The organism is Streptomyces sp. NPDC127117 (assembly GCF_042677325.1).
Taxonomy (GTDB): domain Bacteria; phylum Actinomycetota; class Actinomycetes; order Streptomycetales; family Streptomycetaceae; genus Streptomyces.
This window is the reverse complement of record NZ_JBHXTM010000006.1, coordinates 106,507-163,745: the sequence shown is the minus strand read 5'-3', so window position 1 is coordinate 163,745 and position 57,239 is coordinate 106,507. Positions and strand designations below refer to the sequence as shown.

Below are 57,239 nucleotides of genomic sequence, written 5' to 3'. Positions count from 1 at the left end.
CATCAGCACACCCGCGCCGTCCACGGCCGCCTCCGCGGGCAGCGTCACCAGGCCGAGTTCCGCCCCGGTCGCCAGCAGCGGATGGGCCGGCAGCACCCGCACCGTGTAGCCGTACGGGCCCGTGCGGTCGAGGGCGAGCGGACCCTCGTAGAGCCAGCGGCCCTCCAGGTCCTGGCCCCCGGCCGGCTTCAGCGGAAAGACCTGGGCGTCCGAGATCCCGTCGGCGGCGTCCACCCGCCCGGCCACCGCCTGCACCTCCACGTCGTCCGGCTCCAGCGCCCCCAGGGCGACCCTGACCCGGAGCAGCAGCGTCGAACCCAGCTCGGCCGAGCCGTCCGCCGCGGTGGGCGCCACGGCCTCCACATGGTCGACGGCCACCCGCGGCCAGGCGGCCCGGACCCGGGCCTTCCAGTCGGCGAGCCGGCGCGCCGTCCCCGGGTCCAGTGCACGCCCGGCCTGCGCGGCGGGCGCGTACAGCCGCTCCACGTACTCCCCCACCATCCGCGCGGCCAGCACCTTGGGGCCGAGCGATCCGAGCGTGCGGCGGACCATCTCGATCCAGCGCTCCGGAAGTCCTTCCTCGCCGCCCCGGTCGTAGAAGCGCGGCGCGATCCGGTCCTCGATCAGCTCGTAGAGCGCGGCCGCCTCCAGATCGTCCCGGCGGTCCTCGTCCAGTGCCAGACCGTCGGCGGTCGGGATCGCCCAGCCGAAGTCCGGCTCGAACCACTCGTCCCACCAGCCGTCGAGCACCGAGAGGTTGAGGCAGCCGTTGAGCGCGGCCTTCATCCCGCTCGTACCGCAGGCCTCCAGCGGACGCAGCGGATTGTTCAGCCATACGTCGCAGCCCGGGTAGAGCTTCTGCGCCATGGCCATCCCGTAGTCCGGCAGGAACACGATGCGGTGGCGCACCCGGGGGTCGTCGGAGAACCGCACCAGCTCCTGCACCAGCCGCTTCCCGCCGTCGTCGGCGGGGTGGGCCTTGCCGGCCACGACGATCTGGACCGGCCGGTCCGGGTGGAGCAGCAGTTCCCGCAGCCGGTCGCGGTCGCGCAGCATCAGCGTCAGCCGCTTGTACGAGGGGACGCGCCGGGCGAAGCCGATCGTCAGCACGTCCGGGTCGAGCACGCCGTCGATCCAGCCGAGTTCGGCCGGCTCCGCGCCCCGGGCCCGCCAGGAGGCGTGCAGCCGTTCGCGCACCTCGGTGACCAGTTGTCCGCGCAGGGACCGCCGCAGCTCCCACAGCTCGCGGTCGGGGACCTCGGCGGCGGAGTCCCAGCGTCCGGGTGTGCCGCCGTAGCGATTGCGCAGCCGGAAGACCTCGGGCGCGACCCAGGTGGGTGCGTGGACGCCGTTGGTCACCGAGGTGATCGGCACCTCGGCCGGGTCGAAGCCCGGCCACAGCCCGGCGAACATCTCCCGGCTGACCGAGCCGTGCAGGGTGGAGACCCCGTTGGCCCGCTGTGCGAGCCGCAGCCCCATCACCGCCATGTTGAAGAGGCCGGGCTCGCCGCCGGGGTAGGTCTCCATGCCCAGTTGCAGGATGCGTTCGACGCCCACGCCGGGGAGTTCGCCGTCGTCGCCGAAGTGCCGGGCGACCAGTTCGCGGTCGAAGCGGTCGATCCCGGCGGGCACCGGGGTGTGGGTGGTGAAGACGGTGCCGGCCCGGACGGACTCCAACGCGGAGTCGAAGTCCAGTCCGGTGCCGGAGAGTTCCCGGATGCGTTCGAGTCCGAGGAAGCCGGCGTGCCCCTCGTTGGTGTGGAACACCTCGGGTTCCGGGTGTCCGGTGAGACGGCAGTAGGTGCGCACGGCGCGCACCCCGCCGATGCCCAGGAGCATCTCCTGGAGCAGCCGGTGCTCGCTACCGCCGCCGTACAGCCGGTCGGTCACCTCGCGTTCGCCCGGCGCGTTCTCCTCCACGTCGGAGTCGAGCATCAGCAGCGGTACCCGGCCGACCCGGGCCTGCCAGATGTGGGCGTGCAGCGAACGGCCGCCGGGCAGGGCCAGCACCACCCGGCTCGGGGTGCCGTCGGCCTCGCGCACCAGGGTGACCGGGAGCTCGTTCGGGTCGAGCACCGGGTAGTGCTCCTGCTGCCAGCCGTCGCGCGACAGGCTCTGCCGGAAGTAGCCGTGCCGGTAGAGCAGGCCGACCCCGATGAGGGGTACGCCGAGGTCGCTGGCGGCCTTGAGGTGGTCCCCGGCGAGGATGCCGAGCCCGCCGGAGTACTGGGGCAGGGCGGCGGTCACCCCGAACTCGGGTGAGAAGTAGGCGATGGCGGCCGGGAGTTCCGCGCCCAGCTCCAGCTGTTCCTGGTACCACCTGGGGCCGTCCAGGTAGTACCGCAGGTCCTGGGACGCCTCGGTCAGCCGGTGCAGGAACTGCTCGTCCCGGGCCAGCTCGGCGAGCCGGCCCGCGGACACGGCACCGAGCAGCCGCACCGGGTCGCACTCCGCCGCCTCCCGGATCTCCGGGTCGACGGCCTGGAACAGCTCACGGGTCTCGGTGTGCCAGGACCAGCGCAGATTGCGGGCGAGGTCGCTGAGCGGTTGAAGGGGATCGGGGAGGACGGGACGCACGGTGAATCGACGAATGGCCTTCACGTGTTCCACCTTTGCAGGGGACGTGCGGATCCGAGGGGACGTACCTCGGTGCGTCCCTCACGCCCGTTCCGGCACATCGGCCACACAGGTAATGGCTGATTCCCTTCCCCCATTCGGTCTTGTGGCACTCCGCACCAGAGGGAAAGCTGCCCAGTGGCGTCCGGAGGGGCACCGGCAGGCCCGGGAACACGGGTCGATGTCCGACGCGAACAGGTCGCCAAAGAAACGCCCGAGTATTTTACGAACCACTGGATTGGCCCACCGAGAATCGCGGGAAGGCTTCTCCGGTAGGCGGCCCGGATGCGCACCGGGTGCCTTATGAACGATGCCCGGACGCAGCATGAATGCGAGGCATCCATGAGCCGGTTTTCATCCGGTTCACATCCACGAAACATACCCGTGCCCCGGCCATTCGACTGCCATTCGAGTGAATGCGGACAGGAGCGGCCATGCCCACACACCGTCAGCCGTCAATTGAGCAGCTAGAAAGGACGGACTCCATCGGTCGCGGTGCGCGTATTTCGCCCTCCGCCGCTGCGCCGCGCCCCGCTCGGTCCCCGTCCCGCCCCCAGTCCCCGTCCCCAGGTGATTCCATGATCGGTCGCATTCCCGTCCTCGACGTCCGTCCCCTCGTCGACTGCGGCAGAAGGCCCGCCAAGGCCGTTGTCGGTGAGACCTTCCAGGTCACCGCGACCGTCTTCCGCGAGGGCCATGACGCCGTCGCCGCCAATGTGGTCCTGATGGACCCGGGCGGGCGCCCCGGTCCCTGGACACCGATGCGCGAGCTGGCCCCCGGCACCGACCGCTGGGGCGCCGATGTCACGCCGGATTCGGAGGGCCGCTGGACGTATACGGTCGAGGCCTGGAGCGATCCGGTCGCCACCTGGCGGCAGCACGCCGGGATCAAGATTCCGGCGGGGATCGACACCGCGCTCGTCCTGGCGGAGGGTGCCGGTCTCCACGAGCGGGCCGCCGGCGGCGTACCCAAGCGGGACGGGCGCGAGGCGGTGCTGGCCGCCGTGGACGCGCTGCGCGACGAGTCCCGGCCGGCCGCCGCCCGGCTGGCCGCGGCGCTCACCCCCGAGGCACTGGCCGCGCTCGCCCGGCATCCGCTGCGCGAACTGGTCAGCGCGTCCCGGCCGCTGCCGCTGGTGGTGGAGCGCCGACGGGCCCTGTTCGGCTCCTGGTACGAGCTGTTCCCGCGCTCGGAGGGCGCCAGGGTCGAGCAGGCCGGGCCGCCCGCGAAGCGCGGGGGCGGGGCGGGGAAGGGGGCGAAGGCGGCGAAGGCCCCGGTGAGGATCGTCTCCGGCACCTTCCGCACGGCCGCCGAACGGCTGCCCGCGGTCGCCGCGATGGGCTTCGACGTGGTCTATCTGCCGCCCGTCCACCCGATCGGGACCACCCACCGCAAGGGCCCCGACAACTCCCTCTCCGCCGCCCCGCACGACGTGGGGGTGCCGTGGGCGATCGGCTCGGCCGAGGGCGGTCACGACGCCGTCCACCCCGCTCTCGGCACCCTCGACGACTTCGATCATTTCGTTGCGACCGCCCGCAAGCTGCGCATGGAGATCGCTCTCGATTTCGCGCTGCAGTGCTCTCCGGACCACCCCTGGGTGGAGAAGCACCCGGAATGGTTCCACCTCCGAGCGGACGGCACGATCGCCTATGCCGAGAATCCGCCGAAGAAATACCAGGACATCTATCCGATCGCCTTCGACAAGGATCTGAGCGGACTGGTCGCCGAGTCGGTGCGCATTCTGCGGTTCTGGATGGATCACGGCGTACGGATCTTCCGCGTGGACAATCCGCACACCAAGCCGGTGATCTTCTGGGAGAAGGTGATCGCGGACATCAACCGGACCGATCCCGATGTGATCTTCCTGGCCGAGGCATTCACCCGGCCCGCGATGATGAAGACGCTCGCGGCCATCGGATTCCAGCAGTCCTACACGTATTTCACCTGGCGCAACACCCGGCAGGAAATCACCGAATACGTCACGGAGCTGTCGGGCGAAACCGCCTCCTACATGCGGCCCAACTTCTTCGTGAACACCCCGGACATCCTGTCCGGATATCTCCAGGACGGAGGCCGCCCGGCCTTCGAGGCGCGGGCCGTGCTCGCCGCGACGCTCTCCCCGGCCTGGGGTGTGTACGCGGGCTACGAGCTGTGCGAGAACACCCCGGTCCGGCCCGGCAGTGAGGAGTACCTCGACTCGGAGAAGTACCGGATCAGGCCCAGGGACTGGGAGTCGGCCGAGCGCGAGGGCCGTTCGCTGGCCCCGCTCATCACCACGCTCAACCGCATCCGGCGCCGCCACCCGGCGTTGCAGCAACTGCGCGACGTGCACTTCCACTCCACCGACAACGACGCGCTGATCGCATACAGCAAACGTTCGGGTTCGAACATCGTTCTGGTGGTCGTCAACCTCGACCCGCACCACACCCACGAGGCCACGGTCTCGTTGGACATGCCGCGACTCGGCCTCGACCGGCACGATCGCGTGCCGGTGCGCGACGAGCTCACCGGCGATACCTATCACTGGGGCAGGACCTTCTATGTGCGCCTAGAGCCGGGCGTCACGCCCGCGCACGTCGTGGTCCTGCGACCGTCCCCGCCGACCGGAGGGTCACCCACACCATGATCGTCAATGAGCCTGTCCACGACACGTTCGAGGACACCCCGGCCAAGGACCGCGATCCCGACTGGTTCAAGCGCGCCGTCTTCTACGAGGTCCTCGTCAGGTCCTTCCAGGACTCCAACGGCGACGGAATCGGCGACCTCAAGGGCATCACCGCCAAACTGGACTATCTCCAGTGGCTGGGCGTCGACTGTCTCTGGCTGCCGCCGTTCTTCAAGTCGCCGCTGCGCGACGGGGGTTACGACGTCTCCGACTACACCGCCGTACTGCCCGAGTTCGGTGATCTGGCCGACTTCGTGGAGTTCGTCGACGCCGCGCACCAGCGCGGGATGCGCGTGATCATCGACTTCGTCATGAACCACACGAGCGATCAGCACGACTGGTTCCAGCAGTCCCGCACCGACCCCGAGGGGCCGTACGGCGACTACTACGTCTGGGCCGACGACGACAAGCAGTTCCCGGACGCCCGGATCATCTTCGTGGACACGGAGACGTCCAACTGGACCTTCGACCCGGTGCGCAAGCAGTACTACTGGCACCGGTTCTTCTCCCACCAGCCCGATCTCAACTACGAGAACCCGGCGGTGCAGGAGGAGATCATCTCCGCGCTCCGGTTCTGGCTGGACCTCGGCATCGACGGCTTCCGGGTGGACGCCGTGCCGTACCTCTACCAGCGGGAGGGCACCAACTGCGAGAACCTCCCCGAGACCCACGACTTCCTCAAGCGGGTCCGCAAGGAGATCGACGCGCACTACCCGGACACCGTGCTGCTCGCCGAGGCCAACCAGTGGCCGGAGGACGTCGTCGACTACTTCGGCGATTACCAGGCCGGCGGCGACGAGTGCCACATGGCGTTCCACTTCCCCGTGATGCCGCGGATCTTCATGGCGGTGCGGCGCGAGAGCCGCTACCCGGTCTCGGAAATCCTGGCGAAGACACCGGCGATCCCGGCGAACTGCCAGTGGGGCATCTTCCTGCGCAACCACGACGAGCTGACCCTCGAAATGGTCACGGACGAAGAGCGCGACTACATGTACGCGGAGTACGCCAAGGACCCGCGGATGCGGGCCAACATCGGCATCCGGCGGCGGCTCGCACCGTTGCTGGACAACGACCGCAACCAGATCGAGCTGTTCACCGCGCTGCTGCTGTCACTGCCCGGCTCGCCGATCCTCTACTACGGGGACGAGATCGGGATGGGCGACAACATCTGGCTCGGTGACCGGGACGCGGTGCGCACCCCGATGCAGTGGACGCCCGACCGGAACGCCGGGTTCTCCTCCAGCGACCCGGGGCGGCTCTACCTCCCCACGATCATGGATCCGGTCTACGGCTACCAGGTCACCAACGTCGAGGCGGCGATGGCCTCCCCGTCGTCGCTGCTGCACTGGACCCGGCGGATGATCGAGATCCGCAAGCAGAACCCGGCGTTCGGTCTCGGCTCGTTCAGCGAACTGCCGTCGTCGAACCCGGCCGTGCTCGCCTTCACCCGTGAGCACGGCGACGATCTCGTGCTGTGCGTGCACAACTTCTCGCGGTTCGCGCAGCCGACGGAGCTCGATCTGCGGTCGTTCGAGGGGCGTCATCCGGTGGAGCTGATCGGCGGGGTGCGCTTCCCCGCCATCGGCAAGTGGCCCTACCTGCTGACTCTCGCGGGACACGGTTTCTACTGGTTCCGGCTGCGCAAGGACGCGCCGCCGAGCTGACCGGACAGCACGTCGTACCACCAACCGCGGGGCGGTTTCCGCCGCCCCGCACGGGGCACCCTCCCCCACATCGCACACGTACGGCCCTTTCCGGGCCCCATCTGGCGTTTCGATCCCATCGAGTCGAGTCCGTACGGACCATCCTGACCCGACACGTCCCGCACAGCCGGACAGCTATTGCCGCAATCCGGGACACTCTTCGCATCCTGTGGTGTGCCCGGGGAAAGGACGCGATGCCATGTCGGAGGCTGCATCCATTCGGGTCGCCATGGCCGACAGCCCAGCCCTGCTCCCGTCTCTCGCCCCACTGCTGCACGAATGGCTGCCCCGGCAGCGGTGGTTCGCGGGCAAGGGACGGCCGGTCACCGCGTTCTCGCTGGTGTCGGCGACCGAGATACTGCCGGTGGGCACCGGTTCCGTCGCCGCCGGAACCGGAACCGGGCTGCTCCATCTGCTGGTCCGGGTCCATCAGCCGGCCACCCCCGCGCAGTCGCCGGACGACTGCTACCAACTGCTGCTCGGCGTAAGGGCGGTGCTGCCGCCCCGGCTGGCGTCCGCGCTCATCGGCCGGGTGACCGAGGGGCCGCTGGCCGGGCGCACCGTCTACGAGGCACTGCGCGATCCTCGCCTGGCCGAACTTCTGCTGGAACGATTCCGTACCCCCGGAACCCTGGGCGCCCTGCGCTTCGACCGGAGCGGCCCGGCCATCGCGGCGGGCCTCGCGCCGCGGGTGCTCGACACCGAGCAGTCCAACACCTCGCTCGTCTACGGCGACGCGTACATCCTCAAGATCTTCCGCCGGATCTTCCCGGGCACCAACCCCGATCTGGAGCTGCCGCTCGCGCTGGCCCGGGAGGGCTGCGGGCGGGTGCCCGCCCCCGTCGCCTGGTTCGAGGCCGCCACCGCCGCGGAGCCGCTCACCCTCGGCGTCCTCCAGCCGTTCCTGAGCGGTGCGCAGGACGGCTGGCAGCTCGCCCTGCGCGCCCTGGCCGACGGCCGGGACTTCACCGACGAGGCCCACGCGCTGGGCCGGGCCACCGCCGAGGTGCACACCGCGCTGGCCGCCGCCCTGCCGACGCCCGCCCTGCACCGCGCCCAGACCGAGCACCTGGCCGCCGCGATGGTGCACCGGCTGGAGGCCGCCGCCCAGGCGGTACCGGCACTCGTGCCGTACGTCCCCGGGCTGCGCACCGCCTTCGACGCGGTGGCCGCGCTGGGGCACCGGGGGCGCGACTGGGCGGCCCAGCGGGTGCACGGCGATCTCCATCTCGGCCAGACGCTCCGCGCGGCCGACGGTTTCTGGTCACTGATCGACTTCGAGGGCGAACCGGCCAGACCGCTGCCCGAACGCCGCCGGCCGCAGCTCCCGGTGCGCGACATCGCCGGGATGCTCCGCTCCTTCGACTACGCGGCCCGCTCGCACCGCCCGTGGAACGCCGACTGGGCGGCCCGCTGCCGGACCGCCTACTGCGAGGGGTACGCCCGCGCGGCGGGCGCCGACCCGCGCGGCGAACCGGAGCTGCTGCGCGCCCACGAGACCGACAAGGCGGTGTACGAGGTGCTGTACGAGGCACGGCACCGGCCCGACTGGCTGCCGGTCCCGATGGCCGCGATCCACCGCCTGGCCGCCGCCGACGACTGACGACCCGGACGCCGCAGCCCGCTCGCGGTCCGGTGACCGCCGAACCCGCCCCCCCGCCCGGCTCCGCCCCGTTCCGCTCCGCCGACCCCCTCCGAGGAGGCTGTCCCCGTGACCGCCCGCAAGCCGTCCCGCAAAACGCCCGCTCCCACCGAGGCCCCACAAGTCCTGCCACCGGCACCCGACGGGACGGCGGCCCCGGCGTCACCGGCCGAGGCAGTGGCGGTGGTGGCACCCCCACCGGAACCGGAGCCGGAACCGGAAGCGATCACTCCGGCCGGCCGCGGGAAGCCGGCCGCCGCGCGGGCCGGCGCCGCGCCGCGTCCCCGCCGCAACGCCGCCGCCCGGGGCGTACGGCAGGCGCATCCCCTGGACGACGGCGACCGGGGCCGGCTGCTCGCCGGTGAGCACCACGCCCCGCACGACCTGCTCGGCGCCCACCCGGTCCGCGGCGGGGTGACCTTCCGGGTGCTGCGCCCGTACGCCCGGTCGGTGACCGTGCTCGCCAAGGGGCTGCGGGCCCAACTGCACGACGACGGCGACGGGTTCTTCTCCGGGCTGCTGCCGATGCCCGCGCTGCCCGAGTACCGGCTGCTGGTCGCGTACGACGACAACGAGATCGAGGTGCAGGACCCGTACCGCTTCCTGCCGGCGCTCGGCGATCTCGATCTGCATCTGATCGGCGAGGGGCGGCACGAGGAGCTGTGGACCGCCCTCGGCGCGCAGCCCATGGAACACCAGGGGGTGGCGGGCACCCGGTTCACCGTGTGGGCGCCCAACGCCCGCGGGGTGCGGGTCGTCGGGGACTTCAACTACTGGGACGGCACCGGCTTCCCGATGCGCTCGCTCGGCTCCACCGGGGTGTGGGAGCTGTTCCTGCCCGCGATCGGGGAGGGCGCGCTCTACAAGTTCGACGTCTGCCGCCCGGACGGCTCGCACACGCTGCGCGCCGACCCGATGGCCCGCTACGCCGAGGTGCCGCCCGCCAACGCCTCGATCGTGACGGCCTCGCACCACCGGTGGCAGGACCAGGAGTGGATGGCGCACCGCGGGGACGTCCCGGTGCACGAGGCGCCGGTCTCGGTGTACGAGGTGCATCTGCCGTCCTGGCGACCGGGACTGACCTACCGTCAGCTTGCCGCGCAACTCCCGCCGTACGTAAGGGATCTCGGGTTCACCCACGTCGAGCTGATGCCGGTCTCCGAGCATCCCTTCGGCGGTTCCTGGGGGTATCAGGTCACCGGCTTCTACGCCCCGACGTCCCGCATGGGCACGCCCGACGACTTCCGGTTCCTCGTCGACTCCCTGCACCGTGCCGGGATCGGGGTGATCGTCGACTGGGTACCGGCGCACTTCCCGCGCGACGACTGGGCGCTGGCGGAGTTCGACGGCCGTCCGCTGTACGAGCACTCGGATCCGTCGCGGGCGGCGCATCCCGACTGGGGCACCCTGGAGTTCGACTTCGGGCGCACCGAGGTCCGCAACTTCCTTGTGGCCAACGCCACTTACTGGTGCGAGGAGTTCCACATCGACGGGCTGCGGGTGGATGCCGTCGCCTCGATGCTCTATCTCGACTACTCGCGCAAGGAGGGCGAGTGGTCCCCGAACGAGCACGGCGGCCGGGAGAACCTGGACGCCGTCGCGTTCCTCCAGGAGATGAACGCCACCGTCTACCGCCGCAACCCCGGTGTGGTGACCATCGCCGAGGAGTCCACCGCCTGGGACGGCGTCACCCGCGCCACCCACCATGCCGGTCCCGGCGGTTTCGGGGGCCTCGGCTTCGGGCTGAAGTGGAACATGGGCTGGATGCACGACTCGCTGGAGTACGTGTCGAAGGAGCCGGTGCACCGCAAGTACCACCACAACGAGATGACCTTCTCGATGGTGTACGCGTACAGCGAGAACTACGTCCTGCCGATCTCGCACGACGAGGTGGTGCACGGCAAGCGGTCACTGGTCTCCAAGATGCCCGGCGACTGGTGGCAGCAGCGCGCCAACCACCGCGCCTACCTCGGCTTCATGTGGGCCCACCCGGGCAAGCAACTGCTGTTCATGGGCCAGGAGTTCGCACAGGGGGCGGAGTGGTCGGAGGGCCACGGCCCGGACTGGTGGCTGCTCGACCCCTCGTACGCGGCGGAGAGCGACCACCGGGGCGTGCGCACCCTGGTGGGCGACCTGAACGCGGTGTACGCCCAGTCCCCCGCGCTCTGGCAGCGCGACACCGTGCCGGAGGGCTTCGACTGGGTGGACGGGGGCGCCGCCGAGGACAATGTCTTCGCCTTCCTGCGCTACGACGCGCACGGCTCGCCGCTCCTCGCCGTCAGCAACTTCTCCCCGGTGGTGCGGCACGACTACCGGGTGGGCGTACCGGACGTGCCCGGTGACCGGGTCGCCTGGGCGGAGGTCCTGAACACCGACGCCGCCCGGTACGGCGGCAGCGACGTACTGCACCGCGGGCCGCTGAAGCCCGAACCGGTGGCCGCGCACGGCCGCCCCGGCAGCATCCTGCTGACGCTGCCGCCGCTGGCGACGGTCTGGTTCAAGCCGGTGTGAGCCCGAAATCGCAGGCTCGTGGCCGATTCTTTTTCCCAATGTCCATGACCCTGGCATTCACGTTCAGGTGATTCCTCTCCGGCGCCCTCCTGAATCGATGACCCACTTCGTACGATGCTTTTTCAGCGCCGATGTCCGCATCGGCGAAGTGGGCTCTTGGTTCCATATTCGATTCAAGGGGAAACTATGATCTCAAGAACGAGGAACGTTGTGCGCACGATGGCCGCGGCGCTCGCCGCAGCCGCCGCGTTCACCCTGGCCGGGCCGGTCGGAACCGCCTCCGCCATCGACCATGTCACCTGCGACCCGGACGCGGGCTTCCTGAAGATCTGGTCGCACAACGGCGGGCGTGACAGCGTGGACTGCTATGCGAATCGCGGGAAAATCGACTTCGGCGGGTGGTGGGTCGACCAGATCTCCACGGGAAACAACGACGTGAAGTACTACGACGCCAACGGCGACGTGGTGAAGATCGCCCGGAATTCGAATATCAAGTATTCGAACGTACCGAAGGTCAATGCCATCGAAATCCTGTAGGGATTTCGTCCGGGGACGTTCCGAAGTCCCGGTGCGCCCGCCTCACGCCGTCTCGAAGACCTCCTCCAGCTCCTGGAGGAGCTTGCGCTTGGGGCGGGCGCCCACCATCGACTTCACGGGTTCGCCGCCCCGGAACACCATCAGGGTCGGTGCGGAGAGGACCGCGTACCGGCTCGCGATGCCGGGATTCGTGTCGATGTCCAGCTGGACGACCTCCATGCGCCCGGTCAGCTCGGTGGCCACGGCGCTGAGCACGGGGGCGAGCTGACGGCACGGGCCGCACCAGTCGGCGGTGAACTCGACGAGCACCGGGCCGTCCGCCGCGAGCACCTCGGTGTCGAAGGTGGCGTCGGTGACCTCGGCCACGCCCTCTGCATGAATCATCTGTCATCCTCCCAGTTCACAACGTGGTTCCGGACCGCCGGGGAGTGCCGCCCCGGCCTCCAGCTCGGCCCTGGCGAGCTGCGCGCCCACCTCGGCACGGACCGTCCGGAGCTGTTCGATGAGCGAGTCGAGCTCGCCGAGCTTGCGCCGGTAGACGGCGAGCGAGGCGGGGCAGGCGTCACCGGCCGGGTGGCCGGCCCGCAGGCACTCGACGAACGGCCGGGTCTCCTCCAGTTCGAACCCGAAGTCCTGAAGGGTGCGGATCTGCTGGACGAGGCGCAGATCGTCCTCGTCGTACGCGCGGTAGCCGTTGTCGGCCCGCCGCGCGGGCAGCAGTCCGCGGGACTCGTAGTAGCGCAGAGTCCGCGTGGTCGTCCCGGCCCGTTCGGCCAGCTCCCCGATTCGCATGTCCTCGACGGTAGACCTTGACGCGGACGTCAAGGCAAGCGCGAAGGGCCGCCGCGGGAGTTCCCGCGGCGGCCCGTTTCCGGTGCCCGGTGTGGTTACGCCTTCGCCACCGCGTGCTGCTCGTCGCCGTCGCGCGGCTCCGGGACGCCGTGCACGTCGGCGTCCTGGTTGAGCATCTGCTCGTTCCACGGGAGCGCACCGGAGAGCACCTTGTCCACCCGCTCCTTGTCGATCTCCTTGGTCCAGGTGCCGACCAGGACGGTGGCGACCGCGTTGCCCGCGAAGTTGGTCATGGCGCGGGCCTCGCTCATGAAGCGGTCGATGCCGACGATCAGGCCGACGCCGTCGACCAGGCCGGGGCGGTGCGACTGGAGACCGCCCGCGAGGGTGGCCAGGCCGGCGCCGGTGACTCCGGCGGCCCCCTTCGAGGCGACGATCATGAAGAGCAGCAGCGAGATCTGCTCACCGGCGCTCAGCGGGTCGCCCATCGCGTTGGCGATGAAGAGCGAGGACATCGTGAGGTAGATCGCGGTGCCGTCGAGGTTGAAGGAGTAGCCGGTCGGCACGGTGATGCCGACGACCGGCCGGCTGACCCCGAGGTGCTCCATCTTCGCGATGAGCCGGGGCAGCGCGGACTCGGAGGAGGAGGTGGAGAGGATCAGCAGGAACTCGCGGCCCAGGTACTTCAGCAGCGCGATCAGGTTGACCCCGGCGACCAGCCGCAGGATGGCGCCGAGCACCACGAAGACGAAGATCGCGCAGGTGAGGTAGAAGCCGATCATGATGATCGCGAGGGACTTCAGCGCGTCCACGCCGGTCTCGCCGACCACCGCCGCCATCGCGCCGAACGCGCCGACCGGGGCCGCCCACATGATCATGGCGAGGATACGGAAGACGAGGCGCTGGATGTGGCCGATGCCGCGCAGCACCGGCTCGCCGGCCGAGCCCATGGCCTGGAGCGCGAAGCCCGCGAGCAGTGCGACGAGCAGGGTCTGGAGCACCTCGCCCTCGGTGAAGGCGGAGACGATCGTGGTCGGGATGATGCCGAGCAGGAAGTCGGTGGTGGACTCGCTCGCCCCGGCGGCCTGCTTCTCACCGGCGGCACGTACCGCCTCGGTGAGGTGGAGGCCCTGGCCGGGCTCCAGGAGGTTGCCGACGAGCAGGCCGATGGCGAGCGCGACGGTCGACATCACCAGGAAGTAGCCGAGGGCGAGGCCGCCGACCGCGCCGACCTTGGCGGCCTTGCGCACCGATCCGACGCCCAGCACGATCGTGCAGAAGATGATGGGCGAGATCATCATCTTGATCAGGTTCACGAAGCCGGTGCCGATCGGCTTGAGCTCGACGGCGACGCCCGGGGCCGCGAAGCCCACCAGGATGCCGAGCCCCACGGCCGCGATCACGGCCAGATACAGATAGTGCGTGCGGTCCCGCTTGGCGGCTGCCACTCCCACGGGGTTCTCCTCGGATCGTCCGGTCACTCCCCCGTCCCTGGGGGTGCAAGGGCTGCCGGCGGATGGGAGCCGGAAAAACCCTTGGCGAATATCTCGCTCCCTGTGACGCCGGTCACCGTTACGTGCATTTCGTTCATCGGATTTCGGCCAGGCAGACTGTGGCCATGCGTCTTCCCCGCCCCCGTACCCGCCCGCGCAGCCTGGCCGGTCAGCTGTTCACCATGCAGGTGGTGCTGGTGGCGGCCGTGGTGGCGGGGTGCGCGTTCTTCGCGTACGTCTCCGGCAGCGAGCAGGCGAAGGAGACCGCGGCCCGGCAGGTCAGGGCGGCCGCCCTGGCGATCGCCGGCTCTCCGTCGGTACGGGAGGCGATCGGCACCGCGGACCCGTCCGCGGTGCTCCAGCCGTACGCGGAGCGGGTCCGCAGGGACACCGGGATCACCTTCGTCACGATCATGTCCCCGGAGCGGGTCCGCTGGACGCACCCGCACTCCGACCGGATCGGCGAGCAGTTCCTCGGGCACACCGCGCGGGCGCTGCGCGGCGAGACGTTCACCGAGACGTACACCGGCACGCTCGGCCCCTCGATCCGGGTCGTCACACCGGTCCGGGACGGCTCCAGGATCATCGGCCTGGTCAGCGCGGGCATCACCGTCGAGCGGGTCTCCTCGCAGGTGCGGGCGCAGCTCGGGGCGCTGGGGCTGGCGGCGGGCGGGGCGCTCGCCCTCGGCGGCATCGGCACGTATGTGATCAACGCCCGGCTGCGGCGCCACACCCACGGGATGAACGCCGCCGAGCTGAGCCGGATGCACGACTACCACCAGGCCACGCTGCACGCGGTGCGCGAGGGGCTGCTGATGCTCGACGGGCGGCGCAGGATCGCGCTGATCAACGACGCGGGCCGGGAGCTGCTCGGTCTGGGGCCGGGTGCGGTGGGACGCAGGGTCGCCGAGCTGGATCTGCCGGCGCCGCTGACCGGTGCGCTGCTCGCCTCCGAGGAGCGGGTCGACGAACTGCATCTGACGGCGGACCGGGTGATCGTGGTCAACACCCGTCCGGTGGTGGGCGGGGAGCAGCGCGGCACCGTCGTGACGCTGCGCGATCACACGGAACTCCAGGCTCTGTCCGGCGAGTTGGACTCCGAGCGGGGGTTCACCCAGGCCTTGCGCTCGCAGGCCCACGAGGCGGCGAACCGGCTGCACACCGTCGTCTCGCTGATCGAACTGGGCCGGGCCGACGAGGCGGTGGGCTTCGCCACCGCCGAGCTGGAACTGGCCCAGACGCTGACCGACCGGGTGGTGGGGGCGGTCGCCGAACCGGTGCTGGCCGCACTGCTGCTCGGCAAGGCGGCACAGGCGAACGAACGGGGGGTGGAGCTGGTGCTCGCGGAGGACAGCCTGATCGACGACGGGGATCTGCCCGCGACGCTGCCGCACCGGGACCTGGTGACGATCCTCGGCAATCTGATCGACAACGCGGTGGACGCGGCCTCGGAGGCGGTGACCGGTGCGCCGGGGCCCGGGTCCGTGCCCGCCCAGCGGGGAGCGGGCGGCGGCCGGGCCGCCCGCGCCCGGGTCACCGTCACCGCGCTGGCCGGGGAGGGCGAACTGCTGCTGCGGGTCGCCGACACCGGTGCCGGGATCGGCCCGCAGGACGCCGCCGCGGTCTTCGACCGCGGCTGGTCGACGCACGGCACCGGCCGGGGGATCGGCCTGGCCCTCGTCAAGCAGGCGGTGCACCGCAACGGCGGCACGGTCACCCTGGACGGCGGCACGGACGGCGATACGAAGTCCGGCCCGGGCGGCGATACGGACAGCGGCACGGAGACCGGCACGGGCGGCGGCACGGACAGCGGCACGGAGACCGGCCCGGCCGGCGGCACGGACAGCGGCACGGAGACCGGCCCGGCCGGCGGCACAGACGGCGGCACGGAGACCAGCCCGGGCGGCGGCACAGACGGCGGCACGGAGACCAGCCCGGCCGGCGGCACAGACGGCGGCACGGAGACCAGCCCGGGCGGCGGCACGGACAGCGGCACGGACAGCGGCACGAAGACCGGCACGGGCAGCGGCACAGACGGCAGCACGGACAGCGGCACGAAGACCGGCACGGGCAGCGGCACAGACGGCAGCACGGACAGCGGCACGGAGACCGGCACGGCCGGTGGCACGGGCGGCGGCGCGCGGTTCACGGTGCGGCTGCCGCTGGGCGTCGCCGGGCGCGCGGCACACACCACGAAGGAGGCCACGGCATGATCCAGGTGCTGGTCGTCGAGGACGATCCCGTCGCCGCGGACGCCCATCGACTGTACGTGGGCCGCGTTCCCGGATTCACGGTGGCGGCCGTCGCGCATTCGCGGGCGCAGGCGGTGCGGGCGCTGGACCGTACCCCGGTCGATCTGCTGCTCCTGGATCTGTACCTGCCCGACGGGCACGGTCTGCAACTGCTGCGTTCGCTGCGGGCGGCCGGGCACTCGGCGGATGTCATCGCGGTGACGTCGGCGCGCGATCTGGCGGTGGTCCGGGAGGGGGTGTCGCTCGGGGTCGTCCAGTACGTGCTGAAGCCGTTCACCTTCGCCACCCTGCGCGACCGGCTGGTGCGCTACGCGGAGTTCCGTGCGGCGGCCGGTGAGGCGAGCGGCCAGGACGAGGTGGACCGGGCGCTCGGCGTACTGCGCGCCCCGCAGCCGGCCCAGCTGCCGAAGGGGCTCAGCAGCCCGACGCTGGAGGCCGTCACCCGAGCCCTGCGGGCCGCCCCGGCCGGGGTGACGGCGTCGGCGGCCGGCGAGGAGCTGGGCATCTCGCGGATCACCGCACGCCGCTATCTGGAGCACCTGGTGACGGTGGGGCGCGCGGTGCGCAGTCCGCAGTACGGCCAGATCGGCCGCCCGGAGCTGTACTACCGGTGGGTGACCCAGAACCGCTGAATCCGTACGGCCCGTGCCCCTTAGGACGTTCCTACGATCCGTGGATATCGGTGGAACACACCGTAGTCATTCCATGCCTTGACTCCTACGGTGGGCCCGTGCACCCGTCCCCGCCGTTCAACGCCCCCGCCGCGCGCCGACTGCGCGAGGCCCTGGGGATGCTTCCCGGCCACGTCGCCTACGGTCTCGGGGCCCAGTACGGGCTCCGGGTCGGCACCGGGACGGTCATCGCCTGGGAGCGCGGGCTCGCCTCGCCGACCGAGTACGAACTCACCGCGCTGGCAGGTGTGTTGTGGTGCTCTCCGGCCGAACTCCTCACCGCCGCACGCACCCTGCGGGAGCACCGGGTGGCCAGGGAGCTGGCCGTGGAGGAGCTGGCGCGGCTGCTGGGGCTGACCACCTCCGCGTATCTGCGGATGGAGGAGTCGGGGCGCTGGCGCGGCAACGAACGCCAGTCCGCGGCGCTGGCCGAGGTGCTGGAACTGACGCCCGCCGGGTTCGTGACGGTGTCCGGCCGGGACGAGGAGCTGGCGGAGCTGCTGCGCGGCGCGGTGACCACGCGCTGGCAGGCCCAGCTGCGGCCGGTGGCGAAGCTGGTGCCGCTGGAACGCGGCTTCCTCCAGGACGTGCTGGAACAACTGCACACCGACTACCAGGCGCTGATGGTGTCGACGCTGAGCTGGAGCAGCACGGGTACGGAGCGGGCCGGGACCACGGGCGACGCGGGGCGGGCGTTCCTGGCGGAGATCCTGGAACGGTTCTGGCGGGCGGCGGGAGTGCGGGGGCCGGACGGCTGAGCCGCCCGGCCTCCCGCGTACGCGCTCAGCCGCCGGCCCTCTCCTCGGTCACCGGGTCGAAGGAGAACAGGCTTCCCCGGTCCGCTCCGTCGCAGCTCGTCTGCACCAGCTTTGCACCGCTCTCCTTGCTGTTCCCCTCGGCGCCGACGCACAGGCGGGTGTGGGCCGGACGGATGCGGTACCCCTCGACGGGCCGGCCGACGGGCTCGATCAGGAACTCCTCCGCGTCGCCACGCTTGCCGCACCCCTGGTCCTGCAAGCCGGCTCCGGCATCCCTCATCCCGTCCCAGACTCCGGTGCAGCCCAGGTCGTAGTCCGGGTGATCGGTCACGATCCGCCAGGCGTCGCCGTCCAGCGGCTTGAGGGAGAAACTCGGGATCGTCTCCCGCTCACAGGGCACCTGGTACAGCCGCCCGCTGTCGCTGCCCCGCTTCTCGGAGAGGCATAACCCGGAGTGCACGGACCGGATCTGCACCGTACGCCCGGCCACGGGCCCGCTCACGGGGGTGGCCTTGCCCTCGTCGTCCCGTACGAGGAGGGTGACGGTCACCGCGGCGGCGGCGAGCACGACGAGCCCGACGGCGGCGGCCAGAACGGTCCTGGACCGGCGCCGGCCGGTCGGGGCCGGTCCGGGCAGCGGGACGGTGGGCGGCCCGGACGAGTGCCCGGCGGTCGCCTCCGGTGCCGCCCCGGACGCCTCCACCGTCCCGGACGCCTCCACCGTCCCGGCCCGCTCCCCGTGCACGGCGAGTTCCTTGCGTACGGCGAGCCAGTCGGCCACCTGCGCGGGCCCGCAGCCGCAGGCCCGTACGAAGGCGGCGAGCAGTTCCTCGCGCGGGACCGACGTACGCCCCAGCATGTTGGCGATCGTGGAGCGCGGCAGCACGTCCCCGACCGCTTCGGCCCGCTGGGCGAGTTCGCGGAACGTCAGACCCGACGCGTCCTTGAGCACCCGCAACAGGGCGATGAACTCGGGCACGGTGCGCGCCTCACGAGGATCCGGAGCTCTGCCCTCGACGACCATCTGTTGTGCCTCTCCCCTGGATTCCGCGCCCGGACAAGGTTGGGACATGTCCCGGACAGGGACAAGCCTTGTTGATCCGGTCCGCGGGCTCAAGAGTTGTTTCCGGCACCGCGGCCCGTCCGGATCCGACCATCCGGAACGGTTCCCGGGCGCCGGGGGAACGGCAAGCGGCCCTGACCGTCCACGGGGGGACAGTCAGGGCCGCCGGGTCGCCACCCCTGCGCCGCCGCCGCGCGGCCAGGGCCGGCCGGGGTCAGAAGACCGACTCGGCCTCGTCCATCCGGTTCTTGGGCACCGTCTTGAGCTGTGTGATCGCGTCGGCAAGCGGAACCATCTCGATGTCGGTGCCGCGCAGCGCCGTCATCCTGCCGAAGTCGCCCCGGTGCGCCGCCTCCACCGCGTGCCAGCCGAAGCGGGTGGCGAGCACCCGGTCGTACGCGGTCGGCGTGCCGCCCCGCTGCACATGGCCGAGAATGACCGGCCGGGCCTCCTTGCCGAGCCGGGTCTCCAGCTCGATGGCCAGCCGGTTGCCGATGCCCTGGAAGCGCTCGTGGCCGAACTGGTCGATCTCGCCCTTGGCGTACGGCATGGAGCCCTCCGCCGGGTGCGCGCCCTCGGCCACGCAGATGACCGCGAACTTCTTGCCGCGTGCGAAGCGCTCCTCGACCATCTTCACCAGGTCCTCGACCTGGAAGCGGCGCTCGGGGAGGCAGATGCCGTGCGCGCCGCCCGCCATTCCGGACTCCAGCGCGATCCAGCCCGCGTGCCGGCCCATCACCTCGACGACCATGACCCGCTGGTGCGATTCGGCGGTGGTCTTGAGACGGTCTATGGCGTCGGTGGCGACACCCACCGCGGTGTCGAAGCCGAAGGTCCGGTCGGTGGCGGAGATGTCGTTGTCGATGGTCTTGGGGACGCCGACGACGGGCATTCCGGCGTCCGCCAGCATCCGGGCGGCGGTGAGGGTGCCCTCGCCGCCGATCGGGATGAGGGCGTCCATGCCGTAACGGCGGCTCAGCTCGGCGCAGTTCTCGGCGGCCTCGCGCAGCCGGTCGCGCTCCAGCCGGGCGGAGCCGAGAATGGTGCCGCCGCGGGCGAGGATGCCGCTGACCGCGTTGAGGTCGAGGGGGCGGAAGTGGCCGTCGAGGAGGCCCTTGAACCCGTCCTCGAAGCCGATGACTTCATCGCCGTGGCCCACCACGGCGCGGTGCACGACCGACCGGATCACTGCGTTCAGACCTGGGCAGTCGCCGCCTGCGGTGAGAATTCCGATGCGCATCGTGCCTTGTCTCCTGCTCGCTAGTGCCGTGCATTTCGGGGGACGTCCACAGAATCCCCCGTACCGTGAGCCACGACGATTGTCCCATGCCAGGTCCGGACCTGGTGCTCCCCCGTCGTCCCGGTAGGGGGCTCCGCCCGGCGGGCGACGCCTCGGCCCCCGCGGGTATCGTCAACATGGCAATACCATCCCAAACCGAAATCGAACGGGAGAACACGCGTGACGCGCAGCGTGTACGTGACCGGGATCGACCGGGGAGACGGCCGGCAGGTCGTCGATCTGGGAGTCATGGAGCTCCTGACGCGTCAGGTGGACCGGGTCGGAGTGTTCCGGCCGCTCGTCCACGACGGACCCGATCGGCTGTTCGAACTGCTGCGGGCCCGCTACCGGCTCTCCCAGGACCCCGCGTCGGCGTACGGGCTGGACTACCACGAGGCGTCCGCGCTCCAGGCGGAACAGGGCACGGACGAGCTGGTCTCCCGGCTGGTCGACCGGTTCCACCAGGTGGCCCGGAAGTACGAGGTGGTGCTGGTGCTCGGCACCGACTTCGCCGCCACCCAGCTCCCCGACGAGCTGGCGCTCAACGCGCGACTGGCCAATGAGTTCGGCGCCTCGGTGATCGCGGTGGTCGGCGGCAAGGGGGAGACCTCGGAGTCGGTGCGGGCCGAGACCCGCAATGCCTACCGCGCGTACGCCGGGCTGGGCTGCGACGTGGTCGCGATGATCGTGAACCGGGTGGCGGCCGAGGACCGCGACGCCATCGCGGAGCGGCTGACGGCCACGCTGCCCGTCATCTGTTCGGTCCTGCCGGACGACGCGGCGCTCTCCGCGCCGACCGTCGCCCAGATCACCGCGGCGCTCGGCGGCACGGTGCTGCTCGGCGACGACTCCGGGCTGGCGAGGGACGCGCTGGACTTCGTCTTCGGCGGCGCGATGCTGCCGAACATGCTGAACGCGCTGACGCCGGGCTGCCTGGTGGTCACGCCCGGGGACCGGGCGGACCTGGTGGTCGGCTCGCTGGCCGCGCACAGCGCCGGGACGCCGCCCATCGCGGGTGTGCTGCTGACCCTGGACGAGCGACCCGGCGAGGAGATACTCAGGCTGGCCGCGCGACTCGCACCGGGCACCCCGGTCGTGTCGGTGGCCGACGGCTCCTTCCCCACCGCGGCCCGGCTCTTCGCCCTGGAGGGCAAGCTGAACGCCGCGACACCCCGCAAGGCGGAGACCGCGCTGGGCCTCTTCGAGCGCCATGTGGACACCGGTGCCCTGCTGGACCGGATCTCGGTGGCCCGCAGCGGCCGCGTCACCCCGATGATGTTCGAGCACGAACTGCTGGAGCAGGCCCGTGCCGACCGTCGCCGGGTGGTCCTGCCGGAGGGCACCGAGGAGCGGGTGCTGCGCGCCGCCGACGTACTGATGCGCCGCGGCGTCTGCGAGCTCACCCTGCTCGGCGACCCCGACGTCATCCGCAAGAAGGCCGCCGACCTCGGCATCGATCTCGCCACCACGCAGCTCATCGACCCGCAGACCTCCGAGCTGCGCCAGACCTTCGCCGAGCGGTACGCGCAACTGCGGGCCCACCGCGGGATCACGGTGGAGCTGGCGTACGACGTGGTCGCGGACGTCAACTACTTCGGCACCCTGATGGTCCAGGAGGGGTTCGCGGACGGCATGGTCTCCGGGGCCGTGCACTCCACCGCGGCGACGATCCGCCCGGCTTTCGAGATCATCAAGACGAAGCCGGACGCCTCGATCGTCTCCTCCGTCTTCTTCATGTGCCTCGCCGACAAGGTGCTGGTGTACGGCGACTGCGCGGTCAACCCGGACCCGGACGCGGAGCAGCTCGCCGACATCGCCGTCCAGTCGGCGGCCACCGCCGCCCGGTTCGGGGTGGAGCCGAGGATCGCGATGCTGTCGTACTCGACGGGGACCTCGGGCTCGGGCGCCGATGTCGACAAGGTGCGCGCGGCGACCGACCGGGTCCGCGGGAGCAGGCCGGACCTCAGGATCGAGGGCCCGATCCAGTACGACGCCGCGGTGGAGCCGAGCGTCGCCGCGACGAAGCTGCCCGGCTCCGAGGTGGCGGGCCAGGCGACGGTGCTGATCTTCCCGGACCTGAACACCGGCAACAACACCTACAAGGCCGTGCAGCGCTCGGCCGGCGCGGTGGCCGTCGGACCGGTGCTCCAGGGGCTGCGGAAGCCCGTCAACGACCTGTCCCGCGGCGCGCTCGTCCAGGACATCGTCAATACCGTGGCCATCACGGCGATCCAGGCGCAGGGCAAGGAGTGAACCGGATGACCACCCCGACCACAGCGGGTTCCAGCAGGCCGGACGCGTACCGCGTGCTGATCCTCAACTCCGGCTCCTCGTCGGTGAAGTACCAGCTGCTGGACATGAGCGACCGCACCCGGCTCGCGGTGGGGCTGGTCGAGCGGATCGGCGAGGAGACCTCCCGTCTGGTGCACACCCCGCTGGTCGGCGGCGGCGCCGAGCAGCGCGAGCGCATCGGCCCGATCGCCGACCACGAGGCGGCCCTGAAGGCCGCGGCGGCGGAGCTGGCGGCCGACGGGCTGGGCCTGGACTCCCCGCAGCTGGCGGCGATCGGCCACCGGGTGGTGCACGGCGGGCTGCGGTTCACCGAGCCCGTGGTGATCGACGACGAGGTGCTGAAGGAGATCGAGCGCCTGGTCCCGGTGGCCCCGCTGCACAATCCGGCGAACGTCACCGGCATCCTCACGGCACGGGCCCTGCGGCCGGACCTTCCGCAGGTGGCGGTCTTCGACACGGCCTTCCACACGACGATGCCGGAGTACGCGGCGCGGTACGCGATCGACACCGAGACCGCCGACGCGCACCGCATCCGGCGCTACGGATTCCACGGCACCTCGCACGCGTACGTCTCCCGCAAGACCGCCGAGCTGCTGGGACGCACCCCCGAGGAGGTCAATGTCATCGTGCTGCACCTGGGCAACGGCGCCTCGGCGTCGGCGGTGGCCGGCGGCCGGTGCGTGGAGACCTCGATGGGGCTGACCCCTCTGGAGGGGCTGGTGATGGGCACCCGCTCCGGGGACATCGATCCGGCCGTCACCTTCCATCTGATGCGCGTCGCGGGGATGTCGGCGGACGAGGTCGACGAACTGCTCAACAAGAAGAGCGGCCTGGCCGGGCTCTGCGGCGACAACGACATGCGGGAGATCCGGCGCCGGATCGACGAGGGCGACGAGCGTGCGGCGCTGGCGTTCGACATCTATGTGCACCGGCTGAAGAAGTACATCGGCGCCTATTCGGCGGTCCTCGGCCGGGTGGACGCCGTGGCGTTCACGGCGGGGGTCGGGGAGAACTCGGCACCGGTGCGGGAGGCTGCCATCGCCGGTCTGGAGGAGCTCGGCCTGGCGGTGGACGCGGATCTGAACGCCGTACGGTCCGGCGAGCCCCGGCTGATCTCGCCGGACTACGCGCGGGTCGCGGTGGCCGTGGTGCCGACCGACGAGGAGCTGGAGATCGCCGTGCAGACCTTCGCGCTCGTCGGACGGGCCCACGACCCCGTCGGACAGGCCCACAACTGAGCACCCCCGCGCCCCTTTGTACCTTCCGCCAGACGGAATATTCCGTAGCGAAACAAACCGATAGGATCCGTCTCATGCGCCGTTCCAAAATCGTCTGCACACTCGGTCCCGCCGTCGACTCCCATGAGCAGCTCGTCGCTCTGATCGAGGCCGGCATGAGCGTGGCCCGCTTCAACTTCAGTCACGGCAGCCACGAGGAGCACCAGGGTCGTTACGACCGGGTCCGCAGGGCCGCCGCCGAGACCGGCCGGGCGATCGGTGTGCTCGCCGACCTCCAGGGCCCCAAGATCCGTCTGGCGAAGTTCGCCGAGGGCCCCGTCGAGCTGGTCCGCGGGGACGAGTTCACCATCACCGCCGAGGACGTCCCCGGCGACAAGTCGATCTGCGGCACGACCTACAAGGGTCTGCCCGGCGACGTCGCCAAGGGCGACCCGATCCTGATCAACGACGGCAACGTCGAGCTGAAGGTCGTCGCGGTCGAGGGCCCCCGTGTGAAGACCATCGTCATCGAGGGCGGTGTCATCTCCGACCACAAGGGCATCAACCTGCCCGGCGCGGCGGTCAACGTCCCGGCCCTGTCCGAGAAGGACGTCGACGACCTGCGGTTCGCCCTGCGGATGGGCTGCGACCTGGTGGCGCTGTCCTTCGTGCGGGACGCGAACGACGTCAAGGACGTCCACAAGGTGATGGACGAGGAGGGCCGCCGGGTTCCCGTCATCGCCAAGGTCGAGAAGCCGCAGGCCGTCGAGCACATGGAGGGCGTCGTCATGGCGTTCGACGGTGTGATGGTCGCCCGCGGCGACCTGGCCGTCGAGTACCCCCTGGAGAAGGTCCCGATGGTGCAGAAGCGCCTGGTGGAGCTCTGCCGGCGGAACGCCAAGCCGGTGATCGTCGCGACCCAGATGATGGAGTCGATGATCACCAACTCGCGGCCGACCCGCGCCGAGGCGTCCGACGTCGCCAACGCGATCCTGGACGGCGCGGACGCGGTCATGCTGTCGGCCGAGTCCAGCGTGGGCGCGTACCCGATCGAGACGGTCAAGACGATGTCGAAGATCGTCGTGGCCGCCGAGGAGGAGCTGCTCTCCAAGGGCCTGCAGCCGCTGGTGCCGGGCAAGAAGCCCCGCACCCAGGGCGGTTCGGTGGCCCGTGCGGCCTGCGAGATCGCGGACTTCCTGAACGGCAAGGCGCTGGTCGCCTTCACCAAGTCCGGTGACACGGCCCGCCGGCTCTCCCGCTACCGCGCGGCCCAGCCCATCCTGGCCTTCACCACGGACGAGTCCACCCGCAACCAGCTCGCCCTGAGCTGGGGCGTCGAGGCCCACGTCGTGCCGCACGTGGACAACACCGACGCGATGGTCGACCTGGTCGACGGCGAGCTGCTGAAGCTCGGCCGCTACAACGAGGGCGACACCATGGTCATCACGGCCGGCTCGCCCCCCGGCATCCCCGGCACCACCAACATGGTCCGGGTGCACCACGTCGGCGGCGGCAGCCGCGACTGACGCACCCGTCACCCCCGTCACCCGGGAAACGACCGTGGGCCGCACTCCTGAGGAGTGCGGCCCACGGCCCTGTGCGGCTCCCGAACGGGACCGTGCCGGCCCGGGTCTTTCGTCTGGATCGGGCCGGATCAGGGAGCGGGGCACGCGAGCCCGGCATGATCCGGACGAGAGGCCCTAGCTGTTGCCGCCGGTGAAGTAGTTGTGCAGCCCGGGAACCTTGAGCGAGCCGCCGAACTGGCCGGCCTGGGTCACCTTGACCTTGGTGAAGAAGGCGAACGGCACGTTCAGCGGAGGCGGTGTCTCCGGGCTGAACGTCACCGGGATGAGGCCGAAGAGGTTGCCCTTCAGCTCCTCCGTGTACATCGTCACCGTGCCGTTGCGGATGGTGGACTTGGAGCCCTTCCGCGCCTCGACATGGGTCGTCGTGCCGGCCGGACCGACGGTCTTCTGGTGAAGGTTGTCGATGTCGATCGAGCTGGCGGTGAACTTCAGCGCCTTCTTGACCGTGCCGTCGTACGTCTTCACCTCGACGATGCCCTTGTAGTCGAGCCCGTTGAGGGTGAGCATCGAGCTCTCCAGGATCCACGGGTCGGTCGGGAGGAGCGGGATGCCCGTCTCCAGATCGGCCGCGGCCAGCGCCTTCGGGTCGGCGGTCGGGCACGGGAAGCGCTCCTTGGCGCCGTCCGGGATGTCCTCGTCCTTCTTGGCGTCGAGACCCTTGACGCTCTCGTCGAGTTCCTTGACCGACTTGCCGGCCCTGCCGGCCGCCTCGCGGATGGCGGCGGCCGTCTTGTCGGCCGTCTCCTTCGCGGCGTCGGTGGTCTTCTCGACGGGCTTCTTCGCGGGCTTCTCGGCGGTGTCGGTCGCCGAAGGCTTCGGGGACGCGGTGCTCGCGCTCGGGGACGGGCTCGCCGTCTCCTTGTCCGGTCCGTCGAAGAGGTCCCTGAGCGCGTCGCCGACGCCCAGCGGGTCGAGCGGGTTCCTCGACTTCGTGGGGGTGGGCGAGGCACTCGGCGTGGCGGCCGGTGCGTCGGCCTCGGCTGTCTTCGCCTCCGGCTTCGCCGATTCGCCCGCGGACGGGCTCGTCGAGGGCTTCGGGGTCGCCGAACCGCCCTTGTCACCGGAGTCGGTGGCGGACGGCGACGGGGACGCCGACTTCGACGCGGCCGGCGAGGGCTCTTCGCTCGGCTCGTCGGAGCGGGTCACGCAGGGGCCGGGCGCGAAGGGAATGTCGGAGCTGTCGTCGGCCAGCGCGAGCTTGGGGGTGAGCCCCATGCCCACGAAGACGGCCGTCGGCATCGCGGCGAGCGCGAACGCCTTGCCCGCGGGAATGTGCAGCTTCGTCAGCAAGGACTTCCTGGGGGCCGCGTGGCGCGGTCCGACTCTCGTCCCGGAATCGTCCCCGGTCGAGTTCAGCTGCCTCTCGTCACCCCGCACGATGCCTCCCGCCGTCGACCTCAACTGTCGTGTCGTACTGCTCCGGCTGCTGCTGGGGCACCGCTGCCGTGCTGTGGAACTCGGGTCCGGACTCCTGCGTACCGAGGCCGGCCGCGGACTTCTCCCCCGCCGCGCCGGCCGGCGCGAGGTCCGGGCCGGACTCACCCGGGGCCCAGGAGACGGAGAGCGCTCCGCCCAGCAGGGCGAACAGGAAGCCGACCAGGAATCCGCCGATGTTGGCGACCGGTATGGAGATCAGCGCCAGCAGGATCGCGGCGACTCCGGCGAACACTCTCACGATGTGGTGGAACCACATGGTGAGGCCCAGCGTGACGAGCAGGATCCCGATGATCAGGGAACCGGCACCGGCAGTGGTGGACATCGCCAGTGTGACGTTGCCGAGGTGCATGTTGGCGTACGGAAAATAAGCGATGGGTAGACCACCCACCATGGTGAACAGGCCCGCCCAGAACGGCCGGTTACCCCGCCAGGTGCGGAATCTCCGCCGGAGGACGCGGAGGTAGTGCTCGTTCTGCCCTGTGGACTCGGGGCTCATGGAAAACAGCTCCCTGGAACCGGTACTGCTGTGAGAAGAGAAGGGGTGGGCGGCCGGAGTCCCCTCGGGAGCGCTCCGGCCACCCGGCGGGTGCTTAGTAGCACTCCTTGACGCCACTGTGCAGCCGCAGGCTCAGGTTGCTGAGCTTGAAGGTGCCGGCGGTGGTCGCCCATGCCGTCTGCTTCACGTTGGTCAGCGTCGCCGTCTTGGCGCGCTGCGCGAAGCCGTTGGGGTTGACGGCCTTCTCGGTACCGGCCTGGATGCCGGGCTTGCCCATGTCTCCTGCGGCGACACCGATGTCGATGTGCTCGAAGTACGCGTCGGCGTCGAGCTCGGCGACATCGAGGTACAGGTTGGTCGCCTCGACCGGCTTCTCCGGGTCGGTGCCCGCCTTCAGCTGCAGCGTGACGTTGCCCAGACCGAACGGAAGGTTCGGAGTGACCACCGACTGGCACATGTTGGTGATCGTGGCATCGCTGAAGCCGGACACGGCAACGGCGTGAGCCCCGTTCTTGCCCTCGGGGTCCATACCGGTGGCGACGGAGCCGTACTGCACGAAGTCATGGCCGACGAGCTTGTCCGCACGCACCTTGAAGCTCTGGCCGGACACGCTGAAGGACGCCGCGAGGGCACCCTGCGCGAGACCGACACCCACCGCCGCGGTCGCGACGACGCTCGGCACCATGACCAGAGCGAAACGCTTCCATCTGGTGCCGCCACGAACCTGGGAACTCATAATTTTCCTCCTTCTCGGACGTACATCTCCGGTCCGGGCCTGGGCCCGTCCTGGGATGGGAGAAGTGCTACGTCCTCGGCAAGGAGAGCGCCCGCGGACGGAGGCATGAACCGCGTCCGAATCACCGGCGATCACCCCCGAGCGACAACCACTGGCCACGCATTCGCGCAACCTGTATCGGACAGGCCCTGCCGGACGACAGGAACCCCCCTGTCCGGAGCCCGCGTCACTGCCGCCGGCCCACTCGGTGGGGACCCAACAAGGGCCGCCGCACCGACTGGCAGCCGGGCTGGCGTTATTGGACCGAGCGTGGCCGATCGTGGTGCATTCCCGCCCGTGACACAAGGGGGTTCGTTACTCGCTAGTAACGGCCCGATAACCGATGCGCGACCGGCTGGCACCGCCCGGCCACACAGGGTGGCACCGAGGTGAAGGACGAAAGGGGGGATCGGTGCGCCAATACGGACAGATCCCAGTGCTTGATTTACTGCGAGTAACAGGCCCTCGCTTTATCAAGATTTGGTAAAGCAGAGGCGTCTCTTATCGCCTGATCGCGAAAACGGCCGCGGTCCCCCGGCGGGGTACCGCGGCCTCTTGTCACATCAGAACAAGACCCGCGCCAGCGCGGTACGCGCGGCGCCGACCCGCGGATCGTCGGGGCCGATCACCTCGAAGAGCTCCAGCAGACGCACCCGTGCGGCGTCCCGGTCGTCACCGAAATTGCGCCGCACCGTCTCGACGAGCCGGCCGAAGGCATCCTCGACATGACCGCCGACCAGATCCAGATCGGCGGCGGCGAGCTGCGCCGGGACATCGGCCGGGTTCGCGGCGGCCTCCTCACGGACCCGCTGGGCGTCCATGTCCTTGACCCGGGAGAGGAGTTCGGCCTGGGCGAGGCCGAGCTTGGCCTCGGTGTTGGCCGGGTCGTCGGACAGGACGTTCCGGTACGCCTGGACGGCACCGGCGAAGTCGTCGGCGTCCAGGGCCCGCACGGCCGATTCGAGCAGGGCGTCGTACGGCCCGGCGGGCACCTCGGCCGGAGCCCGGTCGGCGCTCTCGCCGGCGGGGTCCTGGTCGACCACGATCCCGGTGAGCCCGAACCGCTCCTCGCCGACCTGGATCAGCTGGTCCAGCGTCTGGCGGATCTGGGCCTCGGGGGCCGCGCCCTGGAAGAGCGGGAGGGCCTGCCCGGCGACGACGGCGAAGACCGCCGGGATGCCCTGGATGCCGAACTGCTGCATCAGCATCTGGTTGGCGTCGACATCGACCTTGGCCAGCACGAAGCGGCCGTTGTACTCATGGGCCAGGCGCTCCAGGAGCGGGCCCAGCTGCTTGCACGGCTCGCACCACTCGGCCCAGAAGTCGATGACGACCGGGACCTCGGCGGAGCGCTGCAGGACATCGTTCTCGAAGCCCGCCTCATCGACATCGATCACCAGGGCGGACGGCGGTACGGCACCGCCACCGCCCTGCCGGGAGGCCTCGGCACGGGCCTGCTCCGCCTTCACCTTGGCCTCGCCGGCCGCCTTCACCGCGGCGAGGTCGACGACGCCGCTCATGGACATGTTCCTAGGCTGCATGCGTACATCCTCCCCCCTCGGAGCGCCGATCCGGAAAGCGATACGGGAACCGCGCCCGTCCGCCGCCCCCACCGGTGTGCGGGGTACACGGACGGACACGGTCCGAGGGCCCCTGAAAGACCCGTTTCGGCGCCGGGTCCCCACCCGGTGCCTGTGGCTGTCATTCGGTTGCGGCGTCACGACGGGATGACCGTCGCCCTTACGCTACGACCCGTAGCGTAACTGTCGACCACCCCTCGCGCACAGGTGCGATCGGTGATCTGTCTCACGGCGATCGGGGCCGGTCGGTTCTACTTACTGACCGGTATGGTCACGGCATGCTGAGCCGCAGCCACCCCAAACCCCCTCGAACGGGACGTCCGCGCAGTGCCGCGGCCGATGAAGCGATCCTGGAGGCGACCAGGGCCTCGCTGGTCGACCTCGGCTGGTCGAAGCTGACGATGAGCGATGTGGCGACGCGGGCCGGGGTGGCCAAGACGACCCTGTACCGGCGGTGGGCGGGCAAGAACGAGCTGGTCGTGGACGCCGTCGCGGTCCTCTTCGACGAGCTGGAACTGCCCGATCTGGGCAGCCTGTCGGCCGATGTGCAGGCGGTGGTGCTGCAGTTCGCGGCGCTGCTGGAACGGCCGGAGACCCAGACGGCGCTGATGGCGGTGGTCGCGGAGTCGACGCGCGACGAGGCGCTGCGGACCAGGATCCGCGACTCGATCGTGGACCGGCAGAAGCGGCTGGTGCTCCAGGGCCGTCAACGGGCGCAGGAGCGCGGGGAGTTGCCCGCCGAGCAGGACGAGGAGGCGGCGGCGACCACCGCCGACCTGATCTTCGATGTGATCGCCGGCGCGGTCGTGCACCGGGCCCTGGTGAGCGCCGAGCCCGTGGACGCGGACTGGGCCCGGCGCTTCACCGTGCTGCTGCTCGCGGGGCTGGGGGCGGCGGCCTCCGCGTAGGGCATGCGGAAGGGGCGGAACGGCCGCGCCGCCCCGCCCCCGGCCGGACCGGCCCCGTCAGAAGCCGGGCGGCTCCGTGTAGCTGCCCCACTCGTCACGCAGGACGCCGCAGATCTCGCCGAGCGTCGCCTCGGCCCGCACCGCGTCCAGCATCGGGGCGATCATGTTGGAGCCGTCGCGGGCGGCGGCCAGCATCGCGTCCAGCGCCGACTTGACCCGGGCGTCGTCACGGGCGTCCTTGCGGCCGCCGAGCACCCGGACCTGCTCGCGCTCGACCTCGTGGCTGACCCGCAGGATCTCCAGGTCGCCGGTGACCGAGCCGTGGTGGACGTTGACGCCGACGACCCGCTTGTCGCCCTTCTCCAGCGACTGCTGGTAGCGGAAGGCGGACTCGGCGATCTCGCCGGTGAACCAGCCGTCCTCGATGCCGCGCAGGATGCCGGAGGTGATCGGGCCGATGGGGTGCTGCCCGTCCGGGTGGGCCCGGGTGCCGCGCTCCTTGATCTGCTCGAAGATCTTCTCGGCGTCGGCCTCGATCCGGTCGGTGAGCTGCTCGACGTACCAGGAACCGCCCAGCGGGTCGGCCACGTTGGCGACGCCGGTCTCCTCCATCAGCACCTGCTGGGTGCGCAGGGCGATCTCGGCGGCCTGCTCGGAGGGGAGCGCCAGGGTCTCGTCGAGGGCGTTGGTGTGCAGCGAGTTGGTGCCGCCGAGGACCGCGGAGAGCGCCTCGACCGCGGTGCGCACGACATTGTTGTACGGCTGCTGGGCGGTGAGCGAGACGCCGGCGGTCTGGGTGTGGAAGCGGAGCCACTGCGCCTTGTCGGTCTTCGCGCCGTACGTCTCCTTCATCCAGCGGGCCCAGATCCGGCGGGCGGCACGGAACTTGGCGATCTCCTCGAAGAAGTCGAGGTGCGCGTCGAAGAAGAAGGAGAGGCCGGGCGCGAAGGTGTCGACGTCCAGGCCTCGGGAGAGGCCGAGCTCCACGTAGCCGAAGCCGTCGGCGAGGGTGTACGCCAGCTCCTGCGCGGCCGTCGCCCCGGCCTCGCGGATGTGGTAGCCGGAGACCGAGAGCGGCTTGTAGGCGGGGATGTCGCGGGCGCAGTGCTCCATCAGGTCGCCGATGAGGCGCAGATGGGGCTCGGGCTGGAAGAGCCACTCCTTCTGCGCGATGTACTCCTTGAAGATGTCGGTCTGGAGCGTACCGTTGAGCACGCCCGGGTCTACGCCCTGGCGCTCGGCGGCGACCAGGTACATGCAGAAGACCGGGACTGCGGGACCACTGATCGTCATGGACGTCGTGACGTCGCCGAGCGGGATGTCCTTGAAGAGGACCTCCATGTCGGCGGCGGAGTCGATGGCCACGCCGCAGTGCCCGACCTCGCCGAGCGAGCGGGGGTCGTCGGAGTCGCGGCCCATCAGCGTCGGCATGTCGAAGGCGACGCTGAGCCCGCCGCCGCCCGCGGCCAGGATCATCTTGTAGCGCTCGTTGGTCTGCTCGGCGTTGCCGAAGCCGGCGAACTGGCGGATGGTCCAGGTCCGGCCGCGGTAGCCGGTCGGGTAGAGCCCCCGGGTGAAGGGGTACTCACCGGGCCAGCCGATCCGTTCGAACCCCTCGTACGTGTCCCCGGGGCGGGGGCCGTACGCGGGCTCCACCGGATCCCCGGAGAGCGTGGTGAAGTCCGCGTCACGCTTGCGGGCCTTGTCGTAACGGGCCTGCCAGCGGCGGCGGCCTTCCTCGATCGCGTCAGCGTTCATACCATCGAATTTACTAGGACGTCCTAGTAAATGTCGATGGCAAACCGCCCGGTGCTTCGCACGGGGCGGTTCGGGGGGCGCGGACCGGAGGCCGCGGTCCGGCCGGTCAGGCCTTGGCGGTGGCGGGGGAACCGTCGACGATCAGCGGCTCGACCTCGCGGACGACCTTGCGCTCGACGAAGAACGCGGCCGTCGGGATGGTGCCGGAGATCAGCACCCAGAGCAGCTTGCCCATCGGCCACTTCGCCTTGGAACCGAGGTCGAAGGCGAAGATCAGATAGATGATGTAGAGCACACCGTGGATCTGGGAGACGACGAGCGTCAGACCCTCGCCCGTCTCGAAGCCGTACTTGAAGACCATGCAGGTGCAGAGCACCAGCAACATGACGGCGGTGACGTAGGCCATCACCCGGTACCGGGTCAGCACACTGCGTTTCATGGCATCGAGCGTAACCGGACGGCCGGGGCGATCTTGCAGCGGGCCGGGCTCTCGAAACGCCGTTCTACGCCTCGTCGAAGTCCTGGGCGGCGATCCGCAGCGGGCGCAGCATCGCGAAGATCTCCGCGCACTCCTCGGCGTCGTACACACCGAGCCCGAACTCCATGGCGACCAGTTCCTCGGTGGCCGCCTCGACGACCTCGCGGCCCTTCTCGGTGATGGAGGCGAGGGTGCCGCGGCCGTCGTTGGGGTTGGGGCGCTTGGCGACCAGGCCGGAGCGCACCAGCCGGTCCACGGTGTTGGTGACGGAGGTGGGGTGGACCATGAGCCGCTCGCCGATCTTGGACATCGGCAGCTCGCCGGCCTTGGAGAAGGTGAGCAGCACCAGCGCCTCGTACCGGGCGAAGGTCAGTCCGTACGGCTTGACGACCGCGTCGACCTCGGCGAGCAGGATCTGCTGGGCGCGCATGATCGAGGTGATCGCCCCCATCGAGGGCACGGGGCCCCAGCGCTGCTGCCAGAGTTCGTCGGCGCGGGCGATGGGATCGAAGGGGAGACTGAGCGGCTTCGGCACGGCACCGACCTTACCCACTGGTCATATGGTGGTCAGCCCCGTCTCGAACTTCGGTCCGAACACGGTGGCCGGGGTGGTTCTCCCGGAGGCCGGGGCGGAGCGGGGCGGACCCGACGCGGCCACCGGACCTCGCGCTTCCGCCGACTCCGGAGGTCACGGGCCGAGCTTGCCGAGGCGGTCCTCGTACCGGGTGGCGAGGTCCTCGGGCTCGTCGGCCGGGTTGTCCCACATGGTGTCCAGTTCGGACCGTACGGCGGCGGGCAGCGCTTCGTAGCGCCGGGTCCAGGAGAACTCGCTCTCCGGATCGCGCATGACATCGTCGGCCGGCGCACGGATCCGTCCGTCCGCGGGGACGGGGACCTCGACGGCGGGATGCGGGTCCTCCTCCAGCAGCTCGATGACGACGCGCCGGGTCCGCAGCCGGAGATCGTCGGGCATCGAGGTGGCGTCGAGGTGGAGCAGCATCTCCTGGAGGGCGCGCCGCACCCGCAGCGGGCGCGGGGCGGTCCAGTGCGGCGGAATCGCCGCCCGGCCCGGGAGTCCGCCCGGCGGCCCCGGTCCGGCATGAGGAAGCCCCCGCCCCTCCGGCGGATCCGGCAGAGGGGCAGGGGCTCCGGAAGCAGGACCGGCGTCAGCCGGCCAGATACCGCTCCACCGTCTCGACCTTGGAGGTCAGACCGTCGGTGACACCCGGGCGGATGTCGGCCTTGAGCACGAGGGAGACGCGTCCGGCCCGCGCCTCGACGGCGGCCACGGCCCGCTTGACGACGTCCATGACCTCGTCCCACTCGCCCTCGACGGAGGTGAACATGGCGTCCGTGCGGTTGGGCAGCCCGGACTCACGGACGACCCGGACGGCGTCGGCGACGTACTCGCCGACGTCCTCGCCGACACCCAGCGGGCTGACCGAGAACGCGACGATCATGCGCTGACCACGCCCTCGCGGCGGGCACGGGCGGCGATGACGCCGTCGGCCTCGTAGCGCTTGAGCAGCTTGTCGCCGTACAGCCCGCCGAACGGCAGCAGCGCGAGCAGGAAGAAGAGCGCGACGCGCTTCAGCGGCCACTTGGTCTTCGCCCAGACATCGAGCAGCAGCACGGCGTAGATCACGAAGAGCACGCCGTGCAGGATGCCGAGCGGCATCATCAGGAAGTCGATGTCGGAGACCCGGCTCAGGACCGAGCCGAAGATGATCAGTGCCGGGAAGGAGAGCGCCTCGGGAATCGAGATGAGGCGCAGCCGGTGCAGGGCGGTAGCGGTCTTGATGTCCACGGGGGCACCTTCGGTGGGAGGACGGTGACAGCTTGTGAATACAGGCACAAGCGCCCCCATTGTGACATCGGCGCGGGCGGCCTCCGGCGCCGGGGGCCGGATAGCGGGGACCGTACGCAACGGGTCATACGTCCCGGTTGCGTACGCATCAGGTACCGGATGCGTATCAGGGGCCTTTCGGGGCGAGGGATCCTCCTTCGGACCCTGTCCGGGCCGGGGGGCCTGCCGTTAACGTCGCTCCGTGGCAATGTTCCGACTCCAAGGCAGCAGAACGCTCGCCGTCGACCTGGCCGGTGACGCCGTCAAGGCGAAGAACGGCTCGATGGTCGCCTACGACGGCCGGATGACGTTCAAGAAGATGACCGGCGGCGGTGACGGGCTGCGCGGCATGGTGACCCGGCGGCTGACCGGCGAGCAGATGTCCGTGATGGAGGTGACCGGCCAGGGCACCTGTTACTTCGCGGACCGCGCGAGCGAGATCAGCCTCGTCTCGCTGCGCGGCGACAAGCTGCACGTCGAGGCGAGCAATCTGCTGTGCACCGACTCCGGGCTGCGCACCGGCACCACCTTCACCGGCCTGCGCGGCGGGGCGAGCGGCAACGGCCTGTTCACCACCACCGTCGAGGGCACCGGCCAGGTGGCGATCATGTCGGACGGCTCGGCGGTGGCGCTGCGGGTCTCGGCCCAGTACCCGCTGTTCGTCGACCCGGGCGCCTACATCGCCCATCAGGGCAACCTCCAGCAGCACTTCCAGGCGGGGGTGAATTTCCGGACGCTGATCGGCGAGGGTTCCGGGGAGTCCTTCCAGATCCGGTTCGAGGGCGAGGGCGTGGTCTACGTCCAGCCCAGCGAGCGGAACACCATCGGGGGCGATGTCTGATGCCGTTCCGCGAGATCAACTCGAAGATGGTCGAGGCGACAGTGGTTCCCGGCCAGAAGATGTACAGCCAGCGGGGCGCGATGCTCGCCTACCGCGGCGAGGTGTCGTTCACCCCCAACATCCAGGGCGGCCAGGGCGGGCTGATGTCCATGATCGGCCGGCGGGTGGCCAACGAGGCGACCCCGCTGATGACGGTCGAGGGCAGCGGAACGGTGATGTTCGGCCACGGCGGCCATCACATCCAGGTGATCGATCTGGCCGGCGACACCCTCTATGTGGAGGCCGACCGGCTGCTCGCCTTCGACGGGACACTCCAGCAGGGCACCATGTTCATGGGCTCGCAGGGCGGCGTGATGGGCATGGTGCGCGGCCAGGTGACCGGGCAGGGCCTGTTCACCACCACGCTCCAGGGGCACGGCGCGGTCGCGGTGATGGCGCACGGCGGGGTGATCGAGCTGCCGATCGTTCCCGGCCGCGATGTGCATGTGGATCCGCAGGCGTACGTCGCGCACCACGGCGACGTACGGAACAAGCTCTCGACCGCGCTCGGCTGGCGCGACATGGTGGGGCGCGGCTCCGGCGAGGCGTTCCAGCTGGAGCTGAGCGGCAGTGGCGCGGTGTACGTACAGGCCTCGGAGGAGAAGCTGTGAGCACGCCCGTGGTCTTCGACCCGATGACGCTGCCGTCGGACGACAACGTCAACTCGTACACCTTCTGCGTGGAGCTCAAGGGGAGCCAGTGGTTCCTGCAGAAGGGCAAGATGATCGCCTATTACGGGCGGATCGACTTCAACGGCATCGGCCACGGCCGCTTCGAGCGGCTGATCCGTACGAGCTTCCACTCGCCGCTGCACGCGAGCGACTGGGTGGTGGCCGAGGGCAGCGGCAAGATGCTGCTCGCGGACCGGGCCTTCGATGTGAACTCCTACGACCTGGACGAGGGGAACCTGACGATCCGGTCGGGCAATCTCCTCGCCTACCAGCCCACCCTGGCACTCAAGCAGTCGATCGTGCCCGGCTTTCTGACTCTGATCGGCACGGGGAAGTTCGTGGCCGCCTCCAACGGCCCGGTGGTCTTCATGGAGCCGCCGCTGCGGGTCGACCCGCAGGCCCTGGTGGGCTGGGCGGACTGCCCCTCGCCCTGCCACCACTACGACCACGGCTACATGACGGGCGTGCTGGGCGGGCTGCGGTCGCTGACGGGCATCGGGGGCACCTCGGGCGAGGAGCACCAGTTCGAGTTCGTCGGTGCGGGCACGGTGCTGCTCCAGTCGACCGAGGTCCTGATGGCCGAACAGCCGACGGGTACGGTGCCGGGGCAGCCCGGGGTGCCCCCGGGCGCGGGTCAACCTGGCGCCACCCCCCGTATGCCCGGTCAGCTCGGGGACCTCCAGCGTCGCTTCGGGTTGTGAACGGTAGTCTGCGGAGTGTGACGTCGAACGTCTGCGCCCCGCACCCGGATCCGTCTCCGGACGGGTGCGGACCGTCACACTTCCCCACTTCGTCCGGCTTTCAACTTCTTAGGTAGAATCCATATATGGAGACCGAGACGGCCACGCGCTGGCTGAACGACGCGGAGCAGTGCGCCTGGCGCACCCACCTGGACGTCAGCAGGCTGCTGATGCATCAGCTGGAGAAGGACCTCCAGCCGTTCGGACTGACCAACAACGACTACGAGATCCTGGTCAACCTCTCGGAGTCGGACGACCAGCGCATGCGGATGAGCGACCTCGCCGCCGCGACGCTGCAGTCCAAGAGCAGGCTCTCGCACCAGATCACCCGCATGGAGACCGCCGGCCTGGTCCGCAGGGAGAACTGCGAGTCCGACCGGCGCGGTCTGTACGCGGTCCTCACCGAGGACGGTGCGGAGACGATGCGCAAGGTGGCGCCGCACCACGTGGCGTCGGTCCGCAAGCACTTCATGGACCTGCTGACGCCGGAGGCCCTGGCGGACCTGCACGCGGCACTGACCCCGGTCGCGGAACACCTGCGGGGACGACGCGGCAAGGTCTGAGCGGAACCGGGCGGCGTTCAGCCGGCTCCGGGCAGCCGGAGTTCGAAGCGGGCGCCGCCCTCCCGCGCACCGTCGACCGTGAGCCGGCCCCCGTGCCGGGCGGCGACGTCCCGGGCGATGGCCAGGCCGAGACCCGCGCCGCCGTCGTCCCGGGTGCGGGCGTCGTCGAGCCGTACGAAACGTTCGAAGATCCGCTCGCGCTCCTCGGGGGGCACCCCCGCCCCGTCGTCGGTGACGACGACGATCACGTCGCCGCTCTCCGCACGCACCGAGACGGTCACCGCGCTCCGCGCGTGCCGCTCCGCGTTGTCCAGCAGATTGCCGATCACCCGCACCAACTGCCCGCGCGATCCGGCCACTTCGAACTCCCCGGAGTCCGGCACGGACACCGTCACCGGAATCCGGTCGCCGCTGCGCTGCGAGATCTCCTCGCGGACCAGCGCGCCCAGGTCCAGCACCGTACGCCCCGGCCGCTCCCCCGCGTCCAGCCTGGCCAGCAGCAGCAGATCGGCGGCCAGCGCCTGGAGCCGTACGGTGTCGGCGACCGCGCCCGGCACGTCCAGCAGCTCCGGATGGGCCGCCCCCACCTCAAGCTGGGTGCGCAGCGAGGCGATCGGGCTGCGCAGTTCGTGCGAGGCGTCCGCGACGAACCGCCGCTGCCGCTCCACCGACGCCTCCAGGGCGGTCAGCGTCTCGTTGGTGGTCCGGGCCAGCCGGGCGACCTCGTCGCGCGAGCCGGGCTCCGGCACCCGCCGGCTCAGGTCCTCGGACGCGGTGATCGCGGCCATCTCGCGCCGGATCCCCTCGACCGGGCGCAGCGCCCGCCGGGTCACCAGCCAGGTCACCCCGGCGACGACCAGCAGCAGCAACGGCAGCCCGATCAGCATCGCGCCGCGCACCGTGCCCACGGCCTCCTGCTCGGCGGCCAGCGGGGCGCCCGCGTGGACGGTCAGGGTCACCCCGGCGGAGGTCGTCGCCTGCACGGACGCGAAACGGTAGTCGGCCGTCTCGCCGTCCACGGTGGCGGTGCCGTTGGTGAAGTCCGGTTCGTCGGAGTCGACTTCGCCGCGGCCCGGGGTGCCGTGGTCGTCGTCCGCGTCGTCGTCGCTCCCGTCGTCGTCGCTCCCGCCGCCGGACTGCCCGGCGGCCGGTGACGGGTCCGGCGTGACCCGGTCCGTGCCGGTGCCGGAGATGGCCCGGAGGTCCTTGGAGACGGCGACCACCCGCCCGTCCTCGTCGGTCACCTGGACCGGATGGTCCTCCTCGTCGCGCATCTCCAGCCGGTCGTACGGCACGTCGAGGGCGAGCTGCCCGGCCACTTCCCGGGCCACCACCTCGGCCTGGAGCCCCGCCTGGCCGGTCAGGTTGGCGCGCAGGACCAGGAGCACGGAGAGCCCGGCGCCGATCAGGGCGAGGGCGACCACCACGGTGGCGCCGAGCGCGGCCCTGGCCCGTACCGACCTCACAGCGCCTCCAGCCGGTACCCGGCGCCGCGCACCGTGCGGATGGCGGCCGCGCCGAGCTTGCGCCGCAGCGTGCTCACGTACACCTCGACGATGTTCGGGTCGCCGTCGTAGGCGAAGTCCCAGACGTGTTCGAGGATGTCCGCCTTGCTCACCACCTGCCCGGACCGCAGCGCGAGCTGTTCCAGCACCGCGAACTCCTTCGCGGTCAGGGTGATCTCGGCCTCGCCGAGGTGGACGCGGCGGGCCGCGGTGTCCATGCGCAGGGCGCCGACGGTGACCACCGGCGAGGCGGAGCCGCCTCCCCGGCGCCGCAGCAGCGCCCGGATCCTGGCCACCAGCACGACGTACGAGAAGGGCTTGGTCAGGTAGTCGTCGGCCCCGGTGTCCAGACCCTCCGCCTCGTCGTACTCGCCGTCCTTCGCCGTCAGCATCAGGATCGGCGTCTCGTGCCCGGCGGCGCGCAGGGCGGCACAGACCCGGTAGCCGTTCATCCCGGGCAGCATGATGTCGAGGACGACGAGGTCGTACGTCCCCCCGGCGGCACGGTGCAGCCCTTCGAGGCCGTCGTGCACGACGTCCACGGCGAAGCCCTCGGCGGTGAGCCCCGCGGCCAGGGACATCGCGAGCCGCTTCTCGTCCTCCACGATCAACAGGCGCATACGCACAGGGTCGCAAACCGAACCTGAAGACGGCTTCAGGTGGCTTCAGGCTGCGTTCAGCATCACCCCGGCAGTGTGGTCCTCGTCGAAACCGGCCACCCGATCGGGGAGGAACCCTCATGAAGCGCAAGTTCGTCATCGCCGCAGTCACCGCCGCCGTGCTCGTCGGCGGCACGGCCGCCACGGCGGTCGCCTTCTCGGACGACGACGGCCACGACCGCGAGGCCCGGTCCAGCGTGAAGAGCGGTGACACCGCCCGGACCGGCGTGGCGGAAGCGGTCACGTCCGCCGTCGAGGCCGTCCCCGGCACGGTCACCGAGGCCGAGCTGGACGACGAGGACGGCGGGCTCGTCTGGGAGCTGGACGTGTACGGCTCCGACAAGGTCTGGCACGACGTCACGGTGGACGCGGGCAACGGCAAGGTGCTCGGCAAGCACACCTCCGACGACGACGGTGACGACGACCGCGACCGGCACGCGCCCCGGTCCGCCCCCGTGTCGCTGAACGCGGCCGTCGACGCCGCGCTGAAGACGCAGTCCGGGACCGTGACCTCGGTCGACCTGGACGACAACGACGGCCGGAGCGGCGGGGCGCTGCACTGGGAGGTCGACGTCCGGGGCAAGGACGGCGGGCAGCACGAGCTGAACGTCGACGCGAACACGGGCAAGGTGACGGTGGACCGGTCGGACGACGGCCACGGGGACGACGACCGTGACGGGGACGACGACTGAGGGCGCCGCCCCGGCGGGCCGTCAGGGCGCGTACCCGGAGAGAACTCTTCCATCCTCGAAGCTCAGGAAGAGCACGTCTCCCATAGCGAGCAGGGAGACGCTTGCCGGGGAAACCCCACCGATGTGTTCTTCCGGCCAGCCGTTGTACCGCTTGGTCGCGACCGGGATGTCCTGCCCTCCGGGCGTGAACTCGTAGGACTCCAGGAAGTTCTCCGTGACGAGGTAGGCGTGGTCGCCGACGATGACCGGTGCGCCCGAGTAGTCCACCGACTCGGGCGTCGCCCAGCTCTGGCGCCCGTCTGCCAGACCGAACGCGTACACCCGTTCCTCGGTGCTCAGCACGACTGTGCCGTCCCGGGTGACAGCGGGCCGATAGGCGATGTCCACTCCGTCGGCGACAGTCCGCCGATTCTGCGGGGCGGCCGCATCCACGACCGTCAGACCGCTCGGCCCCGTGCAGAGCAGTGCCCTTCCCTTCAGGACCGGCGTGCGGCAGGTGACGTCCCCGGGCCCGGTGCTCCCCGACCGCGCCCCGTCCGTGCTCTTCAGGACGGTGACGGCATCGCCGACAGCGACGAGCCGACCGTCGGCGAGGAGCAGTTCCCCTTCGTCGGCCGCGTCGTCCCACGGCTTGTCCCACTTGCGGGTGTGCGTGCCGGTGAGCTGGTGGGCGAAGATCCGGCCCGCACCCGTGCCGGTGGTCCTGGTGGCGTAGTACAGGACACCGGCCGACTGGACGGAGTCGGTCACCCGTGCACCGCCCGCCAGCGGCTCGCGCCACTTCTCGGCGCCGTCGGCGAGGCCGAGCGCCACCAGGGCACCGTCGTCGAAGGCGTAGACGGTGGTGCCGATCACCGCGGCCACCGAGGCCGGTCCGGTGCCCGCCCTGCCCGGCCCGGTCTGCCACCGCTGCTTGCCGTTCGCCGCGTCCAGCACGGTGATCCGCTCCGGTCCGCCACAGACCAGGGACGTTTCCGCGATTACGCACTCGACGCGGCCGTTCGCGATCCTGACGTGCCACGGCTGCCAGTCCGCGGGCTTCCCGGAGTCATCCGCGGCAGCCGTCCCGAAATCGCCGGTACGACCCGCGTCCGCACCCGGAATGACGGCCGGCCCGGCCTTCGTCCGCACCGCGTCGGAGGCCGAAGCGGTCGGCTGCGCGCCGCCACCACCGGCCCCGCCCGCCTTGTCGTCGCCTCCGCCGTCCCCCTCGAAGAGCCCCGGCAGCAGCACCGCCCCCAGCACCACGCACACCGCGGTGGCCGCTGCCGCCAACGCGATCCACAGACCCTTGTTGCCCTGCCGCTCACCCTGTACGGCCACCGGCACGACCGGCGTCGGGGCGAGGGCGGGCCCGCCGGGGTGCGGGACACCGGACGGGACCGGAGGCGCGGCGGCCGACAGCACGGCCGCCTCGACGACGGCGCGCGCCCCCGCCGCGTGCGCCGCGAGCTGCCCCCGGATCGCGTCGGTCCAGGGAAAGGGCTCCCCGGCCGCCCGGCCTTGCGACACCAGCATGTCGGCCAGCTGCTGAGGCGTCGGCCTCGCCCCGGCGTCACTGCGCAGGCACTCCTCGATCACGGCGCGCAACTGCGGTGGTACGCCGGAGAGTTCGGCCTCACCCCGGGCGATGCGGAAGATCACGGCAGCCATGTCGGAGTCGTCGAACGGACCCCGCCCACTCGCCGCGAAGGCGAGCACCGCACCGAGACAGAAGACGTCCGACGCCGGTACGAGCGCCCGTGAGCCATTGACGTGTTCGGGCGAGATGTAGCCGGGGCTGCCCACCACTACTCCGGTGCGGGTGAGCTGGGTGGCGTCGAAGGCCTGGGCGATCCCGAAGTCGATCACCTTCGGGCCGTCGGCGCCGAGCAGCACGTTGCCGGGCTTGAGGTCGCGGTGGAGTACGCGCACGGCGTGCATGTCGGCGAGCGCGCGGGCCAGACCGGCGCCCATCTCGCGCACCACCGGCTCGGGCATCGGCCCGCCGCGGATCACCGCCTCGGCGAGCGAGGGGCCGGGGACGTACTCGGTCGCCAGCCAGGGCAGCCGGCCGCCCGCGTCACCGCCGACGAGGGCCGCGGTGTGCGGGCTGCGCACGGCTCCCGCCGCGTCGATCTCGCGACGGAAGCGGATCCGGAAGCCGTCGTCGAGGTCGAGTTCGGCCCGTACGGTCTTCAGCGCGACCAGCCCGGCAAGAGGGTCTGCCGAACCTGCGGGCCGGGCCAGATACACCTCGCCCATGCCGCCCGCGCCGAGCAGTCCGAGCAGCTGGTAGGGGCCGATCAGCCGGGCGCGGCCGGGCGGAAGCGGCTCGATCACTGTGCGGTCCCCTCAAGCGTTCGTCGTTCATCCGGGCAGCGGTACGGAGACCGTGGTGCCGTCGTCGTACACGACATGCACGACGCCGCCGACCGGCAGCACCTGCGGGTCGAGCAGTTCCTGCTCCAGGTCGATGCCGTTGGTAACGCTGTCGTAGGTCGGTGTCCTGGTCGGGCCGGGAGCGCCCGGAACCGGGGTCCTGGACTGTGGCCCCAGGGATCCGTCTGCGCGGATCGGGACCGTGTAGAGCGTTGTGCTGTCCGCCCAGACCAATGTGTCGGCAACGATCAGCGGGGCGGACACCGGGTTGCTCATGCCTTGTGCCGGCTTCCCGCCGAGCGGGAACCTGCCGAGGATCCGACTGCCGTCGCCACTCACGACCACGAGCTCGTCGTGCACGCCTTCGCCGCTCCTGCGAAGCGTGATCACCCGGTCGTCCAACGCGGTGAGCGTCGCCTCGGCAACGAGCGCGGGGTTCACCGGCACCTGCCCCCGCGACTTGAGCGTCCCCGCCGAAAAGCGCAGTAGGTGCATGTCACTACCGAAGCCCGAAGGGTCTTCGTTGGTGAAGTAGGCCGTACAGAAGGCGGAACCACCACGCACCCGGAGGTTCCCGCACCCTGAGTTGGTCGGCTCGCCGGCCCCCTGAACGGCCTCGCCACCGGCTGTGCCGAGCAAGGTGCCGTCCTTCGGCCGGAAAGCCTTCGGCGCCTCCTCACCCATGGCGTACACCACGCCGCCGGCGGTGGCGACCGGCCAGAAGTTGCCGCCCTGGGCGTTGGAGACACCCTGCGGGGACAGCGGCTTTCGCCACTTCTCGACACCGGTCTTCAGGTCGTAGGCAGCGAGGGACGCGTTGTCGAACGTCGGTGCGGTGGAGGCGAAGACCAGGCCGTCGGCCACGAGCGGCGCACTCTCCAAGTTGTGCGCGCCGCCGGACCGGGCCCCCCAGCGGGCCTTGCCGGTCCGGGCATCCAGCGACTGCAGCCGGTCACCTGCCGCGAGCAGGACGGTGTCGTCGTACACGATGGGACGGGTGGCACCGGCCGGCATGAAGAACTGCCCGCGGGGCCCCCACCCCGCCGAGCGGGTGGTCTCCCCCGCGTCCAGCGTCCACATCCGGTGCCCGTCCGCCGCCGACAACGCCTCGTACGTGCCGTCCACCTTCCGGCAGACGATGACGTCCCGGCCCGCGGCACAGCCGACCGGTGCCCCGGAGAACTTCGCCTTCCAGGACTTCTTCCACCCCGCCGGACGGACATCCCGACCGTACGGAACCGTGCCCGAGGCGTCCGGGCCGCCGTTCTCGTCCACGCCCGCCACGATGCGGACGGCGGGCGGACCGCCACCTCGCGCGGTCCCTCCGGGCGTGCCGCCCTTGTTGCGCCAGGCCAGGATCCCGCCCGTCGCCGCGCCCAGCACGATCAGCGCGGCCAGCGAGACGGCCAGGGCGCGCCGGGAGCGGCGCGGGGGTGACGCGAGGCCGGGCCCCTGGGTGGGGGCGATATGCAGACCCGGGGTGAAGTCGGTTCCCTGGGTGGGCAGTTGATGGAGACCCGGGCGGCTGTCGGCGGCCACCTCCGTCGGCGTGTACCCCGGCAGCAGCGGGCGGCCCAGGGCCATGACCCGGGTCAGTTCGCGCCCGTGCTCGGCGATGTGCTGCGCCACCGGTTCCGGCCACCGCCCGGCCGCGCCGGGGTCCAGCAGCTCCGCGAGTCCGGCGGCGGCCGGGCGGGCGGCCGGGTCCGCCACCAGGCAGCGTTCCAGTACGGCCCGCAGCGCGTCCGGTACGTCGTCGAGATCGGCCTCGACGTACTTGACCCGGTAGAGCACCGCGGCGACCGGGCCGTCGCCGAAGGGGTCGCGTCCGGTGACGGCGTAGCAGAGCAGGGAGGCGAGGCAGAAGACGTCCGAGGCGGGCACGACGCGTCCGCTGCCCGCCACGTGTTCCGGGGACATGAAGGCGGGGCTGCCGACCATGCGGCTGGTGGTGGTGAGCGGGGTCGCGCCGGAGTCGCGGGCGATCCCGAAGTCGATGAGGCGGGGGCCGTCCGCCGCGAGCATCACGTTGCCGGGCTTCACGTCGCGGTGGACGATCCCGGCCGCGTGGACGGCCGCCAGGGCGCGGGCGAGTCCGGCGCCGAGCATCCGTACCTCGGCCTCGTCCATCGCGCCCGCCCGGCGGACCGCGGCGGAGAGCGTCGGCCCGGCCACGTATCCGGTGGCGAGCCAGGGCACCTCGGCGTCGGCGTCCCCGTCGAGCAGCAGGGCGAGATGGGGTCCTGAGACGGACCGGGCGACGGTGATCTCGCGGCGGAAGCGGTTGCGGAAGCCGGGGTCACGGGCGACGTCCCGGCGGACGGTCTTGACGGCGACCGGGTCGCCGCCGCCGTCGTGGACGCCGAGGAAGACCTCTCCCATTCCGCCCGCGCCGAGCCGGGCCCGTATCGCGTACGGCCCGATCCGTCCGGGCGAGTCCTCCCGCAGCGGACCCAGCATGCGCCACTCCCCCCGTCGGTACGCATGAATCGGCGGACACCACGTGCACGTATCCGGCGGTAATCCTGCCACGGACACGTCATCTCCGGCAGCGTCGGCCGGACATGACGGGGCGGGACCGGGAGCGGCCCGCACGCCGCCCCGGTCCCGCCCGGCCGAACCGTCGGCTCACCCCTCGCCGGTGAGCCCCGCCACCAGTTCGTCGGCCGCCGCGTACGGGTCGAGGCTGCCCGCCACGATGCGTTCGGCGAGCGCGCCGAGGTGGCGGTCGCCGTGCAGATCACCGATGCGCTCGCGCAGCCGGGTGACGGCGATGGTCTCGACCTCGCGCGCCGCGCGGGCCGCGCGGCGCTCGGCGAGCACGCCGTGCTCCTCCATCCAGGCCCGGTGCTTCTCCAGCGCCTCGACGACCTCGTCGATGCCCTCTCCCCGGGCGGCGACCGTCTTCACGATCGGTGGCCGCCAGTCGCCGGGGCCCCGTGACTCGCCGAGGCCCAGCATGTGGTTGAGCTCGCGCGCGGTGGCGTCCGCGCCGTCCCGGTCGGCCTTGTTGACGACGTACACATCGCCGATCTCCAGGATTCCGGCCTTCGCCGCCTGGATGCCGTCGCCCATGCCGGGGGCCAGCAGTACGACGGACGTGTCGGCCTGGGAGGCGATCTCCACCTCCGACTGGCCGACGCCGACCGTCTCCACCAGGATCACGTCGCAGCCCGCCGCGTCCAGCACCCGGATCGCCTGCGGTGCCGACCAGGCGAGGCCGCCCAGATGCCCGCGGGTGGCCATGGAGCGGATGTAGACACCCGGGTCGGAGGCGTGCTCCGACATCCGGACCCGGTCGCCGAGGAGCGCCCCGCCGGAGAACGGCGAGGACGGGTCGACGGCCAGCACGCCGACCCGCTTGCCGGCCCGCCGGTACGCCGAGACGAGCGCCGACGTCGATGTCGACTTGCCGACACCGGGCGAACCGGTCAGGCCGACGACGTACGCGTTGCCGGTCAGCGGCGCCAGGGCCGCCATCACCTCGCGCAGCTGCGGTGACGCCCCCTCCACCAGGGAGATCAGCCGGGCCACGGCCCGCGGCCGGCCCGCACGTGCCTGCTCGACCAGGGTGGGGACGTCCACCATCACCGCTCCGTTCACTCGCTGCGTGCTCTACCTGTACCGCGTACTACTTGCCCGGGACTCGAATGATCAGCGCGTCGCCCTGACCGCCGCCGCCGCACAGCGCCGCCGCGCCGGTGCCGCCGCCGCGCCGCTTCAGCTCCAGCGCCAGGTGCAGCACCACACGGGCGCCGGACATGCCGATCGGGTGGCCGAGCGCGATGGCGCCGCCGTTGACGTTGACCTTGTCCGGGGTGACGCCGAGGTCCTTCATCGACTGGACGGCGACGGCGGCGAACGCCTCGTTGATCTCGATCAGGTCGAGGTCGCCGGCCTCCAGGCCCTCCTTCTTGAGGGCGTGCTTGATGGCGTTGGACGGCTGCGACTGGAGCGAGTTGTCCGGGCCGGCCACGTTGCCGTGGGCGCCGATCTCCGCGATCCAGTCCAGGCCCAGCTCCTCGGCCTTGGCCCTGCTCATCACGACGACCGCGGCGGCACCGTCGGAGATCTGCGAGGAGGTGCCCGCGGTGATCGTGCCGTCCTTGGCGAACGCGGGGCGCAGCTTGCCGAGCGACTCCACGGTGGTCTCCGGGCGGATGCCCTCGTCCTTGGCGAAGAGGACCGGGTCGCCCTTGCGCTGCGGGATCTCGACCGGGGTGATCTCGGCCTCGAAGAGGCCGTTCTTCTGAGCGGCGGCGGCGCGCTGGTGCGAGAGGGCGCCGATCTCGTCCTGGTCGGCGCGGCTCAGGCCGAGGCGGGTGTTGTGCTTCTCGGTGGACTCGCCCATCGGGATGTTCTCGTAGGCGTCGGTCAGACCGTCGTACGCCATGGAGTCGAGCATCTCGATCGCGCCGTACTTGTGGCCCTCGCGGGACTTCGGGAGCAGGTGCGGGGCGTTCGTCATGGACTCCTGGCCGCCGGCCACGACGATGTCGAACTCACCGGCGCGGATCAGCTGGTCGGCCAGCGCGATCGCGTCGAGCCCGGACAGGCACACCTTGTTCACGGTGAGCGCGGGAACGTTCATCGGGATGCCCGCCTTGACCGCGGCCTGGCGGGCCGGGATCTGGCCCGCACCGGCCTGCAGCACCTGGCCCATGATCACGTACTCGACCTGGTCGCCGCCGATGCCGGCCCGGTCCAGCGCGGCCTTGATGGCGAAACCGCCGAGGTCGGCCCCGGAGAAGCTCTTCAGCGAGCCGAGGAGGCGGCCCATGGGCGTACGCGCGCCCGCGACGATCACTGAGGTGGTACCGGTCGTTCCAGACATGAGGGGCGCCCCTTGGGATGAGGAGTGAACGAGGGTTTACTTGAATGTACTGAGCGGTACCTCGCCCGTCATCCGGCAGCGGGTGTGACGGCGCGCACGTTGCGTAACCATCCGTGTGGCGCTGCACTGGTTCCATGCTGACGCGAATCGATCACATCGGGATCGCCTGTTTCGACCTCGACAGGACAGTCGAGTTCTACCGCTCGACCTACGGGTTCGAGGTGTACCACTCCGAGATCAACGAGGAGCAGGGCGTACGGGAGGCCATGCTCAAGATCAACGATACGTCCGACGGCGGCGCTTCCTACCTCCAGCTCCTGGAACCGACCCGGGAGGACTCGGCGGTGGGCAAGTGGCTGGCGAAGAACGGGGAGGGCGTCCACCACATCGCCTTCGGCACCGCGGACGTCGACGCGGATTCCGCGGACATCCGGGAGAAGGGGGTCCGGGTGCTGTACGAGGAGCCCAGGACGGGTTCGATGGGATCCCGGATCACCTTCCTGCACCCCAAGGACTGCCACGGAGTCCTCACCGAACTGGTCACGTCCGCAGCGGAGCACTGACCTCCGGATACCTGGCCCGGTAGAGTGGGCTGTTCCGGGCCGGGGCCGGGTCGGGGCCGCGCCGCGTCCCCAGCCGTTGATCTGTCACCATTCCCCGGGGGACCGTTCACCGGTGAACGGTACTCGTTGGAGAGTTGCGACCAGGGGACGGATGGGACCGCGCAGTGCGGGGCTACGAACGCCAGGAGAGCCACCGAGCTGACGACGACCATCTCTCGCGGTTCGAAGCCGAGATGGACCGGCTGAAGACCGACCGGGAGAAGGCCGTCCAGCACGCCGAGGACCTCGGTTACCAGGTCGAGGTCTTGCGCGCCAAGCTGCACGAGGCTCGGCGCAATCTCGCGACCCGTCCCGCGTACGACAGCGCGGACATCGGCTATCAGGCCGACCAGTTGCTCCGTAACGCCCAGATCCAGGCGGATCAGCTGCGGACCGACGCCGAGCGGGAGCTCCGCGAGGCCCGTGCGCAGACGCAGCGGATCCTCCAGGAGCACGCCGAGCACCAGGCGAGGCTCCAGGCCGAGCTGCACAACGAGGCGGTGCAGCGTCGCCAGCGGCTCGACCAGGAGCTGGCGGAGCGCCGCCAGACCGTCGAGTCCCACGTCAACGAGAACGTCGCCTGGGCCGAGCAGCTCCGGGCCCGGACGGAGTCCCAGGCCCGCCGGCTGCTGGACGAGTCCCGGGCCGAGGCCGAGCAGTCCCTGGCGGCCGCGCGCGCCGAGGCGGGCCGGCTGGCGGAGGAGACCCGGCAGCGGCTCGGTTCCGAGGCGGAGTCGGCCCGGACCGAGGCCGAGGCGATCCTGCTGCGCGCCCGCAAGGACGCCGAGCGGCTGCTGGACGCCGCAGCCGGCCAGGCGCAGGAGGCCACCAGCCACGCCGAGCAGCTGCGTACGTCGACGTCGGCCGAGGCCGAGCAGACCCGGCAGCAGACCACCGAGCTGAACCGGGCCGCCGAGCAGCGCATGCAGGAGGCCGAGACCCAGCTGCGCGAGGCCCGGCTGGAGGCCGAGAAGGTCACCGCCGAGGCGAAGGAGGCCGCGGTCAAGCGGCTGGCCGCCGCCGAGTCGCAGAACGAGCAGCGCACCCGGACCGCCAAGTCGGAGATCGCCCGGCTGGTCGGCGAGGCCACCAAGGACGCCGAGACGCTCAAGGCGGAGGCCGAGCAGGCGCTCGCCGATGCCCGCGCCGAGGCGGACCGGCTGAAGTCCGAGGCGTCCGAGAAGGCCCGCACGGCCGCCGCCGAGGACACCGCGGCCCAGCTCGCCAAGGCCGCCAGGAGCGCCGAGGAGGTGCTGACCAAGGCGTCCGAGGACGCCAGGTCCACCACCAGGGCGGCGAGCGAGGAGGCCGACCGGATCCGCCGCGAGGCGGAGGCCGAGGCGGACCGGCTGCGCGGCGAGGCCGCCGAGCAGGCCGATCAGCTCAAGGGCGCGGCCAAGGACGACACCAAGGAGTACCGGGCCAAGACGGTCGAGCTCCAGGAGGAGGCCCGCAGGCTGCGCGGCGAGGCCGAGCAGCTGCGCTCCGAGGCGGTCGCCGAGGGCGAGCGGATCCGCGGCGAGGCCCGCCGCGAGGCGGTCCAGCAGATCGAGGAGGGCGCGAAGACCGCCGAGGAGCTGCTGGCCAAGGCGAAGGCGGACGCGGAGGAGCTGCGGTCCACCGCGGGCACCGAGAGCGAGCGGGTCCGCAGCGAGGCGGCCGAGCGGGCCGGCGCACTGCGCAAGCAGGCCGAGGAAGCCCTGGAGCGCGCCCGCGTCGAGGCCGAGGAGCTGCGTACCGAGTCCGAGGAGCAGGCATCCTCGACCACCACCGCGGCCGAGCAGGCGGCGGCGGAGCTGCGCGAGGAGACCGAGCGAGCGGTCGCGGCCCGGCAGGCGGAGGCGGCCGAGGAGCTGACCCGGCTGCACACCGAGGCCGAGACCCGGGTCGCCACCGCCGAGCAGGCGCTCACGGACGCGCGCGCCGAGGCGGAGAGCCTGAGGCGCGAGACGAACGAGGAGTCCGAGCGGCTGCGCGCGGAGGCCGCCGAGCGGATCCGGACGCTGCGGGAGCAGGCGGAGACCGAGGCGGAGCGGCTGCGCGACGAGGCCGCGGCGGATGCCTCGCAGGCCCGTGCGGAGGGCGAGTCGGTCGCCGTACGGCTGCGGTCCGAGGCGGCCGCCGAGGCGGAGCGGCTCAAGTCCGAGGCTCAGGAGAGCGCCGACCGGGTGCGGTCCGAGGCCGCCGCCGCCGCGGAGCGGGTGGGTACGGAGGCCGCCGAGGCGCTGGCCGCCGCCCAGGAGGAGGCCAACCGGCGCCGCCGGGAGGCCGAGGAGACCCTCGACGCGGCGCGCACCGAGGCGAACCAGGAGCGGGAGCGGGCCCGCGAGCAGAGCGAGGAGCTGCTCGCCTCCGCCCGCAAGCGGGTCGAGCAGGCGCAGGCCGAGGCCCAGCGGCTGGTCGAGGAGGCGGACAGCCGGGCGACCGAGCTGGTCTCCGCGGCCGAGCAGACCGCCCAGCAGGTACGGGATTCGGTCAGCGGGCTGCAGGAGCAGGCCGAGGAGGAGATCGCCGGGCTGCGCTCGACCGCCGAGCACGTCGCGGAGCGGACGAAGTCCGAGGCGCAGGAGGAGGCGGACCGCGTCCGCACCGACGCGCACGCCGAGCGGGAGCGGGCCGGTGAGGACGCGTCCCGGATCCGCCGGGAGGCGCAGGAGGAGTCCGAGGCCGCGAAGGCGATGGCCGAACGGACCGTCGCGGACGCGATCGCCGAGTCGGAGCGGCTGCGGGCGGACACCGCCGAGTACAGCCAGCGGATGCGCACCGAGGCCTCCGACGCGCTGGCCTCGGCCGAGCAGGACGCCTCGCGCAGCCGCGCCGAGGCCCGCGAGGACGCCAACCGGATGCGTTCGGACGCCGCCGCCCAGGCCGACCGGCTGGTGGGCGAGGCGACGAGCGAGGCCGAGCGGATCGGTACGGAGTCGACGCAGCGGGCCACCGGGCTCGTCGAGGAGGCGACCCAGCAGGCCACCGCGCTGGTCGACGACGCGAAGCAGCAGGCGGCCCGGCTGGCCGACGAGGCCGCGGACGAGGCCGAGCGGCTGCGGGCGGAGGCGGCGGCCACCGTCGGCTCGGCACAGGAGCACGCGGCCCGCACCCGCGAGGAGTCGGAGCGGCTGCGCGCCGAGGCGGAGTCGGCGGCCGAGCAGATGCGCGCGGAGGCCCGCCAGGAGGCGGACCGGCTGCTCGACGAGGCCCGGGAGGCCGCGGCGAAGCGCCGGGCCGATGCGGCGGAGCAGGCCGATCAGCTCGTCAACAAGGCCCAGGAGGAGGCACTGCGCGCCGCCACCGAGGCCGAGAAGCAGGCCGACACGATGGTCGGCGCGGCCCGCAAGGAAGCCGTGCGGATCACCTCGGAGGCGACGGTCGAGGGCAACTCCCTGGTGGAGCGCGCCCGTACGGACGCGGACGAGCTGCTGGTCGGCGCGCGCCGGGACGCCACGGCGATCCGGGAGCGGGCCGAGGAGCTGCGGGCCCGGATCGAGGGCGAGATCGAGGAGCTGCACGACCGCGCCCGGCGGGAGACGTCCGAGCAGATGAAGACGGCGGGCGAACGCGTCGACAACCTGATGAAGGCGGCGACGGAGCAGCGCGACGAGGCGGCGGCCAAGGCCAAGGAGCTGCTGGCGGACGCCAATTCGGAGGCGAGCAAGGTCCGGATCGCCGCGGTGAAGCGGGCCGAGTCGCTGCTGAAGGAGGCCGAGCAGAAGAAGGCCACGCTGGTCCGCGAGGCCGAGAAGCTGCGGGCCGATGCCGAGGTCGAGGCGAAGCGCACGGTCGACGAGGGCAAGCGCGAGCTCGATCTGCTGGTGCGCCGGCGCGAGGACATCAACACCGAGATCTCCCGTGTCCAGGACGTGTTGGAGGCGTTGGAGTCCTTCGAGACGCCGGGCGGCGGCGGCAAGAGCGCGGGCGGTTCCACCGGCGGCGTCAAGGCCGGGGCCTCGGCGGGCACTCGATCGAGTGGCAAGTCGTCCGAGGGGTAGTCGTCTTGTCATCTCCCATGCTCTGTCAGGAACGTTCAACCCTCCGAGTGGCAAGGGTTGCGGGGGTCAGCCACTCAAAAGGGGTGTCATTCTCCAGATCAAACGGGCATCCGCTCGATGACACGCCGTTCCGGCCCCTAGGATTCCCCCTAACACCTCACCGGTCTCATTCGACAGGAACCCCATGAGCGACCCTTCCTCCCCCTTCGGCTTCGAGCTCGTGCGACGTGGATACGACCGCGGTCAGGTGGATGACCGCATTACCAAGCTCGTCGCCGACCGTGATAGTGCTCTCACCCGCATCACGTCTCTGGAAAAGCGCATCGAGGAGCTCCACCTCGAAACGCAGAACGCCCAGGCCCAGGTGAACGACGCGGAGCCGTCGTACGCCGGACTCGGCGCCCGCGTGGAGAAGATCCTGCGGCTGGCCGAGGAGGAGGCGAAGGACCTGCGCGAGGAGGCCCGCCGCGCCGCCGAGCAGCACCGCGAGCTCGCCGAGTCGGCCGCCCAGCAGGTGCGCAACGACGCCGAGACGTTCGCCGCCGAGCGCAAGGCGAAGGCCGAGGACGAGGGCGTCCGGATCGTCGAGAAGGCCAAGGGTGAGGCCGGCTCGCTGCGTACGGAGGCCCAGAAGGACGCCGCGCAGAAGCGCGAGGAGGCGGATGCCCTCTTCGAGGAGACCCGGGCCAAGGCCGCCCAGGCCGCCGCGGACTTCGAGACCAACCTGGCCAAGCGCCGCGACCAGTCGGAGCGCGACCTCGCGTCCCGTCAGGCCAAGGCCGAGAAGCGTCTCGCCGAGATCGAGCACCGCGCCGAGCAGCTCCGCCTGGAGGCCGAGAAGCTCCGTACGGACGCCGAGCGCCGGGCCCGTCAGACGGTGGAGACCGCGCAGCGCCAGTCCGAGGACATCGTGGCCGACGCGAACGCCAAGGCCGACCGGATCCGCAGCGAATCGGAGCGCGAGCTGGCGGCGCTCACCAACCGCCGCGACTCGATCAACGCCCAGCTGACCAACGTCCGCGAGATGCTGGCCACGCTGACCGGCGCCGCGGTCGCCGCCGCCGGCACCCCCGCCGACGACGAGCCGGTCACCCGTGGTGTCCCGGCTCAGCAGGGCCGCTGACCCCGAGTACGTCAGCTGTACCCCTTGCGCGCCCGGTTCCGCCCTTGTGGTGGCGCCGGGCGCGCGGCCGTTCTAGCGTGAACGCATGATCGAGCTCGATGGTCTCACCAAGCGCTTCGGCAACAAGGTTGCCGTCGACCGGCTCTCCTGTCGTGTCAGACCCGGAATGGTGACGGGTTTTCTGGGGCCCAACGGGGCGGGCAAGTCCACGACGATGCGGATGATGCTCGATCTCGACAACCCGACCAGCGGTTCGGTGCGCATCGACGGAAAGCACTACCGCGAGCTGGAAGAACCGCTGAAGTACATCGGGGCGCTGCTGGACGCCAAGTCGATGCACGGCGGACGCAGCGCGTACAACAATCTGCTCTGTCTCGCTCAGAGCAACCGCATCCCGGAGAGCCGGGTCGCCGAGGTGCTGGACACCGTCGGGCTGACCGCGGTGGCGAAGAAGAAGTCGAAGGGCTTCTCGCTCGGCATGGGCCAGCGGCTCGGCATCGCGGCGGCGCTCCTCGGCGACCCGCAGGTGCTCCTCTTCGACGAACCGGTCAACGGCCTGGACCCCGAGGGCATTCACTGGATCCGCAATCTGATGAAGACGCTCGCCGCGGAAGGCCGGACGATCTTCGTCTCCTCGCACCTGATGAGCGAAATGGCCCTCACCGCCGACCACTTGATCGTGATCGGCCAGGGCCGGCTGCTCGCCGACACGTCGATGGCCGACTTCATCCACCAGAACTCCCGCAGCTACGTACGGCTGCGCTCGCCGCAGCAGGAGCGGCTGCGCGACGTACTGCACGAGGCGGGACTGATCGTGGTCGAGACCGGGGGCGGCACGCTGGAGATCGACGGCGCGACGACCGAGGCGCTGGGTGAGCTCGCCGCGCAGCACCAGATCGTGCTGCACGAGCTGAGTGCCCAGCGGGCCTCCCTGGAGGAAGCGTTCATGCAGATGACGGCGGACTCCGTGGAGTACCACGCGCACTCGGACCATGCCCCGCCGCCACCTCCGACGGGCCCGCAGTGGGGCGAACAGTGGAACCGGCAGACCGGTGGCCCCGCCGCCGGCAACGGCAGGGAGGTGTGACGACGATGGCATCGGTACCCGCGGTCCTGACCTCCGAGTGGACCAAGATCCGTACGGTCTCCTCGACCGTCTGGACGCTGATCTCCGCGTTCGTCGTCACCGTCGCGATGAGCGCGGCGCTCTGCGCCCTGATGAACGCCCAGTTCGACGACCTCCCGGCGATGGAGCGGGCCACCTTCGACCCGACTTTGATCAGCTTCTCCGGCATGGTCCTCGGCCAGCTGGCCATGGTCGTCTTCGGGGTGCTGGTGGTGGGTACGGAGTACAGCTCCGGCATGATCCGCACCTCACTGGCGGCGGTGCCCCAGCGCGGTTCGTTCCTGTTCAGCAAGATCGCGGTGGCCGGGGTGCTGGCCCTCGTGGTCGGCATCGCGACCAGCTTCGTCTCGTTCTTCCTCGGGCAGGCCCTGCTCGGCGAACACCACACGGACATCGGTGCGGACAACGTGCTGCGCGCGGTGGTCGGCGGCGGCATCTACATGGGGCTGATCGGGATCTTCTCCATGGGCGTGGCGACGATGCTGCGCAGCTCCATGCTGTCGCTCGGCATCCTGATGCCGTTCTTCTTCCTGGTCTCCCAGATCCTGTCGGCGGTGCCGGGGGCGAAGAAGGTCGCCCGCTACTTCCCCGACCAGGCCGGATCCAAGATCATGCAGGTGGTACCCGACGCGATGAACAGCAACCCGGCTCCGTACGGACCGTGGGGCGGGCTCGGGATTCTGGTCGCCTGGGTGGCGGCCGCGCTGATCGGCGGCTATCTCGTGCTGAAGAAGCGCGACGCCTGACCGCTCGCCGGGCAGCGCCCGACCGGCCCGGAATCCTCTCTTCCGCTCCGCCCCGGAGCGGCGCACGGCACAAGGGCTTGGCCGGAACCGTCAAGGCCTGGATATCCTCCTAACTCTTACGGGGGTGTGCGGCCACTCGGCCTGGGCCCCGACGACAGATGTGAGTCGATGGGGCTGGAGCATGATCGAGGCAGTCGGCCTGACCAAGCGCTACGGCGCGAAGACGGCCGTGCACAACCTTTCCTTCCAGGTGCGGCCGGGCGCCGTCACCGGATTCCTCGGTCCCAACGGGTCGGGCAAGTCCACCACCATGCGCATGATCCTGGGCCTGGATCAGCCGACCTCCGGCCATGTGACGATCGGCGGCCACCCCTTCCGCAGTCTGCCGAACGCACCGCGTCAGGTGGGCGCGCTGCTGGACGCGAAGGCGGTGCACGGCGGGCGCAGCGCCCGTAACCACCTCCTCTCGCTGGCCCAGCTCGCCGGCATCCCGGCCGCGCGGGTCGACGAGGTGCTCGGAGTCGTCGGCCTCCAGGACGTCGCGCGCAAGCGGTCCAAGGGCTTCTCGCTCGGCATGGGCCAGCGGCTCGGCATCGCGGCGGCGCTCCTCGGCGACCCGCAGGTGCTCCTCTTCGACGAACCGGTCAACGGCCTGGACCCCGAGGGCATCCTCTGGGTCCGCAATCTGATGAAGATGCTGGCGTCCGAGGGGCGTACGGTCTTCGTCTCCAGCCACCTGATGAGCGAGATGGCGCTCACCGCCGACCATCTGATCGTGATCGGCCGGGGCCAGCTGCTCTCCGACATGAGCGTCAAGGACTTCATCTCGGCCAATTCGGCCGACTTCGCCCGGGTGCGGGTGGCGGACGGCCCCGCGGAGCGGCGCGAGAAGCTGACCGCCTCGCTCACCGAGGCCGGCGGACAGGTCATGTCCGAGCCGGGCGGGGCGCTGCGGGTCACCGGGCTGCCGCTGCCGCGGATCAGCGATGTGGCGCACGAGGCGGATGTCCGGCTGTGGGAGCTCTCGCCGCACCAGGCCTCTCTGGAGGAGGCGTACATGCGGATGACCCAGGGCGTCGTGGACTACCGCTCGACGGCGGACCAGAAGGCGGGGCTGCAGCCGCCGGCGCCGCACGGGTACGCGCAGCCGGGGTACGAGGTTCCGCAGCCGCCGGAGATGCCGCAGCAGAACTGGTACGCCCCGCCGCCGCCCGGGGGGAGCCCGCACCCGGGAGCCCCGGCCGGGCCCGTCGCGGCCGCCCCGGACCCGACCAAGCGCGAAACCAGCGAGGACCCCCGATGACAACGCCGACCACGCCGCCGACGCCGTCGGCCCCGCAGGAGCAGCCCGCCCCGGCCGCGCAGATCGCGCCGGCCGGTTTCTACACCTCGCCGATCCCGGTGCGCCGGGCCACCCTGGGCGATGCGATCGCCTCCGAGTGGACCAAGATCCGCTCGGTGCGCTCCACGATGTGGACGCTCGGCGTGATGATCGTGCTGCTGCTCGGGATCGGGCTGCTGGCCGCGGTCGCGGTCGACAGCGCCGGCAACGATCTGGGCTCGACGCCGGTGCTCAGCCTCGGCTTCTTCGGGGTGCTGCTGGGCTCGATCTGTGTGATCACACTCGGTGTGATGACCATCGCGTCGGAGTACGGCACGGGCATGATCCGTACGACGCTGACCGCCTGCCCCAGCCGGGCCCGGGTGCTGAGCGCGAAGGCGATCGTCTTCTTCCTGCTCACCTTCGTGATCACGACCTTGATGACCGCGCTGGTCGGGGTGTTGCAGACGGCGCTCATCGACAGCGCCGCGCCTTCCGGGGGCGACTGGCTGCGCGCGACGGTCGGCGTCGGCCTCTACACCGCGGCGCTGGGGCTGCTCTCGCTCGCGGTCGGCGCTCTCATCCGGCACTCCGCCGGTGCGATCACGATCATGATCGGTGTGGTGCTGCTGCCGCTGGTCCTGGCCATGTTCATGTTCACGGAGTCGCTCAACGACCTGCGGATGGCGCTCTTCGACTACTCGATCCCCAACCAGCTCAGCGCGCTCTACTCCACCGCGGTCGCCGATTCGGGACCGTCCGGCTGGGATCCGCTGTGGATCATGCTCGGCGTCTCGGCCGTGGCACTGCTCGGCGCGTACGCCGCCCTGGACCGGCGGGACGTCTGACCCGTCCGGCCCGCCCCCGCGCGGCGGGGGCTCAGTAGCGAGGCGCGTTCCTGGACCGCTGCACCTGTGTGGTGCGGCGGTCCTTCGCGTTCCAGCACGCCTTGTGCCAGTGCCTGCGGTCGTCGATGCCGCCGTACTCGGACCAGGCCACCAGGTGCGGGACACCGGAGGGGATCTCCTGGTCGCAGCCGGGGCAGCGGTAGCGCTTGCCCGCCGCGCTCGCGCC

The 57,239-nt window shown here is 71.1% G+C and carries 46 protein-coding genes and 1 pseudogene (2 of these 47 only partly in view); 24 read left to right on the top strand and 23 right to left on the bottom strand.

Annotated features, from left to right (window positions below; translation table 11 throughout):
- A protein-coding gene (gene glgP / locus ACFVH0_RS08140) for an alpha-glucan family phosphorylase (protein WP_385818757.1) crosses the window boundary here: on the bottom strand, window positions 1-2,601 show its 5' portion. 6 nt of this gene lie to the left of the window's left edge; 2,601 of the gene's 2,607 nt are visible here — the first part of the coding sequence; it begins with the start codon at window positions 2,599-2,601; its stop codon lies off the left edge, out of view.
- 593 nt (window positions 2,602-3,194) lie between these two features.
- Between glgP and ACFVH0_RS08135 the strand changes: the two genes are divergently transcribed.
- The 5 genes from ACFVH0_RS08135 to ACFVH0_RS08115 all read left to right on the top strand — a co-directional run bounded on the left by ACFVH0_RS08135 (window position 3,195) and on the right by ACFVH0_RS08115 (window position 11,675).
- The gene (locus ACFVH0_RS08135; RefSeq protein ID WP_385818755.1) at window positions 3,195-5,243 is read left to right on the top strand and encodes an alpha-1,4-glucan--maltose-1-phosphate maltosyltransferase; all 2,049 of its coding nucleotides are present in this window, start codon (window positions 3,195-3,197) and stop codon (window positions 5,241-5,243) included.
- Window positions 5,240-6,946 (top strand): maltose alpha-D-glucosyltransferase, encoded by a 1,707-nt coding sequence (gene treS / locus ACFVH0_RS08130; protein ID WP_385818753.1) that lies wholly within the window; start codon window positions 5,240-5,242, stop codon window positions 6,944-6,946. The genes ACFVH0_RS08135 and treS overlap by 4 nt, the downstream gene beginning before the upstream one ends.
- A gap of 238 nt (window positions 6,947-7,184) precedes the next feature.
- A complete protein-coding gene (locus tag ACFVH0_RS08125) occupies window positions 7,185-8,588 on the top strand; it encodes a maltokinase (protein ID WP_385818751.1) in 1,404 nt (467 codons plus the stop codon).
- A 108-nt stretch (window positions 8,589-8,696) separates the two neighbouring features.
- A complete protein-coding gene (gene glgB / locus ACFVH0_RS08120; RefSeq protein ID WP_385818750.1) occupies window positions 8,697-11,138 on the top strand; it encodes a 1,4-alpha-glucan branching enzyme in 2,442 nt (813 codons plus the stop codon).
- Window positions 11,139-11,324: 186 nt separating this feature from the next.
- Complete coding sequence (locus tag ACFVH0_RS08115) at window positions 11,325-11,675, top strand: beta/gamma crystallin domain-containing protein (RefSeq protein WP_385818748.1); 351 nt, start codon at window positions 11,325-11,327, stop codon at window positions 11,673-11,675.
- A 42-nt stretch (window positions 11,676-11,717) separates the two neighbouring features.
- Here ACFVH0_RS08115 and trxA read toward each other — a convergent pair whose 3' ends face one another.
- The 3 genes from trxA to ACFVH0_RS08100 form a co-directional block, all read right to left on the bottom strand.
- On the bottom strand, window positions 11,718-12,059 hold the full coding sequence (trxA, locus tag ACFVH0_RS08110) for a thioredoxin (protein WP_385818747.1): 342 nt from the start codon (window positions 12,057-12,059) through the stop codon (window positions 11,718-11,720).
- A 3-nt stretch (window positions 12,060-12,062) separates the two neighbouring features.
- Window positions 12,063-12,467: a MerR family transcriptional regulator gene (locus ACFVH0_RS08105; RefSeq protein ID WP_351260055.1), complete on the bottom strand. Its 405-nt coding sequence runs from the start codon at window positions 12,465-12,467 to the stop codon at window positions 12,063-12,065.
- Window positions 12,468-12,562: 95 nt separating this feature from the next.
- Window positions 12,563-13,921, bottom strand: a complete 1,359-nt coding sequence (locus ACFVH0_RS08100) for a cation:dicarboxylate symporter family transporter (protein WP_385818745.1) — start codon at window positions 13,919-13,921, stop codon at window positions 12,563-12,565.
- 164 nt (window positions 13,922-14,085) lie between these two features.
- Here ACFVH0_RS08100 and ACFVH0_RS08095 point away from each other — a divergent pair.
- The 3 genes and pseudogenes from ACFVH0_RS08095 to ACFVH0_RS08085 all read left to right on the top strand — a co-directional run.
- Window positions 14,086-15,708: pseudogene (locus ACFVH0_RS08095) on the top strand (ATP-binding protein); the annotation flags it as partial.
- 461 nt (window positions 15,709-16,169) lie between these two features.
- Complete coding sequence (locus ACFVH0_RS08090) at window positions 16,170-16,844, top strand: response regulator (protein WP_385818743.1); 675 nt, start codon at window positions 16,170-16,172, stop codon at window positions 16,842-16,844.
- Between the two features lie 158 nt (window positions 16,845-17,002).
- Window positions 17,003-17,641 carry an XRE family transcriptional regulator gene (locus ACFVH0_RS08085; RefSeq protein WP_385818833.1) on the top strand — a complete coding sequence of 213 codons (639 nt, stop codon included), beginning with the start codon at window positions 17,003-17,005 and terminating at the stop codon, window positions 17,639-17,641.
- Window positions 17,642-17,666: 25 nt separating this feature from the next.
- Here ACFVH0_RS08085 and ACFVH0_RS08080 read toward each other — a convergent pair whose 3' ends face one another.
- Both ACFVH0_RS08080 and ACFVH0_RS08075 read right to left on the bottom strand, forming a co-directional pair.
- Entirely contained in the window at window positions 17,667-18,620 is a 954-nt protein-coding gene (locus ACFVH0_RS08080) for a helix-turn-helix domain-containing protein (RefSeq protein WP_385818741.1), read from the bottom strand.
- Between the two features lie 298 nt (window positions 18,621-18,918).
- Window positions 18,919-19,944 carry an ATP-dependent 6-phosphofructokinase gene (locus ACFVH0_RS08075; protein ID WP_385818739.1) on the bottom strand — a complete coding sequence of 342 codons (1,026 nt, stop codon included), beginning with the start codon at window positions 19,942-19,944 and terminating at the stop codon, window positions 18,919-18,921.
- Window positions 19,945-20,163: 219 nt separating this feature from the next.
- Between ACFVH0_RS08075 and pta the strand changes: the two genes are divergently transcribed.
- From pta to pyk, 3 genes are all read left to right on the top strand, one after another.
- Entirely contained in the window at window positions 20,164-22,236 is a 2,073-nt protein-coding gene (pta, locus tag ACFVH0_RS08070; protein ID WP_385818738.1) for a phosphate acetyltransferase, read from the top strand.
- 5 nt (window positions 22,237-22,241) lie between these two features.
- Complete coding sequence (locus ACFVH0_RS08065) at window positions 22,242-23,513, top strand: acetate kinase (protein ID WP_385818736.1); 1,272 nt, start codon at window positions 22,242-22,244, stop codon at window positions 23,511-23,513.
- Window positions 23,514-23,587: 74 nt separating this feature from the next.
- Window positions 23,588-25,018, top strand: a complete 1,431-nt coding sequence (pyk, locus tag ACFVH0_RS08060; protein WP_385818734.1) for a pyruvate kinase — start codon at window positions 23,588-23,590, stop codon at window positions 25,016-25,018.
- 174 nt (window positions 25,019-25,192) lie between these two features.
- Here the strand turns inward: pyk and ACFVH0_RS08055 are convergent, their stop codons facing one another.
- The 4 genes from ACFVH0_RS08055 to ACFVH0_RS08040 form a co-directional block, all read right to left on the bottom strand.
- Window positions 25,193-26,455, bottom strand: a complete 1,263-nt coding sequence (locus ACFVH0_RS08055; RefSeq protein ID WP_385818732.1) for a hypothetical protein — start codon at window positions 26,453-26,455, stop codon at window positions 25,193-25,195.
- Window positions 26,445-27,011: a DUF6114 domain-containing protein gene (locus tag ACFVH0_RS08050; protein WP_385818731.1), complete on the bottom strand. Its 567-nt coding sequence runs from the start codon at window positions 27,009-27,011 to the stop codon at window positions 26,445-26,447. Before ACFVH0_RS08050 ends, ACFVH0_RS08055 begins: the two co-directional genes overlap by 11 nt.
- A gap of 94 nt (window positions 27,012-27,105) precedes the next feature.
- Entirely contained in the window at window positions 27,106-27,747 is a 642-nt protein-coding gene (locus ACFVH0_RS08045) for a DUF6230 family protein (protein ID WP_342284814.1), read from the bottom strand.
- Between the two features lie 602 nt (window positions 27,748-28,349).
- Window positions 28,350-29,327, bottom strand: coding sequence for a tetratricopeptide repeat protein (locus ACFVH0_RS08040; RefSeq protein ID WP_385818730.1), 978 nt, complete (start codon window positions 29,325-29,327; stop codon window positions 28,350-28,352).
- Between the two features lie 317 nt (window positions 29,328-29,644).
- Here ACFVH0_RS08040 and ACFVH0_RS08035 point away from each other — a divergent pair, with 317 nt between their 5' ends.
- Window positions 29,645-30,274, top strand: coding sequence for a TetR/AcrR family transcriptional regulator (locus tag ACFVH0_RS08035; protein ID WP_385818728.1), 630 nt, complete (start codon window positions 29,645-29,647; stop codon window positions 30,272-30,274).
- A gap of 57 nt (window positions 30,275-30,331) precedes the next feature.
- Here the strand turns inward: ACFVH0_RS08035 and ACFVH0_RS08030 are convergent, their stop codons facing one another.
- The 6 genes from ACFVH0_RS08030 to ACFVH0_RS08005 form a co-directional block, all read right to left on the bottom strand.
- Window positions 30,332-32,032 (bottom strand): methylmalonyl-CoA mutase family protein, encoded by a 1,701-nt coding sequence (locus tag ACFVH0_RS08030; protein ID WP_342284818.1) that lies wholly within the window; start codon window positions 32,030-32,032, stop codon window positions 30,332-30,334.
- A 106-nt stretch (window positions 32,033-32,138) separates the two neighbouring features.
- A complete protein-coding gene (locus ACFVH0_RS08025) occupies window positions 32,139-32,471 on the bottom strand; it encodes a DUF3817 domain-containing protein (protein WP_124716328.1) in 333 nt (110 codons plus the stop codon).
- 64 nt (window positions 32,472-32,535) lie between these two features.
- Window positions 32,536-33,045 (bottom strand): MarR family winged helix-turn-helix transcriptional regulator, encoded by a 510-nt coding sequence (locus tag ACFVH0_RS08020; RefSeq protein WP_385818726.1) that lies wholly within the window; start codon window positions 33,043-33,045, stop codon window positions 32,536-32,538.
- 153 nt (window positions 33,046-33,198) lie between these two features.
- On the bottom strand, window positions 33,199-33,510 hold the full coding sequence (locus ACFVH0_RS08015) for a hypothetical protein (RefSeq protein WP_385818724.1): 312 nt from the start codon (window positions 33,508-33,510) through the stop codon (window positions 33,199-33,201).
- A 166-nt stretch (window positions 33,511-33,676) separates the two neighbouring features.
- A complete protein-coding gene (locus ACFVH0_RS08010; protein WP_030351951.1) occupies window positions 33,677-33,970 on the bottom strand; it encodes an MTH1187 family thiamine-binding protein in 294 nt (97 codons plus the stop codon).
- A complete protein-coding gene (locus ACFVH0_RS08005) occupies window positions 33,967-34,317 on the bottom strand; it encodes a DUF3817 domain-containing protein (protein WP_093544066.1) in 351 nt (116 codons plus the stop codon). The genes ACFVH0_RS08010 and ACFVH0_RS08005 overlap by 4 nt, the downstream gene beginning before the upstream one ends.
- A 247-nt stretch (window positions 34,318-34,564) precedes the next feature.
- Here ACFVH0_RS08005 and ACFVH0_RS08000 point away from each other — a divergent pair, with 247 nt between their 5' ends.
- From ACFVH0_RS08000 to ACFVH0_RS07985, 4 genes are all read left to right on the top strand, one after another.
- Window positions 34,565-35,197, top strand: coding sequence for an AIM24 family protein (locus ACFVH0_RS08000; RefSeq protein ID WP_385818832.1), 633 nt, complete (start codon window positions 34,565-34,567; stop codon window positions 35,195-35,197).
- Entirely contained in the window at window positions 35,197-35,847 is a 651-nt protein-coding gene (locus ACFVH0_RS07995; protein WP_385818722.1) for an AIM24 family protein, read from the top strand. The genes ACFVH0_RS08000 and ACFVH0_RS07995 overlap by 1 nt, the downstream gene beginning before the upstream one ends.
- A complete protein-coding gene (locus ACFVH0_RS07990; RefSeq protein WP_385818720.1) occupies window positions 35,844-36,608 on the top strand; it encodes an AIM24 family protein in 765 nt (254 codons plus the stop codon). The genes ACFVH0_RS07995 and ACFVH0_RS07990 overlap by 4 nt, the downstream gene beginning before the upstream one ends.
- Window positions 36,609-36,733: 125 nt before the next feature.
- Window positions 36,734-37,210, top strand: a complete 477-nt coding sequence (locus tag ACFVH0_RS07985) for a MarR family winged helix-turn-helix transcriptional regulator (protein WP_266621603.1) — start codon at window positions 36,734-36,736, stop codon at window positions 37,208-37,210.
- 17 nt (window positions 37,211-37,227) lie between these two features.
- On the opposite strand, the gene ACFVH0_RS07980 is transcribed toward ACFVH0_RS07985, so the two are convergent.
- Both ACFVH0_RS07980 and ACFVH0_RS07975 read right to left on the bottom strand, forming a co-directional pair.
- Window positions 37,228-38,676 (bottom strand): ATP-binding protein, encoded by a 1,449-nt coding sequence (locus ACFVH0_RS07980; RefSeq protein ID WP_385818718.1) that lies wholly within the window; start codon window positions 38,674-38,676, stop codon window positions 37,228-37,230.
- Window positions 38,673-39,335 (bottom strand): response regulator transcription factor, encoded by a 663-nt coding sequence (locus ACFVH0_RS07975; protein WP_385818716.1) that lies wholly within the window; start codon window positions 39,333-39,335, stop codon window positions 38,673-38,675. The genes ACFVH0_RS07980 and ACFVH0_RS07975 overlap by 4 nt, the downstream gene beginning before the upstream one ends.
- A 119-nt stretch (window positions 39,336-39,454) precedes the next feature.
- On the opposite strand from ACFVH0_RS07975, the gene ACFVH0_RS07970 reads away from it, so the two are divergent.
- Window positions 39,455-40,066 (top strand): PepSY domain-containing protein, encoded by a 612-nt coding sequence (locus ACFVH0_RS07970; protein ID WP_385818714.1) that lies wholly within the window; start codon window positions 39,455-39,457, stop codon window positions 40,064-40,066.
- A gap of 21 nt (window positions 40,067-40,087) precedes the next feature.
- Here the strand turns inward: ACFVH0_RS07970 and ACFVH0_RS07965 are convergent, their stop codons facing one another.
- The 4 genes from ACFVH0_RS07965 to ACFVH0_RS07950 form a co-directional block, all read right to left on the bottom strand.
- The gene (locus ACFVH0_RS07965) at window positions 40,088-42,388 is read right to left on the bottom strand and encodes a protein kinase (protein ID WP_385818712.1); all 2,301 of its coding nucleotides are present in this window, start codon (window positions 42,386-42,388) and stop codon (window positions 40,088-40,090) included.
- A 27-nt stretch (window positions 42,389-42,415) separates the two neighbouring features.
- Window positions 42,416-44,887 carry a PQQ-binding-like beta-propeller repeat protein gene (locus ACFVH0_RS07960; RefSeq protein WP_385818711.1) on the bottom strand — a complete coding sequence of 824 codons (2,472 nt, stop codon included), beginning with the start codon at window positions 44,885-44,887 and terminating at the stop codon, window positions 42,416-42,418.
- A 168-nt stretch (window positions 44,888-45,055) separates the two neighbouring features.
- Complete coding sequence (gene meaB / locus ACFVH0_RS07955; protein ID WP_385818709.1) at window positions 45,056-46,015, bottom strand: methylmalonyl Co-A mutase-associated GTPase MeaB; 960 nt, start codon at window positions 46,013-46,015, stop codon at window positions 45,056-45,058.
- 43 nt (window positions 46,016-46,058) lie between these two features.
- Window positions 46,059-47,261 carry an acetyl-CoA C-acetyltransferase gene (locus ACFVH0_RS07950; RefSeq protein WP_385818707.1) on the bottom strand — a complete coding sequence of 401 codons (1,203 nt, stop codon included), beginning with the start codon at window positions 47,259-47,261 and terminating at the stop codon, window positions 46,059-46,061.
- Window positions 47,262-47,395: 134 nt separating this feature from the next.
- On the opposite strand from ACFVH0_RS07950, the gene mce reads away from it, so the two are divergent.
- The 7 genes from mce to ACFVH0_RS07915 all read left to right on the top strand — a co-directional run bounded on the left by mce (window position 47,396) and on the right by ACFVH0_RS07915 (window position 57,013).
- A complete protein-coding gene (gene mce, locus ACFVH0_RS07945; protein WP_342285662.1) occupies window positions 47,396-47,824 on the top strand; it encodes a methylmalonyl-CoA epimerase in 429 nt (142 codons plus the stop codon).
- Between the two features lie 164 nt (window positions 47,825-47,988).
- Window positions 47,989-51,849 (top strand): polarized growth protein Scy, encoded by a 3,861-nt coding sequence (gene scy / locus ACFVH0_RS07940; protein ID WP_385818705.1) that lies wholly within the window; start codon window positions 47,989-47,991, stop codon window positions 51,847-51,849.
- A 184-nt stretch (window positions 51,850-52,033) separates the two neighbouring features.
- Complete coding sequence (locus ACFVH0_RS07935; RefSeq protein ID WP_072486740.1) at window positions 52,034-52,972, top strand: cellulose-binding protein; 939 nt, start codon at window positions 52,034-52,036, stop codon at window positions 52,970-52,972.
- Between the two features lie 85 nt (window positions 52,973-53,057).
- Window positions 53,058-54,059 carry an ABC transporter ATP-binding protein gene (locus tag ACFVH0_RS07930; protein ID WP_385818704.1) on the top strand — a complete coding sequence of 334 codons (1,002 nt, stop codon included), beginning with the start codon at window positions 53,058-53,060 and terminating at the stop codon, window positions 54,057-54,059.
- Between the two features lie 5 nt (window positions 54,060-54,064).
- Window positions 54,065-54,844, top strand: coding sequence for an ABC transporter permease (locus ACFVH0_RS07925; protein WP_385818703.1), 780 nt, complete (start codon window positions 54,065-54,067; stop codon window positions 54,842-54,844).
- 181 nt (window positions 54,845-55,025) lie between these two features.
- Window positions 55,026-56,147, top strand: a complete 1,122-nt coding sequence (locus ACFVH0_RS07920; protein WP_385818701.1) for an ABC transporter ATP-binding protein — start codon at window positions 55,026-55,028, stop codon at window positions 56,145-56,147.
- Complete coding sequence (locus ACFVH0_RS07915) at window positions 56,144-57,013, top strand: ABC transporter permease subunit (protein ID WP_385818700.1); 870 nt, start codon at window positions 56,144-56,146, stop codon at window positions 57,011-57,013. The genes ACFVH0_RS07920 and ACFVH0_RS07915 overlap by 4 nt, the downstream gene beginning before the upstream one ends.
- Before the next feature lie 31 nt (window positions 57,014-57,044).
- Here ACFVH0_RS07915 and ACFVH0_RS07910 read toward each other — a convergent pair whose 3' ends face one another.
- Window positions 57,045-57,239, bottom strand: partial view of an ATP/GTP-binding protein gene (locus tag ACFVH0_RS07910; protein ID WP_326767869.1) — the 3' portion only. The gene runs 135 nt beyond the window's last position; 195 of the gene's 330 nt are visible here — the last part of the coding sequence; its start codon lies beyond the right edge, outside the window; its stop codon occupies window positions 57,045-57,047.

What these genes read in the sequence shown, in the direction of transcription:
- ACFVH0_RS07985 (WP_266621603.1), top strand. Translation starts at nt 36,734, where the DNA reads ATGGAGACCGAGACGGCCACGCGCTGGCTGAACGACGCGGAGCAGTGC.
- ACFVH0_RS07995 (WP_385818722.1), top strand. Translation starts at nt 35,197, where the DNA reads ATGCCGTTCCGCGAGATCAACTCGAAGATGGTCGAGGCGACAGTGGTT.
- pyk (WP_385818734.1), top strand. Translation starts at nt 23,588, where the DNA reads ATGCGCCGTTCCAAAATCGTCTGCACACTCGGTCCCGCCGTCGACTCC.
- ACFVH0_RS08115 (WP_385818748.1), top strand. Translation starts at nt 11,325, where the DNA reads ATGATCTCAAGAACGAGGAACGTTGTGCGCACGATGGCCGCGGCGCTC.
- ACFVH0_RS08015 (WP_385818724.1), bottom strand. Translation starts at nt 33,510, where the DNA reads ATGCTGCTCCACCTCGACGCCACCTCGATGCCCGACGATCTCCGGCTG.
- ACFVH0_RS07930 (WP_385818704.1), top strand. Translation starts at nt 53,058, where the DNA reads ATGATCGAGCTCGATGGTCTCACCAAGCGCTTCGGCAACAAGGTTGCC.
- meaB (WP_385818709.1), bottom strand. Translation starts at nt 46,015, where the DNA reads ATGGTGGACGTCCCCACCCTGGTCGAGCAGGCACGTGCGGGCCGGCCG.
- ACFVH0_RS08000 (WP_385818832.1), top strand. Translation starts at nt 34,565, where the DNA reads ATGTTCCGACTCCAAGGCAGCAGAACGCTCGCCGTCGACCTGGCCGGT.
- ACFVH0_RS08035 (WP_385818728.1), top strand. Translation starts at nt 29,645, where the DNA reads ATGCTGAGCCGCAGCCACCCCAAACCCCCTCGAACGGGACGTCCGCGC.
- treS (WP_385818753.1), top strand. Translation starts at nt 5,240, where the DNA reads ATGATCGTCAATGAGCCTGTCCACGACACGTTCGAGGACACCCCGGCC.
- ACFVH0_RS08050 (WP_385818731.1), bottom strand. Translation starts at nt 27,011, where the DNA reads ATGAGCCCCGAGTCCACAGGGCAGAACGAGCACTACCTCCGCGTCCTC.
- ACFVH0_RS08105 (WP_351260055.1), bottom strand. Translation starts at nt 12,467, where the DNA reads ATGCGAATCGGGGAGCTGGCCGAACGGGCCGGGACGACCACGCGGACT.
- ACFVH0_RS08135 (WP_385818755.1), top strand. Translation starts at nt 3,195, where the DNA reads ATGATCGGTCGCATTCCCGTCCTCGACGTCCGTCCCCTCGTCGACTGC.
- ACFVH0_RS08085 (WP_385818833.1), top strand. Translation starts at nt 17,003, where the DNA reads ATGCTTCCCGGCCACGTCGCCTACGGTCTCGGGGCCCAGTACGGGCTC.
- ACFVH0_RS07920 (WP_385818701.1), top strand. Translation starts at nt 55,026, where the DNA reads ATGATCGAGGCAGTCGGCCTGACCAAGCGCTACGGCGCGAAGACGGCC.
- ACFVH0_RS07925 (WP_385818703.1), top strand. Translation starts at nt 54,065, where the DNA reads ATGGCATCGGTACCCGCGGTCCTGACCTCCGAGTGGACCAAGATCCGT.
- ACFVH0_RS08065 (WP_385818736.1), top strand. Translation starts at nt 22,242, where the DNA reads ATGACCACCCCGACCACAGCGGGTTCCAGCAGGCCGGACGCGTACCGC.
- ACFVH0_RS07970 (WP_385818714.1), top strand. Translation starts at nt 39,455, where the DNA reads ATGAAGCGCAAGTTCGTCATCGCCGCAGTCACCGCCGCCGTGCTCGTC.
- ACFVH0_RS07960 (WP_385818711.1), bottom strand. Translation starts at nt 44,887, where the DNA reads ATGCTGGGTCCGCTGCGGGAGGACTCGCCCGGACGGATCGGGCCGTAC.
- ACFVH0_RS08030 (WP_342284818.1), bottom strand. Translation starts at nt 32,032, where the DNA reads ATGAACGCTGACGCGATCGAGGAAGGCCGCCGCCGCTGGCAGGCCCGT.
- ACFVH0_RS08125 (WP_385818751.1), top strand. Translation starts at nt 7,185, where the DNA reads ATGTCGGAGGCTGCATCCATTCGGGTCGCCATGGCCGACAGCCCAGCC.
- trxA (WP_385818747.1), bottom strand. Translation starts at nt 12,059, where the DNA reads ATGATTCATGCAGAGGGCGTGGCCGAGGTCACCGACGCCACCTTCGAC.
- ACFVH0_RS08090 (WP_385818743.1), top strand. Translation starts at nt 16,170, where the DNA reads ATGATCCAGGTGCTGGTCGTCGAGGACGATCCCGTCGCCGCGGACGCC.
- ACFVH0_RS08010 (WP_030351951.1), bottom strand. Translation starts at nt 33,970, where the DNA reads ATGATCGTCGCGTTCTCGGTCAGCCCGCTGGGTGTCGGCGAGGACGTC.
- ACFVH0_RS07915 (WP_385818700.1), top strand. Translation starts at nt 56,144, where the DNA reads ATGACAACGCCGACCACGCCGCCGACGCCGTCGGCCCCGCAGGAGCAG.
- ACFVH0_RS08040 (WP_385818730.1), bottom strand. Translation starts at nt 29,327, where the DNA reads ATGCAGCCTAGGAACATGTCCATGAGCGGCGTCGTCGACCTCGCCGCG.
- mce (WP_342285662.1), top strand. Translation starts at nt 47,396, where the DNA reads ATGCTGACGCGAATCGATCACATCGGGATCGCCTGTTTCGACCTCGAC.
- ACFVH0_RS07950 (WP_385818707.1), bottom strand. Translation starts at nt 47,261, where the DNA reads ATGTCTGGAACGACCGGTACCACCTCAGTGATCGTCGCGGGCGCGCGT.
- ACFVH0_RS08045 (WP_342284814.1), bottom strand. Translation starts at nt 27,747, where the DNA reads ATGAGTTCCCAGGTTCGTGGCGGCACCAGATGGAAGCGTTTCGCTCTG.
- ACFVH0_RS08025 (WP_124716328.1), bottom strand. Translation starts at nt 32,471, where the DNA reads ATGAAACGCAGTGTGCTGACCCGGTACCGGGTGATGGCCTACGTCACC.
- ACFVH0_RS07975 (WP_385818716.1), bottom strand. Translation starts at nt 39,335, where the DNA reads ATGCGCCTGTTGATCGTGGAGGACGAGAAGCGGCTCGCGATGTCCCTG.
- ACFVH0_RS07935 (WP_072486740.1), top strand. Translation starts at nt 52,034, where the DNA reads ATGAGCGACCCTTCCTCCCCCTTCGGCTTCGAGCTCGTGCGACGTGGA.
- ACFVH0_RS08075 (WP_385818739.1), bottom strand. Translation starts at nt 19,944, where the DNA reads ATGCGCATCGGAATTCTCACCGCAGGCGGCGACTGCCCAGGTCTGAAC.